Annotated in this window: 58 protein-coding genes (1 of these 58 cut by a window edge); 38 read left to right on the top strand and 20 right to left on the bottom strand. The window is 73.7% G+C overall.

What is annotated here, in order from left to right; all coding sequences use genetic code 11:
* Positions 1–386: 386 nt before the first annotated feature.
* The 4 genes from IFT77_RS14430 to IFT77_RS14445 all read right to left on the bottom strand — a co-directional run bounded on the left by IFT77_RS14430 (position 387) and on the right by IFT77_RS14445 (position 3966).
* Positions 387–1307, bottom strand: a complete 921-nt coding sequence (locus tag IFT77_RS14430) for an ABC transporter substrate-binding protein (protein WP_192170383.1) — start codon at positions 1305–1307, stop codon at positions 387–389.
* Between the two features lie 126 nt (positions 1308–1433).
* Positions 1434–2261, bottom strand: coding sequence for an ABC transporter permease (locus IFT77_RS14435; protein ID WP_192170384.1), 828 nt, complete (start codon positions 2259–2261; stop codon positions 1434–1436).
* A complete protein-coding gene (locus tag IFT77_RS14440; RefSeq protein WP_192170385.1) occupies positions 2258–2911 on the bottom strand; it encodes an ABC transporter permease subunit in 654 nt (217 codons plus the stop codon). The genes IFT77_RS14435 and IFT77_RS14440 overlap by 4 nt, the downstream gene beginning before the upstream one ends.
* Positions 2908–3966 (bottom strand): ABC transporter ATP-binding protein, encoded by a 1059-nt coding sequence (locus IFT77_RS14445; protein WP_192042768.1) that lies wholly within the window; start codon positions 3964–3966, stop codon positions 2908–2910. Before IFT77_RS14445 ends, IFT77_RS14440 begins: the two co-directional genes overlap by 4 nt.
* A 197-nt stretch (positions 3967–4163) precedes the next feature.
* On the opposite strand from IFT77_RS14445, the gene IFT77_RS14450 reads away from it, so the two are divergent.
* From IFT77_RS14450 to IFT77_RS16580, 4 genes are all read left to right on the top strand, one after another.
* Positions 4164–4649 (top strand): MaoC family dehydratase, encoded by a 486-nt coding sequence (locus IFT77_RS14450; protein ID WP_192170386.1) that lies wholly within the window; start codon positions 4164–4166, stop codon positions 4647–4649.
* Positions 4650–4713: 64 nt separating this feature from the next.
* Positions 4714–5757, top strand: coding sequence for an NAD(P)-dependent alcohol dehydrogenase (locus IFT77_RS14455; RefSeq protein ID WP_192170387.1), 1044 nt, complete (start codon positions 4714–4716; stop codon positions 5755–5757).
* 296 nt (positions 5758–6053) lie between these two features.
* Positions 6054–6833 (top strand): hypothetical protein, encoded by a 780-nt coding sequence (locus IFT77_RS14460; RefSeq protein WP_192170388.1) that lies wholly within the window; start codon positions 6054–6056, stop codon positions 6831–6833.
* Between the two features lie 8 nt (positions 6834–6841).
* On the top strand, positions 6842–8191 hold the full coding sequence (locus tag IFT77_RS16580) for an amidoligase family protein (protein WP_197980886.1): 1350 nt from the start codon (positions 6842–6844) through the stop codon (positions 8189–8191).
* A gap of 64 nt (positions 8192–8255) precedes the next feature.
* Here IFT77_RS16580 and IFT77_RS14470 read toward each other — a convergent pair whose 3' ends face one another.
* Entirely contained in the window at positions 8256–8966 is a 711-nt protein-coding gene (locus IFT77_RS14470; RefSeq protein WP_192170389.1) for a DUF4232 domain-containing protein, read from the bottom strand.
* A gap of 84 nt (positions 8967–9050) precedes the next feature.
* On the opposite strand from IFT77_RS14470, the gene IFT77_RS14475 reads away from it, so the two are divergent.
* From IFT77_RS14475 to IFT77_RS14490, 4 genes are all read left to right on the top strand, one after another.
* A complete protein-coding gene (locus tag IFT77_RS14475) occupies positions 9051–10484 on the top strand; it encodes a histidine kinase (RefSeq protein WP_192170390.1) in 1434 nt (477 codons plus the stop codon).
* Positions 10481–11275, top strand: a complete 795-nt coding sequence (locus IFT77_RS14480; protein WP_192170391.1) for a response regulator — start codon at positions 10481–10483, stop codon at positions 11273–11275. Before IFT77_RS14475 ends, IFT77_RS14480 begins: the two co-directional genes overlap by 4 nt.
* Before the next feature lie 125 nt (positions 11276–11400).
* Positions 11401–12909 carry an FAD-binding oxidoreductase gene (locus tag IFT77_RS14485; RefSeq protein ID WP_192042774.1) on the top strand — a complete coding sequence of 503 codons (1509 nt, stop codon included), beginning with the start codon at positions 11401–11403 and terminating at the stop codon, positions 12907–12909.
* The gene (locus tag IFT77_RS14490; RefSeq protein WP_192170392.1) at positions 12909–13796 is read left to right on the top strand and encodes an alpha/beta fold hydrolase; all 888 of its coding nucleotides are present in this window, start codon (positions 12909–12911) and stop codon (positions 13794–13796) included. Before IFT77_RS14485 ends, IFT77_RS14490 begins: the two co-directional genes overlap by 1 nt.
* A gap of 153 nt (positions 13797–13949) precedes the next feature.
* Here the strand turns inward: IFT77_RS14490 and IFT77_RS14495 are convergent, their stop codons facing one another.
* A complete protein-coding gene (locus IFT77_RS14495; protein WP_192170393.1) occupies positions 13950–15890 on the bottom strand; it encodes a GAF domain-containing protein in 1941 nt (646 codons plus the stop codon).
* A gap of 122 nt (positions 15891–16012) precedes the next feature.
* Here IFT77_RS14495 and IFT77_RS14500 point away from each other — a divergent pair, with 122 nt between their 5' ends.
* Both IFT77_RS14500 and IFT77_RS14505 read left to right on the top strand, forming a co-directional pair.
* A complete protein-coding gene (locus tag IFT77_RS14500) occupies positions 16013–17434 on the top strand; it encodes an MFS transporter (RefSeq protein ID WP_192170394.1) in 1422 nt (473 codons plus the stop codon).
* Between the two features lie 120 nt (positions 17435–17554).
* Positions 17555–18286 (top strand): alpha/beta fold hydrolase, encoded by a 732-nt coding sequence (locus tag IFT77_RS14505; RefSeq protein WP_192170395.1) that lies wholly within the window; start codon positions 17555–17557, stop codon positions 18284–18286.
* Between the two features lie 117 nt (positions 18287–18403).
* Here IFT77_RS14505 and IFT77_RS14510 read toward each other — a convergent pair whose 3' ends face one another.
* The gene (locus IFT77_RS14510; RefSeq protein ID WP_192170396.1) at positions 18404–19069 is read right to left on the bottom strand and encodes a hypothetical protein; all 666 of its coding nucleotides are present in this window, start codon (positions 19067–19069) and stop codon (positions 18404–18406) included.
* Between the two features lie 93 nt (positions 19070–19162).
* Here IFT77_RS14510 and IFT77_RS14515 point away from each other — a divergent pair, with 93 nt between their 5' ends.
* From IFT77_RS14515 to IFT77_RS14525, 3 genes are all read left to right on the top strand, one after another.
* Entirely contained in the window at positions 19163–19402 is a 240-nt protein-coding gene (locus IFT77_RS14515; protein ID WP_192170397.1) for a hypothetical protein, read from the top strand.
* Positions 19403–19563: 161 nt separating this feature from the next.
* A complete protein-coding gene (locus IFT77_RS14520) occupies positions 19564–21159 on the top strand; it encodes a hypothetical protein (RefSeq protein WP_192170398.1) in 1596 nt (531 codons plus the stop codon).
* A 311-nt stretch (positions 21160–21470) separates the two neighbouring features.
* Entirely contained in the window at positions 21471–22490 is a 1020-nt protein-coding gene (locus tag IFT77_RS14525; protein WP_192170399.1) for a hypothetical protein, read from the top strand.
* A 164-nt stretch (positions 22491–22654) separates the two neighbouring features.
* On the opposite strand, the gene IFT77_RS17580 is transcribed toward IFT77_RS14525, so the two are convergent.
* On the bottom strand, positions 22655–23260 hold the full coding sequence (locus IFT77_RS17580) for a TetR/AcrR family transcriptional regulator (protein WP_192042783.1): 606 nt from the start codon (positions 23258–23260) through the stop codon (positions 22655–22657).
* A gap of 55 nt (positions 23261–23315) precedes the next feature.
* On the opposite strand from IFT77_RS17580, the gene IFT77_RS14535 reads away from it, so the two are divergent.
* From IFT77_RS14535 to IFT77_RS14560, 6 genes are all read left to right on the top strand, one after another.
* Positions 23316–24113: an SDR family NAD(P)-dependent oxidoreductase gene (locus IFT77_RS14535; protein WP_192042784.1), complete on the top strand. Its 798-nt coding sequence runs from the start codon at positions 23316–23318 to the stop codon at positions 24111–24113.
* Positions 24114–24263: 150 nt separating this feature from the next.
* Positions 24264–24815: a YbhB/YbcL family Raf kinase inhibitor-like protein gene (locus IFT77_RS14540; protein ID WP_192170400.1), complete on the top strand. Its 552-nt coding sequence runs from the start codon at positions 24264–24266 to the stop codon at positions 24813–24815.
* A 215-nt stretch (positions 24816–25030) separates the two neighbouring features.
* Complete coding sequence (locus tag IFT77_RS14545; protein WP_192170401.1) at positions 25031–26257, top strand: FAD-dependent monooxygenase; 1227 nt, start codon at positions 25031–25033, stop codon at positions 26255–26257.
* Between the two features lie 64 nt (positions 26258–26321).
* Positions 26322–26834: a MarR family winged helix-turn-helix transcriptional regulator gene (locus IFT77_RS14550; RefSeq protein ID WP_192170402.1), complete on the top strand. Its 513-nt coding sequence runs from the start codon at positions 26322–26324 to the stop codon at positions 26832–26834.
* Between the two features lie 196 nt (positions 26835–27030).
* Positions 27031–27567, top strand: coding sequence for a putative immunity protein (locus IFT77_RS14555; protein ID WP_192042787.1), 537 nt, complete (start codon positions 27031–27033; stop codon positions 27565–27567).
* A gap of 246 nt (positions 27568–27813) precedes the next feature.
* Positions 27814–27960 carry a hypothetical protein gene (locus tag IFT77_RS14560; RefSeq protein WP_158614707.1) on the top strand — a complete coding sequence of 49 codons (147 nt, stop codon included), beginning with the start codon at positions 27814–27816 and terminating at the stop codon, positions 27958–27960.
* Between the two features lie 85 nt (positions 27961–28045).
* Here IFT77_RS14560 and IFT77_RS14565 read toward each other — a convergent pair whose 3' ends face one another.
* The 3 genes from IFT77_RS14565 to IFT77_RS14575 form a co-directional block, all read right to left on the bottom strand.
* Entirely contained in the window at positions 28046–29365 is a 1320-nt protein-coding gene (locus IFT77_RS14565) for a hypothetical protein (RefSeq protein WP_192170403.1), read from the bottom strand.
* A 209-nt stretch (positions 29366–29574) separates the two neighbouring features.
* Positions 29575–29940 (bottom strand): multidrug efflux SMR transporter, encoded by a 366-nt coding sequence (locus IFT77_RS14570; RefSeq protein WP_192042789.1) that lies wholly within the window; start codon positions 29938–29940, stop codon positions 29575–29577.
* Positions 29940–30254, bottom strand: coding sequence for a multidrug efflux SMR transporter (locus IFT77_RS14575; protein WP_123548826.1), 315 nt, complete (start codon positions 30252–30254; stop codon positions 29940–29942). Before IFT77_RS14575 ends, IFT77_RS14570 begins: the two co-directional genes overlap by 1 nt.
* A 124-nt stretch (positions 30255–30378) precedes the next feature.
* On the opposite strand from IFT77_RS14575, the gene IFT77_RS14580 reads away from it, so the two are divergent.
* Entirely contained in the window at positions 30379–31011 is a 633-nt protein-coding gene (locus IFT77_RS14580; protein WP_192170404.1) for a TetR/AcrR family transcriptional regulator, read from the top strand.
* Positions 31012–31343: 332 nt separating this feature from the next.
* On the opposite strand, the gene IFT77_RS14585 is transcribed toward IFT77_RS14580, so the two are convergent.
* Both IFT77_RS14585 and IFT77_RS14590 read right to left on the bottom strand, forming a co-directional pair.
* Positions 31344–32390: an NAD(P)-dependent alcohol dehydrogenase gene (locus IFT77_RS14585; RefSeq protein ID WP_133739212.1), complete on the bottom strand. Its 1047-nt coding sequence runs from the start codon at positions 32388–32390 to the stop codon at positions 31344–31346.
* 115 nt (positions 32391–32505) lie between these two features.
* A complete protein-coding gene (locus IFT77_RS14590; RefSeq protein ID WP_244638854.1) occupies positions 32506–33768 on the bottom strand; it encodes an MFS transporter in 1263 nt (420 codons plus the stop codon).
* A gap of 186 nt (positions 33769–33954) precedes the next feature.
* Between IFT77_RS14590 and IFT77_RS14595 the strand changes: the two genes are divergently transcribed.
* Positions 33955–34344, top strand: a complete 390-nt coding sequence (locus tag IFT77_RS14595; protein ID WP_192170405.1) for a carboxymuconolactone decarboxylase family protein — start codon at positions 33955–33957, stop codon at positions 34342–34344.
* Between the two features lie 120 nt (positions 34345–34464).
* The gene (locus IFT77_RS14600) at positions 34465–35898 is read left to right on the top strand and encodes an MFS transporter (protein ID WP_192170406.1); all 1434 of its coding nucleotides are present in this window, start codon (positions 34465–34467) and stop codon (positions 35896–35898) included.
* Between the two features lie 172 nt (positions 35899–36070).
* On the opposite strand, the gene IFT77_RS14605 is transcribed toward IFT77_RS14600, so the two are convergent.
* Together IFT77_RS14605 and IFT77_RS14610 are read right to left on the bottom strand one after the other, a co-directional pair.
* Complete coding sequence (locus IFT77_RS14605) at positions 36071–36856, bottom strand: hypothetical protein (RefSeq protein WP_192170407.1); 786 nt, start codon at positions 36854–36856, stop codon at positions 36071–36073.
* 182 nt (positions 36857–37038) lie between these two features.
* A complete protein-coding gene (locus tag IFT77_RS14610) occupies positions 37039–37788 on the bottom strand; it encodes a VanZ family protein (RefSeq protein WP_192170408.1) in 750 nt (249 codons plus the stop codon).
* A gap of 216 nt (positions 37789–38004) precedes the next feature.
* On the opposite strand from IFT77_RS14610, the gene IFT77_RS14615 reads away from it, so the two are divergent.
* The 4 genes from IFT77_RS14615 to IFT77_RS14630 all read left to right on the top strand — a co-directional run bounded on the left by IFT77_RS14615 (position 38005) and on the right by IFT77_RS14630 (position 39733).
* Positions 38005–38334 carry a hypothetical protein gene (locus tag IFT77_RS14615; protein WP_192170409.1) on the top strand — a complete coding sequence of 110 codons (330 nt, stop codon included), beginning with the start codon at positions 38005–38007 and terminating at the stop codon, positions 38332–38334.
* 69 nt (positions 38335–38403) lie between these two features.
* Complete coding sequence (locus IFT77_RS14620) at positions 38404–38595, top strand: hypothetical protein (protein ID WP_192042796.1); 192 nt, start codon at positions 38404–38406, stop codon at positions 38593–38595.
* Positions 38596–38909: 314 nt separating this feature from the next.
* A complete protein-coding gene (locus IFT77_RS14625; protein WP_192170410.1) occupies positions 38910–39539 on the top strand; it encodes a hypothetical protein in 630 nt (209 codons plus the stop codon).
* Positions 39536–39733: a hypothetical protein gene (locus IFT77_RS14630; protein ID WP_192170411.1), complete on the top strand. Its 198-nt coding sequence runs from the start codon at positions 39536–39538 to the stop codon at positions 39731–39733. The genes IFT77_RS14625 and IFT77_RS14630 overlap by 4 nt, the downstream gene beginning before the upstream one ends.
* Before the next feature lie 85 nt (positions 39734–39818).
* Here the strand turns inward: IFT77_RS14630 and IFT77_RS14635 are convergent, their stop codons facing one another.
* Positions 39819–40397 (bottom strand): MarR family winged helix-turn-helix transcriptional regulator, encoded by a 579-nt coding sequence (locus tag IFT77_RS14635; RefSeq protein ID WP_192042799.1) that lies wholly within the window; start codon positions 40395–40397, stop codon positions 39819–39821.
* Positions 40398–40567: 170 nt separating this feature from the next.
* Between IFT77_RS14635 and IFT77_RS14640 the strand changes: the two genes are divergently transcribed.
* Complete coding sequence (locus IFT77_RS14640) at positions 40568–42013, top strand: hypothetical protein (protein ID WP_192170412.1); 1446 nt, start codon at positions 40568–40570, stop codon at positions 42011–42013.
* 66 nt (positions 42014–42079) lie between these two features.
* Here IFT77_RS14640 and IFT77_RS14645 read toward each other — a convergent pair whose 3' ends face one another.
* Together IFT77_RS14645 and IFT77_RS17065 are read right to left on the bottom strand one after the other, a co-directional pair.
* Complete coding sequence (locus IFT77_RS14645; protein ID WP_192170413.1) at positions 42080–42565, bottom strand: hypothetical protein; 486 nt, start codon at positions 42563–42565, stop codon at positions 42080–42082.
* A 141-nt stretch (positions 42566–42706) separates the two neighbouring features.
* Positions 42707–43903, bottom strand: coding sequence for a Fic family protein (locus IFT77_RS17065; RefSeq protein WP_192170414.1), 1197 nt, complete (start codon positions 43901–43903; stop codon positions 42707–42709).
* Between the two features lie 155 nt (positions 43904–44058).
* Between IFT77_RS17065 and IFT77_RS14655 the strand changes: the two genes are divergently transcribed.
* From IFT77_RS14655 to IFT77_RS14675, 5 genes are all read left to right on the top strand, one after another.
* Positions 44059–44658, top strand: a complete 600-nt coding sequence (locus IFT77_RS14655; RefSeq protein ID WP_192170415.1) for a helix-turn-helix domain-containing protein — start codon at positions 44059–44061, stop codon at positions 44656–44658.
* Positions 44655–46082 (top strand): MFS transporter, encoded by a 1428-nt coding sequence (locus IFT77_RS14660; protein WP_371741079.1) that lies wholly within the window; start codon positions 44655–44657, stop codon positions 46080–46082. Before IFT77_RS14655 ends, IFT77_RS14660 begins: the two co-directional genes overlap by 4 nt.
* 9 nt (positions 46083–46091) lie before the next feature.
* Positions 46092–46595 carry a tetratricopeptide repeat protein gene (locus IFT77_RS14665; protein ID WP_192170416.1) on the top strand — a complete coding sequence of 168 codons (504 nt, stop codon included), beginning with the start codon at positions 46092–46094 and terminating at the stop codon, positions 46593–46595.
* 28 nt (positions 46596–46623) lie between these two features.
* Positions 46624–47178 (top strand): phosphoribosyltransferase family protein, encoded by a 555-nt coding sequence (locus IFT77_RS14670; RefSeq protein ID WP_192042805.1) that lies wholly within the window; start codon positions 46624–46626, stop codon positions 47176–47178.
* A 158-nt stretch (positions 47179–47336) separates the two neighbouring features.
* Complete coding sequence (locus tag IFT77_RS14675) at positions 47337–48080, top strand: SDR family oxidoreductase (protein WP_192042806.1); 744 nt, start codon at positions 47337–47339, stop codon at positions 48078–48080.
* Positions 48081–48235: 155 nt separating this feature from the next.
* Here IFT77_RS14675 and IFT77_RS14680 read toward each other — a convergent pair whose 3' ends face one another.
* The gene (locus IFT77_RS14680; RefSeq protein WP_192042807.1) at positions 48236–48661 is read right to left on the bottom strand and encodes a VOC family protein; all 426 of its coding nucleotides are present in this window, start codon (positions 48659–48661) and stop codon (positions 48236–48238) included.
* Between the two features lie 109 nt (positions 48662–48770).
* Here IFT77_RS14680 and IFT77_RS14685 point away from each other — a divergent pair, with 109 nt between their 5' ends.
* The 4 genes from IFT77_RS14685 (at position 48771) to IFT77_RS14700 (ending at position 52690) form a co-directional block, all read left to right on the top strand.
* Positions 48771–49742 carry a WYL domain-containing protein gene (locus IFT77_RS14685; RefSeq protein WP_192042808.1) on the top strand — a complete coding sequence of 324 codons (972 nt, stop codon included), beginning with the start codon at positions 48771–48773 and terminating at the stop codon, positions 49740–49742.
* A 178-nt stretch (positions 49743–49920) separates the two neighbouring features.
* Complete coding sequence (locus tag IFT77_RS14690) at positions 49921–50826, top strand: sugar phosphate isomerase/epimerase family protein (protein ID WP_371741080.1); 906 nt, start codon at positions 49921–49923, stop codon at positions 50824–50826.
* A 69-nt stretch (positions 50827–50895) separates the two neighbouring features.
* A complete protein-coding gene (gene iolG, locus IFT77_RS14695; protein WP_192170418.1) occupies positions 50896–51900 on the top strand; it encodes an inositol 2-dehydrogenase in 1005 nt (334 codons plus the stop codon).
* Positions 51901–51907: 7 nt separating this feature from the next.
* Positions 51908–52690, top strand: coding sequence for a TIM barrel protein (locus tag IFT77_RS14700; RefSeq protein ID WP_192170419.1), 783 nt, complete (start codon positions 51908–51910; stop codon positions 52688–52690).
* 92 nt (positions 52691–52782) lie between these two features.
* Here the strand turns inward: IFT77_RS14700 and IFT77_RS14705 are convergent, their stop codons facing one another.
* Entirely contained in the window at positions 52783–53967 is a 1185-nt protein-coding gene (locus IFT77_RS14705) for a Gfo/Idh/MocA family protein (RefSeq protein WP_192170420.1), read from the bottom strand.
* Positions 53968–54136: 169 nt separating this feature from the next.
* On the opposite strand from IFT77_RS14705, the gene IFT77_RS14710 reads away from it, so the two are divergent.
* Positions 54137–55102, top strand: a complete 966-nt coding sequence (locus tag IFT77_RS14710) for a sugar ABC transporter substrate-binding protein (RefSeq protein WP_192042813.1) — start codon at positions 54137–54139, stop codon at positions 55100–55102.
* Between the two features lie 68 nt (positions 55103–55170).
* Positions 55171–55609 carry the beginning of an ABC transporter permease gene (locus IFT77_RS14715; protein ID WP_192170421.1) on the top strand. Its footprint extends 605 nt past the window's final position, so only the first 439 of its 1044 coding nucleotides appear in the window; its start codon is at positions 55171–55173; its stop codon lies off the right edge, out of view.

The following is a 55609-nucleotide window of genomic DNA, read 5'->3' on the forward strand; positions in this document are numbered from 1 at the left end:
AACACCGACGCCGTCCAGGACGAGATGCTCGTCGGCGTCGCGAAGATCACCGTCGCCACCGAGTAGCCACCCGGCTGGCGCCCCCGTCGGCACCCGCCGACGTTCCCGGTGAAGCCCCGTCCCGCACCCTGCGGGACGGGGCTTCCCGCGTTCCCCGGCCCGCACCTCCTCGGCACCGCGTCATGCAGGCGAAGACAGGCCGCACCTCCTGAACGGTGCACGACTCAGGACTCTCGCTCCCCCCGCTGCGCGACCCAGGACCGATGTTCCTGAACGAGGAGACACACGACCGGGGACACACGGGGGCGAGACGAGGAAGAAGGTCCTCCCCGAGACCGGGGAGGACCTTCTTCGTCGGTTCGCGCGAGCGACCCAGGAAGCGAGACCTACAGCAGGTCGTACTCCGTGAGGAACGCGGTGGCGACGCTCGCCGAGTCCTTCTTGTCGACCTGCACCATGGCGAGGTACTCCGTGAGGTTCTCGGTGGTGAGCGCCTCGGAGACGGCGTTGAGCGCCTCCTCGACGGTGTCGCTCGACTTGTCCTCGCGGATGATCGGCACGATGTTCTCCGAGAGGAACAGGTTCTTCGTGTCCTCGAGGGTGACGAGGTCGTTCGTCGTGATGGCCGAGTCGGTCGAGAAGAGGTTCGCGACCTCGACGTCGCCGTTCTCGAGCGCGGCGAGCGTCAGCGGTCCGCCGGCGTCGAGGGGCACGAACTCCTTGAAGGTGAGGCCGTAGACCGACTCAAGGCCGACGACGCCCTGCTGGCGCTCCGCGAACTCGGGGCCGCCGGCGAGGCGGAGCTCGCCCGCGACGGGCTCGAGGTCCTCGATGGTCTCGAGGCCGTACTGGTCGGCGGTCGCGCGGGTGACGGTGAGGGTGTCCTTGTCCTCGGCGTCCGACTGGGGCAGCGAGACGATGCCCTCGGGCAGCACGTCCTGCAGCGCGTCGTACACGTCGTCGGGCGAGGTGACGCCCTCGTCCACGCCGTCGGTCGACAGCGCGGCGAGCAGGGCGCCGTTGTACTCGGGCAGCAGGTCGATCGAGCCGTCCTCGAGCGCCTTGAGGTACACCTCGCGGGCGCCGATGTTGAAGGTGCGGCTGACCTTCACGTCCTTGGCCTCGAGTGCCTGGGCGTAGATCTCGCCGAGCAGCTCGCTCTCGGGGAAGTTCGCCGAGCCGATGGCGATCGTGTCGTTGTCGGACGACGAGCCGCCGCCGGTGCTGGCGGTGGGGTCGGAGCAGGCGGACAGCGCGAGGACGCCGACGCCGATGACGCCGATGGCGCCGAGGAGGGTCTTCTTCATGGGGTGTGAGCCTTTGCTCTCGTGCACCTGACGACGATTCGTTCGGGTGCGGGGTGTGGGTGAAGGGGGAAGACCGGGAGGTGCCGGCCGGGTCGAGGAGGCGCGGGCCGGGAGGCGCGCGCCGGGTCAGGAGGACGCGCGGTCGCGCGCCGAGGAGGCGGGCTCGGGGGTCGAGGTCGTGGGCGTCGAGGGTCCGTGCACCGAGGTCGTCGCCGCGACCCCGTCGACGGGAGCGAGTGCCGGTGCAGGAGCGGCAGGGGCGGTGCGCCGCAGCTGGCGCTTCGGGATGCGCCCGGTGAGGCCGGGCGACACGACGAGCCGCTGCGTGCCCGCGGCGAGCAGGTCGAGCACGATCGCCAGCGCGGCGACGACGACGGCGCCCGCCACGACGCGGCCGTAGTCGTTGAGCGACAGCCCGTCGATCAGCAGCCGGCCGAGGCCGCCGATGCCGACGTACGCGGCGACGGTCGACGTGGCGACGAGCTGCAGCAGCGCGTTGCGGAGGCCGGACGAGATCAGCGGCAGCGCGATCGGCACCTCGACCTTGAAGAGCACCTGCAGCGGCCGCATCCCCATGCCCCGGGCGGCGTCGATCGCGGCCGGGTCGACCGCGCGGATGCCCGCGTACGTCGTGGTGAGGATCGGCGGGATCGCCAGGATGACCAGGGCGATCAGCACCGGCCCGAAGCCGAGGCCCATGATCACGACGAGCAGGATGATGAGCCCCAGCGTCGGCAGCGACCGACCGGCGTTCGCCGCGTTGATGGCGATGAACGAGCCCTTGCCGGTGTGGCCGATGTAGAGGCCGAGGGGCAGGGCGATCACGGCCGCGACGACGAGCGCCTGCACCGTGTACCAGAGGTGCGTCAGCACCAGCTCGGGGATCGAGGCGCGCACGCCGCCGCCCTGCCAGTTGGCGGGGTCGAGCAGGTAGCCGAGCAGTCCGTCGCTCATGCGGCGATCCTCCCTGCCGCACGCGTCCAGGGCGTCACGCGTCGCTGGACGAGCACGATGATCCCGTCGCACACGGCGGCGAGCAGCACCGAGAGCACGATGCCGACGACGATCGGCGGGGTGTAGTTCAGCTGCTGCCCGCGGGTGAAGAGGGCGCCGAGGCCGCCGACGCCGATCAGGGCGCCGACGCTGACGAGGCTGACGTTGGCGACGGTCGCGACCCGGAGCCCCGCGAGCATGACCGGCAGCGCGATCGGCAGCTCGACCGAGACCAGGCGCCGGAGGCGGCGGTAGCCCATCGCCGAGGCGGCCTCGGTCACGAGCGGGTCGACCGACTTGAGCCCGTCGGCCACGACCCGCACGAGCAGCGCGATCGTGTAGACGCTGAGGGCGATGATGATGTTGAGCGGCGACAGGATCCGGATGCCCACGATGGTCGGCACGAGCACGATCAGCGCGATCGACGGCACCGCGTAGAGGATGCCGCTGAGGTTGAGCAGCGGGTGGTACAGGAACCCGAAGCGGACCGCGAGGTAGCCGATGGGCAGCGACACGACGATGCCGATCAGCACCGGGACCAGCGCGAGGAACACGTGCTGCGACAGGGCGGCCTGGATCACCGCGACGTTGTTCTGCAGGTACTGGATCACGCCGGGTCGACCTCCCGTCGACGACGGGCTTCCAGCTGCTGCATGAGGCTGGTGTGGCGGATCACGCCGTCGGCCACCCCGTCCTCGTCGACGCGGACGACGACGCCGACCGGCGACGTGATCGCGAGGTCGGTCACGAGGCGCAGCGAGTCCGTGGTCTGGAACGCGCCTCCGGTGGGGGTCGGGGAGGCGGTCGACCCGAGACCGGCGCCCGTCCAGCCGAGAGGCCGGCCGGCCTGGTCGAGCACGAGCTGCTCGGGGCCGGTCGTCACCTCGGAGAGCGGCGCGACGTCGAGGCTCGCGGCCGAGTCGAACGAGAGGCTGCGGAAGCCGCGGTCGCGGCCGACGAAGCCCGCGACGAAGTCGTCGGCCGGGTTCGCGAGAAGCTCGCGCGGGGTGGCGAACTGGGCGAGGCGGCCGCCCTCCTGGAACACGGCGACGTTGTCGCCGAGCTTGATCGCCTCGTCGATGTCGTGGGTGACCATCGCGATGGTCTTGCCGAGATCGCGCTGCAGCCGGAGGAACTCGGCCTGCAGGCCCTCGCGGACGATCGGGTCGACGGCGCTGAACGGCTCGTCCATGATCATCACCGGCGGGTCGGCGGCGAGGGCGCGGGCGACGCCGACGCGCTGCTGCTGGCCGCCGGAGAGCTGCACCGGGTAGCGGTCGGCCATCGCCGAGGTCAGCCCGACCCGCTCCATCAGCTCGACCGCGGTGGCACGGGCCGCCTTCTTGCTCGTGCCGACGAGGGCGGGGACCGTCATGATGTTCTCGACGATCGTGCGGTGCGGGAACAGGCCGGCGGCCTGGATGACGTAGCCGATGCCGCGGCGCAGCAGCGCCTCGTCCTGGCCGGCGACGTCGACGCCGTCGATGAGCACGCGGCCGGTAGACGGGGTGACCATCCGGTTGATCATGCGCAGCGAGGTGGTCTTGCCGCAGCCGGAGGGGCCGACCAGGACGGTGAGCTCGCCGGTCGGCAGCGTCATGTCGAGCTGCTCGACGGCGACCGTGCCGTCGGGATAGACCTTGCTGACGCCCTCGAACGTGATCATCTGTTCTCCTTGCCTGTCGGAACCGTGGTGGCCGGGTGTTCGACATGACCGGTAGAACAGCCATTCACCGATCATCATCCCCGATTCGAGGCCGACTCGTCGCGATCGAGTCCCGATCGTGATGAACGGGACTTGCGCTCCGACTGATCGGGGGGGAGTTCCGCGAGCCTGCTCGATCGTGGAGGTGCAGGATCTCCATGATGACCGCACACGCCACGCCCCCGCTCGCCGACCGCACCTTCGACGCCTACGTGCCCGGGCTCGTCGAGACGCACGGTCCGCTCGAGGTGACCGAGTCCGAGATCGTGGCGTTCGCCTCCTCGTTCGACCCCCACGACATGCACGTCGACCCCGAGGCGGCGAGGAGGAGCCCGTTCGGCGGCCTCATCGCCAGCGGCTGGCACACGACGGCCCTGATGATGCGGCTGATGGTGGGCGGGTTCCTGAACCAGCGGGCGAGCGTCGCCTCGCCCGGGGTCGACGAGCTGCGCTGGCTGCTGCCGGTGCGGCCGGGCGACCTCCTCCGGGCGCGCTTCACCGTGCTGTCGTCGCGGGTGTCGACCTCGAAGCCCGACCGCGGGCTCGTGCGGACGCGCATCGAAGTCCTGAACCAGCGCGACGAGGTCGTCATGTCGCAGGTGATGATGAACCTGATCCTGCGCGAGCTGCCCTCGCGCGCCTGACCCGGCCGGCCAGCAAGCCGACAGGTGTCGGGCACGGGTGACGCGCCCGGCGTAGCCTCTGGCCATGAAGGCACTCCAGTACACGAAGATCGGTCAGCACCCCGAGGTCGTCGAGATCGAGAAGCCGTCGCCCGGCCCCGGGCAGGTGCTGCTCAAGATCACCGCGGCCGGCGTCTGCCACAGCGACGAGTTCGTCATGGGCCTCAGCGAGGAGGACTACACGGCGGGCGGCTACCCCCTCCCCCTGACGCTCGGCCACGAGGGCGCGGGCGTCGTCGACGAGCTCGGCGAGGGCGTCGAGCACCTGCAGGTCGGCGACGCCGTCGCCGTCTACGGCCCGTGGGGCTGCGGCCGCTGCCGCCCCTGCTCGCAGGGCAAGGAGAACTACTGCGTCAACGCGTCAGCCGAGGGCATCAAGCCCCCCGGCCTCGGCGCCCCCGGCTCGATGGCCGAGTACATGATCGTGGACGACCCGCGCCACCTCGTGCCGCTCGGCGACCTCGATCCCGTCCAGAACGTGTCGCTCACCGACGCTGGCCTCACGCCGTACCACGCGATCAAGACGTCGCTGCCGAAGCTCGGCGCAGGCACCTTCGCGGTCGTCATCGGCACCGGCGGCCTCGGCCACGTCGGCATCCAGATCCTCAAGGCGCTCTCGGGCGCGCAGATCATCGCCCTCGACGTCAGCGACGACAAGCTCGAGCTGGCCACCCACGTCGGCGCCGACCACGTGCTGATCAGCGACGAGCACGCGGCCGACAGCATCCGCGAGCTCACGGGCGGGCTGGGCGCGAACGCCGTCTTCGACTTCGTGGGGGCGCCTCCCACGGTGGCCCTGGCCACGTCGGTCGCCGCCTCGGAGGCGGATGTCACCCTCGTCGGGATCGGCGGCGGGACCGCACAGGTCGGCTTCGGCTCGATCGCCTACGACGCCGCCGTCCGGGTGCCGTACTGGGGCAGCCGCTCCGAGCTGATCGAGGTGCTCGACCTCGCCCGGTCGGGCCGCGTCTCGGTCGAGACGCAGCGGTACTCGCTCGACGACGGCCCGGCAGCGTACGAGGCCCTCGCGGCCGGCACGGTCCGCGGCCGGGCGGTCATCGTCCCGTAGCGCGCACGCCGGGCGGCGTCGAGTTGCCCCGAACCGTCGCTCCGGCTTCGTCGGACTGACCGTTCGGGGCAACTCGTTCGTGCGGGCGCTCGCACGCACGCGCCACGATCGGTCGTTCGGATGAGCCGGGCGAGGGCGGTCGGCGCGTGCGGCTCATCCCTCCGGACCGAACCGGACGCCGTGCGGACGGGACCGGCCCGGATCGCTCGACCCGCGCCTCCTCGTGCTCGTAGCGTCCGGAGGGTCGGCACCGCGACGCACCGTCGCACCCCGCCGACCCGATGGAGGAGCACCTCATGGACCAGGACCGCACCACAGCCCCGCTCAGCCCGACCGCCGAGACCGGCCCGACCAGGCCCGGCACGAGCCGCGGCGCCTCGTTCCGCCGCGCGGGAGTCGTCGCCGTCGTCGCCGGCGCCGTCACCGGCTCCGCGTTGGGGCTCGGGGCAGCCGGCGCCTTCGCCACCGACGGGGCGGCCCCGGCCACCTCCTCCGCGCAGGTCGCGGCCGACGCCGCCGCAGCCCAGGCCGCGAGCACCGCGAAGGGCGAGGAGGCCCCGGCCCCGAAGATCACGTACAGCGAGGCCGACCTCGCGGCGTTCGCCGCCTCGCCGTACGCGGACGACGCGCTCAACCTCGCCGTCGTCTGGGGCACGCCCGACGTCGCCACGGCGAAGGGCAAGGCCGGGGCCGCGATCACGGCCGGCACCCCGCTGCCGTTCGGTCCGGACGACGCGCCCGGCGCCACCTACACGGACGACCAGCGGCTCGTGGCGTTCGTCCTCGGACGCGGCAGCTGGGAGCAGGCGCTCGGCCTCGCCGTGGCCTGGGGCGAGCCCAGCGTGTACTCCGTGAAGAGCACCATCGGCGGCTCGCTGCTGGCCCACGAGGAGGTGCAGCCCGCGCCCGCGACCTTCACCGAGGACCAGCAGGTGGCCGCGTTCAGCGCGAGCGGCTACACCGAGGCGAACGCGGCCGAGCTCGCCGCCCTCTGGCAGAGCGGCTCCGTCCGCGAGGCCGAGGCCCGGGCCGGGGCGGCGCTGCTCGCCGGCGACAGCCTGCCGGTCGTCCCCTGAGCCGCGCCGTGACGACACGGGGTGGTCGCGACGGGGCTGCACCGGGTGGCGTCCTGCCCGCACCGGGCGGTGGTGCCGAGTCGACGCACGAGTCAGCCGGGCCCACGCACGGCCGGACCGGCCCGGCGCTGCGCCGCCGCATCGGCGTCGAGATCGAGCTGATCGCCCCGCCCGGCGTCGATCGCGGCGTGCTCGCCCGACGGGTCGCCCTCGCCTCGGGCGGGGCGGCCCGTCGGGTCTTCCACACCGACTCCGAGCCCTCGCTCGTGCCGGGGATGGGCCACTTCTGGCACCTGACACCGGCGTGGGAGGTGTCCGACGCACACGGCGCGCCCGTCGCCTCCTTCGTGGACGACATCACGATCGCCGACGACCTGCGACGCGAGCACGAGGAGGCGCGGGCCGGGAGGGCAGGGGCCGCCACCTCCGCGGCGCCGTCCCCGGACCTGTGGCGCGTCCTCTCGGACGACCCGCGCCTCCTCCGCCTCGTGGCCGAGCACAGCGACCCGGCCACCCCCTTCGATCAGTCCCTGGACGTGGCCGCGCGGTTGTTCGGCACCGACGTGGAGGTGGTCGGCGGCGTCCGGCGCCTGCGCGACCGCTCGGGGGCGAGCATCGCGATGGCGGCCCCGCTCGCCCCGGGCCGCGAACGGCCGTGCGAGATCGTGACGGCGCCCCTGACCGTCGACCACGAGGCCGTGCTGGAGGCGCTGCTCCGGCCCGCGAGGGAGCTCGGCTTCACCGTCCCCGTCGAGGCCGCCGTCCACCTGCACGTCGACGGGGCGCCGTTCCGGTCGGCGCACGCCTTCGCCAACCTGGTGCGGCTCTTCGGGCACTGGCGCGGGGCGCTGCACGAGCTGCTCGAGACGAACCCCGCCTGCACCCGGCTGGCGCCGATGCCGCCCGCGGTGCTCGCGCTGGTCGAGGAGGAGGCGGCCGCGTGGGCCGCGGCGACGAGCGGAGCCCGGACCGGCACCGGCGCCGAAGACGACGACGACGACGACGTCGTGGCAACCGCAGCCGGCGACGACGTGACGACCGCAGGAGGCGCCGCCTCCGCCCAGCGCTGGCACCACCTCCAGCAGGCTGCCGCCCGCACCGGCCTGCTCAAGTACATGGACGTGAACCTCACGGCCCTGCTCACCGACAGCCCCGCGCGCGACACCGTGGAGGTGCGGATCCTGCCCGGCTCGCTCTCCGCCTCCGCCATCACGGGCCGGGCCCGGCTCGTCGAGGCCCTGCTCGACCGCTGCCTCGAGGAGGCGCCCCTCCCGCACCCGACGACCGCCGCCTCCGTGGCTCCCGCCCGCGCCGACGCCGAGCTCCTCGCGCTCGTGCTCGCACGCACCCGCAGCTGAACGAGTTGCCCCGAACTGCTGCCCCGCGAGCGCGGAAGCAGCACTTCGGGGCAACTCGCGGCCCCTAGAACGCCGCCAGCGCGCTCGTCGAGAGCTGCTGGACGGCCGTGTTCGCGCACGCCTCGAAGCTCGAGCCCGACGCGCCCACGAAGATCGAGCGGACCGACCCGGGCGGGTAGATGCGGAAGCCGTCCGTCGCGGTCGGCTGGCAGGTGGCGGCGTCGAAGCCGCCGGCCTGGACGATCTTCACGAGCGCCTGGACCTCGCCGCCGGGCGCGAGGCTCTGGGTCTCGTGCGGCGTCCCGCGGTCGAGCGTGGCGGAGGCACCGATCTGGGTGCCGTCCCCGCCCCCGACGAACGAGACGCCCGGCCAGCCCTGCAGCGTGCAGGTGCGGTCGCCGGTGTTCGTGAAGATGAACGCGATGCCGTAGCTGCCGGCCGCGCCGCCGCCTCCGTCGGCGATCTCGGCGCTCAGCTCGTCGACCGTGCAGCGGGCCGACGCATCGCCGGAGGCGCCGTCGCCGAGGTCTCCCCCGCCGCCCGAGGCGCCGTCGGGGCCGGGGGTCGCGCTCGGCTCGGCCGGCGCTGACGCCGACGCCGACGGGCTGGCCGACCCGCCGGGTGCGGTCGACGCCGACGACGAGGCGGACGAGGACGGCCCCGAGGAGGCGCCGGTCGCCGACGCGTCGGGGTCGCCCGAGGTGCACCCCGAGACGAGCAGGCCGAGCGACGAGGCCAGCACGAGGGGCAGGAAGAACTTCGCGGAACGGGTCATGTCCCTGATCGTGCACTCACTGCACGAATGTCGTTCATCCCTCTGGCCGAGAAACGCACGCGGGCCCGGAGCTAGCGTGTGGACGTGCAGACAGCAGACGTGAGGGCGGCAGACGGGCAGGCCGAGGCCGCCGCCGGGCGGGCCTCGACGATGCCCCGGGAGCCGTCACTGGTCGCCCGCCTCCGTGCCGTCGCGCCGCTCCGCGACCTCGGCCCCGGGCTCCGCCGCGTGCTCCTGCTCGGGCTCGGCGTCGCCGCCTACCTCACGGCGTTGATCGTGGCGCTGCAGTTCAACTGGTATCCCTCCAGCCTGCCGGGCTACGTCATCGTCGGCCTCACGGCGCTCGTCGCGGCGGCGACCACGAAGCGCTTCCCCCTGGCCTCGCTCACCGTCGTCTCGGCGATCACGGTGGCCATCGCCTTCGGGCCCGTGCCGGGCGACTGGTACGTCCGGGCGCCCGAGCTGCTGGTGCCGCTGGCGGTGACGGTCTTCATCTCGGTGTCGAACGGGCTCCCCGTGTTCGCGCCGGCCGCCTCCTTCGCGGTGCTCGCCGTGCTCACCATCGTGCCGTGGCAGGTCGTCGTCGACTCGTGGCTGTCGGCCGGCTCCGTCTTCGACGCCTTCGACTGGGCGGTCTTCTACGACCGCTCGACGCAGTTCGGCTACCTCGTCGGCTGCGCGCTCGTCGTCGCCGCCGCGCTCGCGCTGCAGCACCAGCGACGGGCCACGGCCCAGCTCGCGGCGCGCAACCGCGAGCTGGTCGCCCTCCGCGCCGAGGAGGCGGTGCGCATCGCCGAGCGCGAGCGCACCCGGATCGCCCGCGACGTGCACGACGAGGTCGCGCACCACGTCGCCGCGCTCGTCATCGGAGCGCAGGCGGCCGTCCGCGTCGCCGACCAGCACCCCGACCGGCTGGTCGCCGCCCTCGACGACGTGGTGCTCGGCGGCAAGGACGTGCTCACCCGCATCCGCACCGTCGTCCGCGTGCTCAAGGCCGCACCGGTCGGCCCGCTCGCCGACGCGACCGGCGACCTCGACGTCGAGCTCGAGGCGATGGCGGCGAGGCTGCGCGCCATCGGCTACCAGGTCGACTGCACCGTGCTGGTGCACGGCGAGCTGCCCGCGGCGCAGCGCATCGCGGTGCTCGGCGTCGTGCAGGAGTGCCTGACCAACACGATGCTGCACTCGTCCGCCGAGGAGGTGCGGGTCGCGATCACGGAGGGCCCCACGGCCTGGCAGGTGGTCGTCACCGACCCCGGGACCGCCGCCGAGCGGTTCCCCGACGTGCCGCGGGGCGGCGCGGGCATCGCGAACATGCGCGAGCGGATCGTCGGCCTGGGCGGCGTGCTCGTCACCGGGCACGACGCGGCCGGGACGGGCTGGGCCGTGAGGGCCGAGCTGCCCCGGGGAGGCGCCTCCTTCTCGGTCGGACCCGCGACGGCGGCCGAGGCGGCGGCTGCGGCCGCGACCGACGCCCGCGGTCCTCTCGTGGCGGCGTCGGACGGAGGCGCGTCGTGACCCTCCGGGTGCTGGTCGTCGACGACCAGGCGATCGCCCGCGCCGGCATCGCGACGATGCTCGACGCCGAGGACGACCTCACGGTGGTGGGCCAGAGCCGCGACGGCGAGGACGCCGTGCGCGACGCCCTCGCGCTGCGACCCGACGTCGTCGTCATGGACATCCGCATGCCGCGCCTCGACGGCATCGACGCGACGCGGCGCATCGTCGCCGAGCCCTCGACGGCCGTCGTGCTCATCACGACCTTCGACGACGACGAGCACCTCTTCGACGGCATCGCCGCGGGTGCCTCGGGGTTCCTGCTCAAGGACTCGGGGCCCGACCTCATGGCCGCCGCCGTCCGCTCGGCCGCCCGCGGCGACTCGCTGATCGACCCGGCGATGACCCGGGCGCTGATCGAGCAGACCGTCGCGACGGAGGCGGCGCGCACGTCGGGCGACTCGCCCGCGCACCTGCCCGCCCAGGCGCCCGTGCAGGCGTCCGCCCTGTCGCCCGCGCAGGCGAACGCGCTCGCGGGGACCGCCGCGTCCCGGCCGGCTCCGCCGCTCCTCCGTGCCGCGCTCGACGGGCTGAGCGACCGCGAGCTCGACGTGCTCGACGGGGTCGCGCGGGGCCTCAGCAACGTCGACATCGCCCAGGAGCTCTACCTCAGCATCGCAACCGTCAAGACCCACATCTCGAACCTGCTCGCGAAGACCGGCACCCGCACGCGCGTGCAGGCCGCCGTCTTCGCCTACGAGTCGGGCTTCGCGCGGGCCGGCCGCGACGCCGGCGGCGGCACCGCCCGCTGACCCGCCGCACGCGGGCGCACGAACGGCCGCACCGCGCACGCGGAGAGCTGCCCAGCCGGAGGCGCGGTCCGGGGAGCGGGGCTACAGTCGGTCCGCACCGAGCCGAGCCAGGAGGACGCCCCCGCATGACCGTCACCACCGAAGCGGACGCACGTGCCGCCTCCTCCGCAGCCGCACCCGCGAACGCGAGCGCACCCACCTCCGAGCCCGGAGCCGCGCAGGCCCCCGCCGGCTCGGCGCCTGCCCTCGCTGCCGAGGCGGTCGACGCGTTCGTCACCGACCTGGCGTCGGCGCTCGACGCCGACCGCGTGCTCCGCGACCCGGAGTCGCTCGCCCGGTACAGCCACGACGACGCGGAGTGGGCGCCGTTCGAGGCGCCCCTCGCGGTGGTGCTCGCCCGCAGCACGGACGAGGTGAGCGCGGTGCTCCGCCTGGCCGCCGCCTCCGGCGTCCGGGTCGTGCCGCGCGGTGCGGGCACCGGCCTCTCGGGCGGCGCGAACGCCGTCGCGGACTGCGTCGTGCTGTCGCTCGAGCTGATGGACGCCGTCACCGAGATCGACGTCGACGAGCGGTACGCCGTCGTGCAGCCCGGGGTGATCAACGACGCCCTGCGCGCGGCCGTGGCCGAGCACGGGCTCTGGTACCCGCCGGACCCGGCCAGCTCGGCGATCTCGACGATCGGCGGCAACGTCGCCACGAACGCGGGCGGCATCTGCTGCGTCAAGTACGGGGTGACCCGCGACTACGTGCTGGGCCTCACCGTCGTGCTCGCCGACGGCTCGATCGTCGAGCTCGGACGGCGCACCGCCAAGGGCGTCGCCGGCTACGACCTCGTGGGCCTGATGGTCGGGTCGGAGGGCACGCTCGGCGTCGTGACCTCGGTGACCGTGCGGCTGCTGCCGCTCGCCGGGCGCGACGAGCGCGCCGTGATCGGGTACTTCCCCTCGCTCGTCGCGGCGGGCGACGCCGTGGCGGCGATCTCGAAGGCCGGGATCATCCCCGCCGCGCTCGAGATGCTCGACCGCACCTGCCTGCGGGCGGTCGACGACTGGGTGCACCTGGGGCTCCCCTCGGACGTCGACACGCTGCTGCTGGCCCGCGTCGACGAGCGCGGCGCGGCCGGAGACGAGCTCGCCGACCAGGTCGCCCAGGTGTTCGCGGAGGCGGGCGGCACCGACGTCGAGCTGGCCACGGACCCGGCCGACATCGACCGGCTGTTCCAGGCGCGGCGGCTCGCCTACCCCGCGCTGGAGCGACTGGGCCCCGTGCTCACCGAGGACATCTGCGTGCCGCGATCGGCCGTGCCCGAGATGCTCCGGCGCATCCAGGCGACCGCGGCGAGCGCCGACGTCGTCATCGCGAACATCGCGCACGCGGGCGACGGCAACCTGCACCCGCTGATCATCGCGCCCGAGGGAGACGAGGCTGCGAAGGCCCGGGCGAAGATCGCGTTCGACGCCATCGTCGCCGACTGCCTCGACCTCGGCGGCACCGTGACCGGCGAGCACGGCGTGGGCCTGCTGAAGCTGCCGGGCCTCCGCGAGGAGCTGGGCGAGCGCGTGCTCGCGATGCACCGCTCCGTCAAGGACGCTCTCGACCCCGCCGGCACCCTCAACCCCGGGAAGGCCTTCTGATGAGCACCGCCGGCACGTTCGTCAGCACCGACGGCGTGACGCTCGCCTACACGGACTCGGGGGAGGCGCCCGTCGCGACCGGCAGGACCGACGCGGCCGCCGCCTCCCCCGCGACCACCGCCTCCCGCACCACCGCCTCCCGCACCGTCGTGCTCGTCGCCGGCTACGCGATGCCCGCCGCGGCGTGGGCGCTGCAGACCGACGCGCTGCTCGCGGCGGGCCACCGCGTCGTCGAGTTCGACCGGCGCTCGCACGGCGCCAGCGAGGACGTGCTGCACGGCCAGCGGATCGCCCGCCACGGTGCCGACCTGCACGAGCTGCTGGTGCACCTCGACCTCCACGACGTCGTGCTCGTCGGCCAGTCGATGGGCGCGAGCACGGTCTGGGCCGCGATCGATCTCTTCGGCACCGACCGGGTCACGGGCGTGCTGACGATCGACCAGACGCCGAAGCTGGTGAACGACGGCGGGTGGAGCCACGGCTTCTACGGCATGACGCCCGAGAACAGCGGCACCTTCTTCGACGACGGCATCCCCGACACCGGCCGCGGCGCCCGCGTCGACCCGGCGAACACCGGCGTGGCCCGGCTGTTCGAACGGCTCGGCGGTCCGCCCGCCGTGCGCGAGGCGAACGCGCCCGAGACGCGCAAGCTGCTCCGCGACCACGGCCTGCAGGACTGGCGCGACGTGATCGCCCGGCTCGACGTGCCGTTCACGATGGTCGCGGGCCGCGACAGCCAGCTCTGGCCCTGCAGCCACGCGGAGGCGGCGGTCGGCGACCACGCGCTCGGCCGGTCGGTCGTCATCGACGACGCCGGGCACGCGACGAACTTCGACCGCCCCGACGAGTTCAACGGGGTGCTGCTCGCGTTCGTCGCGGGCCTCTGAGGCCGGGCGGGCCCACGTCGACTCGTCCGAGCCCGTCCGCACCCCTCGAACCCGCACGGGCGCGCGTCCGGACCCCTCGAACCTGCGCGCACCCACCCGCGCGCACGAGGGTGCGCGCGGGTTCGACGGGTCCGGGCGACTCGGCGCGAGCGCCTACGCGGGCCCGGGCGAGTGCGCAGCCCCTGGCCCGTCCAGCTCCTGCGCTGCCCGGCTCAGCCGCAGCAGAACCTGCAGCTCGAGCGCCCGCTCCCGCCACGCCGGCCCGAGCAGCCCGTCGAGCGTCGCCAGCCGCTGGTAGACCGTGTTGACGTGCACCCGCAGCGCGGACGCCGTGGCCGTCGGGCGCCGTCCCTGGTCGAGGAACACCTCGAGCGTCTCCGTGAGGGGCACTCCCCGCCGGGCCTCCTCGGCGAGGACCGGCCCGAGCTCGCGCTCGACCTGCTCGTGCAGCTCACGGGTGCCGGCGCGGCTGAGCAGCACGGCGAAGACCCCGAGGTCGTCGCCCCGCGACAGCCCGCCGCCGCTCCCCGGGCGGCGGCCGAGGGCCGTGAGGGCCCGGGCCGTCCGGGCGGCCTCGCCCCACGCGGCGCGGAGCCCGGCCGTCTCGACGACGGGGCCGGCGAGTCCGGCGACGGGCGCCTCCTGCGCTCCCCAGCGCCCCTCGAGCTCGAGCGAGGCCGGGGCGACCAGCACGAACCGGTCGCGGTGCACCGCGGACGCGACGTGCCCGCCCAGCCCGAGCCCCGCGACGTGGCGCCGAGCAGCCTCGGGGTCGCCCTCGACCACCACGACGACGTGCGGCCGGCGCGGGTCGAGCCCGGCGCCGCGCCAGCGTCGGTGGTCGGCGGCCGCGTCGGGCTCGCCGCGGCTGAGCAGGTCGACCGTGGCGATGTCACGGCCGAGCTGGGCGGCGCGGGCGGTGGCCCTCGCCCCCACGAGCGTGAGCGCGATCAGGGGCGCGGCCCGCTCGAGCAGCAGCAGGGCGTCAGCGGGCACGGCACCGGTCGACCCCGCACCAGCAGTCCCGGCGTCCGCGAGCACGCCCCGAGGAGGCGCGGTGCCGGCGACCGCGCCCGCCGCGTCCCCGAGACCGAGACCGAGACCCAGGCCCGCTGGCCCGGCGACCAACGCCCCGAACACCTGCCCCGCGGCCGCCACCGGCTGCACCGTCTCGGCCCCCACGACGACCGGCCCGGGTTCCCCGCTGCGGGCCGCCCCGGCGAGCGCCGCACCCACGGGCCCGTCGGCCGGGTGCTCGACCCACCGCACGGGCACGTCGGTGAGCGCCTGCACCCGTTCGACGAGCGACTCCGGGTCGCCCCCGGCGAGCACGGCCCGGGTCAGGTCGGCGTCGAGGCGCAGGGTCGACTCGAGCCCCTCCTTGGCGTCGCGCAGCTCGGCGGCCGTCCGCGCGTTGTCGATGGCGACCGCGGCGTGGGCGGCGAGCCCGGTCAGCAGGCTGATCTCGTGCGCGCCGAAGCGTCGTTCCTCCCGCTTGGCGGCGAGCAGCACCCCGAGCACCCGGCCCCGCACGGCCAGCGGGACGCCGAGCAGCCCGCGGATCGACTCCGCCCGGGCGGCCCGGTCGGCGCTCTCCTCGTGCACGAGCTCGGGGTCGGCTGCGTAGTCGGACGTCCAGCGCGGGGTCCCGCTCGCGGCGACGCTGCCGACGAGCCCGGCGGTGCGGGGCAGGCGCGTGCCGACCAGGGCGGACGAGCGGTCGCCGCTCGCGACCTCGATGCGGAGGTCGTCGCCCACGAGCAGCGCGACGTAGGTGAGGTCGACCCCCAGGAGGCGCCGGGCCTGGTCGACGACCTCCACGAGCAGGTCGGCCGGGTCGGCCACGGCGGCCAGGCGGCCGGCGACGTCGTTGAGGGCGGCGAGCTCGACCGCGCGCTGTCGGCGTTCCTGCAGCAGCGACGCGACCTCGACCGCGGTGCGCGCCTCCTGGTCGGTGCGGGCCTCGTCGGCACCGTCGGCGACGAGGAGGCGGCGGTGCGCCTCGAGCTCGGGCACGCCGGCCTGGTCGGCGAGCAGCTGCAGCCACCCGGGCCCCTGCGGGTCACGTGTCGCCTGCGGGTCGCGCTCAGTCATGGTTGTTCCCTCCATCCGATGGGTCGAGAGTAGACGGAACAGCCGTTGTGGGGGCAGGGGGCGGAGGCGCAGGGTTGAGCGTCCCCGAGCGGCAGCGCCGCCCCTCAGCTCAGGAGTCCCCCATGACCGACGTCGACCGCACCACCGCCTCCGCCGGCAGCACGCCCGGCACCGCCTCCGGCACGCCCGGTGACGTGCCCGGCACGATCGGCAGCACCGCCGCCTCACTCGTCGCGCCCACCCCCGGCTCCGCGGGGCCCGCCGGCATCGCCGCCGTCGCGGAGGCGACCGACGTCAGCGTCGGCCCGCCGCGCCTCCGCCGGCTCTCGATCGGCCTCGCGCTCGTCTACGTGTCGATCCTCGCGATCAACTCAGGCGGCCTCGGCATCCTCATCCCGAACCTGGTGGCCGACATCGACGAGGCCTCGAAGATCGGCAACCTGGCGATCGTGACGACGGTGGCGTTCCTCGCGAACGTCTTCGCGCAGCCGATCGCCGGTGCCCTGTCGGACGCGACCCGCTCGCGCTTCGGCCGGCGCTCGCCCTGGATGGTCGGCGGCGCGCTGCTCGCCGCCGGCTTCTTCGCCGGCCTGCCGCTGGCGAGCTCGATCGTCACCGTCGCCCTCATCTGGCTCGTCGTGCAGCTCGGGCTCAACGCGCTGCAGGCCGCGGCCACGGCGCTCGTGCCCGACCGCTTCCCGGCCGCCAAGCGCGGCGGGGTCTCGGGCCTCATCGGCCTCGGCATCACCGTCGGCAACGCGGTGGGGGCCGTCGTCGCCGGCTCGGCCTCCGGTGCGGGAGCCCTGCTCTACCTCGTGCTCGCCGCCCTCGTGCTCGTGGTCGTCGTCGTGTTCGTCGTGGTGAACCCCGACCGCTCGAGCCTCGACGAGGCGGCCGGCCCCGCCGCGCCCCGACCCACGTTCCGCGAGTTCGCCCGTGGCTTCTGGGTCTCGCCGCGGAAGCACCCCGACTTCGCGTGGGCCTTCGCGGCGCGGTTCCTCATGGTGATCGGCTTCTACGGCGCGCAGACCTTCGGCCTGTACATCCTGCGCGACTACATCGGGCTGAGCGACGCCGCCTCGAACGCCTTCGCCGCCCAGATCGGCGTCGTGCTGCTGCTCGGCGTGCTCATCTCGGCGCTGACCAGCGGCGTGCTGTCCGACCGGATCGGCCGCCGCAAGCCGTTCATCGTCTGGGCCTCGGTCGTCATGGCGATCGGCCTGGTCGTGCCCCTCGTGATGCCGACGACGACCGGCATCCTGATCTACAGCTTCCTGCTCGGCCTCGGCTTCGGCGCCTACATCTCGATCGACCTGGCCCTCATGACGGAGGTGCTGCCCGCCTCCCTGACGTCGGGCGCCAGCTCCGCAGGACGCGACCTGGCCATCCTCGGCCTCGCCACCACGCTGCCCCAGGCCCTCAGCCCCTCGATCGCCGCCGGCCTCGTCTCCGTCACCGGGGGCTACCCCGTGCTCTTCATCTCGGGCATCGTGTTCGTGGTGCTCGGCGCCCTCGCGGTGATCCCGATCAAGTCGGTGCGCTGACGGGGTGTCGCACCCGCCCGACTCCCTTCGACCCGCATCGCCTGCCCCGCCCGCCCGCCCGCCCCTGATCGACCTGCCCCACCCGCTCCGCCCCGCTCGACACGAATCCCGAGGAACCCCATGCAGCTGCACACGACCACCACCGGCGACGGCGAGCGGCACGTGGGGCTGGTGCACGGGCTCGGCGGCGACGGCGACACGTGGCGACCGCTCGTCGACCGGATGCTCGAGACGGGCCGGTACACGGTCACGACCGTCGACCTGCGGGGCCACGGGCACAGCGGCCGGGCGGCGTCGTACGGCCTCGACGAGTTCGCGACGGACTTGGTCGAGGCCCTGCCGACGGGCCTGCACAGCGTGGTCGGGCACTCGCTCGGCGGGGCCGTGCTCGTCCGGGCGGTCGCGCGGCTGCAGCCGCTCCGGGCGATCTACCTCGACCCGGGCTTCCACCTGGCGCTGCCCACCAGCGGCCTCGCCGGTCGGCTGTTCTGGGCCGTGCCGCCGCTGACGCTGGCCGTGGCCGGCCTCGCGCAGGCACGCACGACCAAGGCGGTGCGCGCGAGCTACGACGCGGCGACGGTCGCGCTGCTCGACGACGCCCGCGAGCGGTTCGACACGTCCATGGCGATCGGGGTGTTCCGTGACGTGGCTCACGCGCCGATCGAGGTGGCGCCTCCTGCGGTGCCCTCGGTCGTCGTGCTCTCGGACGACAGCCCGGCCGTGCTGCCCGAGCCCGTCGCCCGCTCGCTCGAGGGAGTCGGCTGGGAGCTGCGCCGCCTGCCCGGCGTGCATCACGACATGCACCTCGAGGCGCCCGACCGCGTGTTCGAGCTCGTCGCCGACGTGCTCTAGCGCGCCTCCCCCGACCGCTCGACTCCCCCGAGCTGCTCATGCGCGGACTTGCCCCGGATGGTCGCCTCCACCAGCAGGAGGCGACCATCCGGGGCAACTCGCGTCCCGTCCTCCTCGTCAGCCGAAGGGCAGCGGAGACGTGAGGTCCGTGTGCGCGAGCACGACGGCCGCGGCGACGGCCACCACCCCGAGCAGCCCGCCCCGCCACCACCGCTCGCTCAGCAGGAACCCGGCCGAGCCGGCTGCACCCGCGACGGTGACGACTACGAGAACGATGAAGACCGCGACCTGCGCGACGGACTGCGTCTCCGGGTCGCCCGTGAACGCCGTGACGACGACGCAGACGAGCAGCGTCATGACGAAGACGACCCCGATGACTCCGCTGAGACAGGCGATGAAGAGGAACAGCTCCGACGTCGGCTCCCACCGGATCAGCCGCTGCTGCCGGGGCGACCCGAGGTGCTCGGTCGTCTCCGAGGGAAGGCCGCCCGACAGGACGAGGTAGTCACGCACCTCCTTCTCCGTCTCGAACTGCAGCAGCGACCGGCGCAGCGCGTGACGCTCACGGGCATCGAGCGAGCCGAGGTCGTGGGCGCCCCAGCGGGCCGCCTGGTCGGGGTTGCCGGCACGGCGGTAGAACTCCGAGAGGGCGTCGCGGTAGGCCCGCTCGTCCGGGTGGCGACGGGCGTGGACGAGCAGCGAGTCCCACGCGGCCCGGTGCTCGCCGTCGTCGAAGCGCGCGCGGGCGGCGTCGACGATCTCGCGGGTCGTGCGGGTGGGCATGCGGGACTCCGGTGCAAGGGGTCGGGAGGCGGACCTCGTCACGATAGCGTCGCCTCCGTGGATCGACGGCCTCATGACGCAGGGAGCGCTCGCGTGCCCGACGGGTCCGCTGACGGCGGGCCGGCGCACGACGGGCCCGCTCACGGCGGGCCCCTGCACGGCGGGCCGGCGCACCTCGGCCGTCCGCTCAGCCGACGTGAGCGTCGCGAGGCGGAGGACGCCCGAGCCCGAGGAGGCGCCCCGCGCCGGTTCCCCCGCCTGCGCCGCTGGCTGCACCGCTGGGTCGTGCGCCCCCTGGAGGCGTTCCTCGACGCCCTGGGCAACGCCTTCTGAGCTCGACCCCGTCAAGAGCGAACAGACTCACAGGACCCTCTTACCGGATCCTTGAGGTTCTGTTATGTTCCGGACAGGGGCTGGTCCCCTGTCTCCTCGAGGTGCTGGGCCCGGGCGGACTTGCAATGACGCACGTATCCGACTCGACAGAAAGAACGCCCTTGCGCTCATCAGCCAGAAGGGGCCTCGTCGCTGCGCCGACGGCCCTCGCACTCGCCCTCGGAGGTGTCCTGCTCGCCGCAGGGCCCGCCTCCGCGGCCGCCCCCGTGACGATCACGTCGCCGGCGCCCGGCTCCACCTACGACAACTCGACCGGCTTCACCCAGCTCCTGCCGCTCGCCGGCACGGGCCTGCCCGCCGCCGACGACCTCGTCTTCACGTACGACAGGGGCGACGGCACGCTGGCGAACGGCATCAACGTCGGCACCACGCACAACCCGGACGGCACCTTCAGCGTCACGGCCAACGTCGGCGAGCTGCTGCCCGGCGAGACGACCGTGGACGCAGTCCTCACCGCCGTCGACGCCACGACCCGCGTCGTCGATCCCGAGGTGACGGCCACCGACTACACCATCGAGCTCGCCGTCGCGCCGAACCCCGCCTTCCCCTTCAGGGTCGACTACCCCGGAGTCGGCACGGTCGTCGACACGACGACCCCGGTCTTCACGGGCGTGGCAGCGCCGAACAGCACCGTCACGGTGACCTACAGCAACAAGAACCTCGGCAACTCGGTCGCCGGCACGGCGACGGCCAACCCCGACGGCACCTTCTCGGTCCCCACGACGTTCCTCGACCTCGCACCGGGCTCGCTCGGCTCGGGTGCGAACGTCACCCAGTCGAACCCGGCCGCGCAGGTCGGCTCGCTCGGCGTGGCCTTCACGTTCGCCACGGCGCCCGTGCCCGCGATCGCCCCGACGATCACGGCGACGCCCGACGAGGTCACCGTCGACGAGGCGACCACCACCGGCATCGCGATCGCCGCGACCGGCTTCAGCCCCGGCGAGGAGGTCCGCACCGTCGTGACCGACTCCGAGGGCACCGTCGTCGACCTCGCGGACCGCGCGCTGAACTACTACGCGGACGACACCGTGGGCGCCTACGCCGACACGATCGTCTTCGCCGACGACGTGCTCGCCGACGACTACACGATCACGCTGACGGGCGTCCGCTCGGGCATCGTCCAGGCCGTCGACGTCACCGTCGCCGACGAGGTCGTCCTGCTCACGCCCACCCCGGTGATCACCAGCCCCACGGAGGGGCAGGTCGTCACGGGCGGCACCGTCACGATCTCGGGCACCGGGCCCGTCGGCACGGGCATCGTCCTGACCGTCGCCGACTCGGCGTTCCTCGACGGGACCGCCACCGAGACCCCCGCCGTCGGCCGCTTCTACATCACCGACCTCGCCGACCCGATCCTGGTCGACGCCCAGGGCAACTGGACGGTCACCGTCTCGCTGCTCCCCGGTGCGTACGCGACCCAGGCCATCGCGGCCGAGCTGAACGCCGACGGCTCCGTGAACGAGGCAGGAGCCGTGTCGGACTTCTCGAACACCGTCACCTTCTCGCTCGTCGCCGCCGCCGTGGCGCCGCCCGTCGTGACCCCGGCCGCACCCGTGGCGCGTCCGGCCGGTCTCGCCTACACCGGTTCCGAGGCGTCGCGGGGCGTCGTCGGCGCCGCGCTGCTGCTGCTCGCCGGCGGAGGGCTGCTCGTCGCCGCCCGTCGCCGCCGCGCCCTGACGGTCGACTCGGCCGAGTAGCACCGCACCGCTCCACCGCACCTCAGCTGCACCTCGCCCACCCCGGGCGGCACCACGGACTCTCGTGGTCGGCGCCCGGGGCGGGCGTCTCTGCCTGGTGCGGCACGCCTCCTGGGCACGGGCGGGTTCGTCGTCGCCGGGCTGTCGCTACGGCCCGCTCCCGACGAAGACGCCCGTGGTCGATCGGTCGCGCTAGCCGAGGAGGCGACGAGCACGCGAGCCGAGGAGGCGGGCGAGCAGACGAGGCAGTTCGGATGACTTCCGCAGGTCCTCCCGGGGGTCTGCACATCGTGGGCCAGCACGATGTGGTCATGCCCGACTTCAAGCGCCTCCTGGGCGCCGCCGCGAAAGCGCTCGGCGACTCGAACTCCTCCTCGTCCTCCCGCAACGGCCAGCCGCCGCGACCGAACGCAGGCTCCGGCTCCGGCTCGGGCGCGGGTTCCGGCACCGACTGGCGCGACCTCGTCCGCACGGCGGCCGACAAGCTCACCGGCGACGGCAACCAGCAGCAGGGCGACCAGCGAGGAGGCGGCCCACAGCAGGGGCAGGCCGGCTACGGCCAGCAGCAGGGGCAGGGCTACGACCAGCGCCACCAGGGCGGCTACGACGGGCGTCAGCAGGGTGAGCAGCAGCGCCCGGCCCAGCAGCACGGCGCCGCTGGCGCACCCCGCGCCACCGAGGCCGACCGCGTCGCCCTCGGCAAGTACGACTACCTGCTCCGCACGGCCGAGCCCGAGCAGCTCGAGCAGGTGCACCGCGACGCGTTCTCCCGCCTGACCCCCCAGCAGCGCGAGCTCGTCCAGGCCCGCCTCACGGAGGAGCTGCCCGCGCACGAGCAGCCCCGCAGCGGCAGCACCGACGACCTCGCCCGGGCCGCCACCCGCGGCGAGACCGTGCACCCCGGCCTCATGCATCGCGTCTTCGGGGGCCACGGCCGTCCCGGCCAGAGCGCGGGCGGCCACGCGACCGGTACCCGTCAGGGCTCCGGTGCAGGTAAGTTCGCCGCCGGCGCCGCAGCCGGCGCGGGGGTCGCCGCACTCGGCGGCCTCGCACTCGCGGTCGCGGGCGGCGCCGCGGTCAGCAGCGTCGCGGGCCCGCTCCTCTCGGGAGCGCTCGCGAACGGCGTCGACTTCGGCGGCCTCGCCGAGAACTTCGGGCTCGAGGGCATCGCGGGCCTCTCGGAGGGCCTCGGCGGCCTGACCGAGGGCGTCGACGGCATCGCACAGGGCGGCGAGGAGTACCTCACCGGCCTCGGCGAGCAAGTCGGCGGTCTCGGCGAGGGCTTCCCGATCCCCGGGCTGGGCGACCTCGGCGGTCTCTTCGACCGCTAGCGCGCCTCCTGCGGCACCGCACCTGCCCGCACCCGCGGGACCTGTGCAGACCCTGTCGCGCGCACGAGGGTGCGCGCGGGTCTCGAGGGTGCCGGGTGCGGGCACGCAGCTCACGGCACCCGTGCAGCGCTCCTCAGACCATCACGCGGTGCGTGCAGCGCGCCTCAGACCCGCACGCGGTGAAGCGGGTCGAGCGCCGAGTCCAGCGCCGCCTCGAGGGGCCATGCCGACCGCAGCGGCTGGCTCATCACGAGCCCGCCCTGCACCGCCGTGAGGATCACCATCGCGATCCGCTCCGGGTCGGCCTCGCGGTCGACGTCGCCCGACGCCTGCATCTTGCGGACCCCCGCGGCGAGCAGGTCGCGCCAGGCGCCCATGCTCTCGGCGATGACGCGCTCGAGCTCGGGGTCGGTCATGGCCGCCTGCGTCGCGAGCGATCCGATCGGGCAGGCCCACCGGCCGAGGCCGAGGTAGTAGTCGACGAGCGCCTCGCGCCAGGCGCTCCACGACTCCCAGGAGCCGAGGTCGTCGACGTGCGGCTGCTGCGCGGCGAGCAGCTGACCGCCCTCCCACGCGGCGACCTCGCGGACGAGCTCCGCCTTGCCGCCCGGGAAGTAGTGGAACAGCTGGCTCTTGCTCGTCAGGGTCGCCGCCCGCACGGTGTCGAGGGTCGTCCCGCCGATCCCGGACGCGAGGATCTGCTCCCCCGTCGCCTCGATGATGCGCTGCCGGGTCGCCCGGCCGCGCTCGGTGAGCTTCTTGTCGTCCACCCGTCGATCCTACCGCTGTGGACCATACGGTCCATTCATGTGCTAGGAATGGACCATGAAGTCCAACGACGAAGAACTGCAGACCCTGACCCCCGACACCCGCCTGGCCGGCACCACCGCGCTGGTCACCGGCTCGACCAGCGGCATCGGCGAGGCGATCGTGCGCGTGCTCGCCGCCTCCGGCGCGGAGGTGGTCGTGAGCGGTCGCGACGCGTCGCGCGCCGCCTCCGTCGTCCGCGCCGTCACGGAGGCAGGCGGCCGTGCGCACGCCGTCGTCGGCGACCTCGGCGGCTCGCCGACCGAGGTGCGACGCGTCGCCGCCGAGGCCGAGGCCGCCCTCGGCGGACGCGTCGACGTCCTCGTCAACAACGCCGGCATCTACCCCGCGGGGGCCACGGCCGACCTCTCCGACGCCGAGCTCGACGCCGTCCTCGCCACCAACGTGCGGGCTCCCCACCTCCTCGTCGCGGCACTCGCCCCGGCGATGGCCGAGCGCGGTCGCGGCTCGATCGTCAACGTGGGCTCCTGGATGGCGCGCGTCGGAGTCCCGTTCGGGGCGGCCTACACCGGCTCGAAGGCCGCGCTCGAGCAGATGACCCGCACCTGGTCGGCGGAGTTCGGCCCGCACGGCGTCGGCGTCACGACCGTCGCGCCCGGGGCGACGAGCACGCCCGGCAACGCCGACAGCGCCGACGTGCTCGCCGCGATGACGGCCGGCACCGTCGCCGGCCGCCCCGTGCGCCCGGTCGACGTGGCGTTCGCGGTCCGCTGGCTCGTCTCGGGCGAGGCCGCGTTCGTGCACGGCAGCACCGTCGACGTCGACGGCGGCATCGCGGCGACCCGTCTGAGCTGACCGGCCGCACCTCCTGCGGGCATGCCCACGCCCGCACCCGCTCGACCCGCGCAGACCCCCGCTCGCGCACGGGGGTCTGCGCGGTTTCCGAGGGTGCCGGAGCATGATCCCCCAGGAGGCGCCACCCGGCCGCCCCAGGAAAGGACCGTCATGAGCGACACCACCGGAAACGACCCCTTCGCCCGCCTCCCCGAGGTGCCGAGCTTCACCGTCACGAGCGCCACCGTCGAGGACGGCACCCCCTTCGCGCAGCAGCAGTACTCCGGGGCGTTCGGCGTCCCCGGCGGCCAGGACGTGTCGCCGCAGCTCTCGTGGTCGGGTGCCCCCGAGGGCACCAAGAGCTACGCGGTCACCGTCTACGACCCCGACGCCCCCACGCAGTCGGGCTTCTGGCACTGGGCCGTCGCGAACATCCCGGCGTCCGTCACGGACCTGCCCGAGGGCGCCGGCGACGCGACCGGCGCACAGCTCCCCGAGGGGGCGTACCAGCTGCCGAACGACTCGCGGGCGCCCTCGTTCATCGGCGCCGCACCTCCTGCGGGCCACGGCCAGCACCGCTACTTCGTGACGGTGCACGCACTCGACGTCGAGGACATCGGGGTGCCCGCCGACGGCACGCCCGCGTTCCTCGCCTTCACGATCGCGTCGCACATCCTCGCGCGCGCCACGCTCGTCGCGACCGGCGAGATCCCCGCCGAGTAGCCCGACGGGGGAGGCGGCAGCGGCACGGGTTGCCCCGAACTGCTGCTCCCGACTCACGGGGGCAGCAGTTCGGGGCGACTCGCCGTCGCCACCTGCCGCGTGTGCCGGGGCTTGGGCAGCCTCGGCAACATGTGCTTTCACTGTGGAGTCACATCATGGTGAAGCTAGTCTGACGTCATGCAGCCGAGATCGGCCGCTCGACGGAAGGCTCCACGATGACCACACCCCCCTCCTCCCCGGCCGCGCGCCCCCGCGTCCTCGTCACCGGAGCGAGCATCGCCGGCCCGGCACTCGCCTGGGGCCTCGCGAAGTCCGGCTTCGACGTCGTGCTGCTCGAGCGCTCCGCCGAGCCCCGCGAGACCGGCCAGAACATCGACGTCCGCGGGCTCGGTCGCGAGATCCTGACCCGGATGGGCGTCGAGGAGGCGGTGCTCGCGAACCTGACCGGCGAGGACGGCACGCGCTTCGTCGACGAGTCCGGCCGCCCCTACGCCGTGTTCCCGAGGGAGGAGGGGCAGGACGGCCCCACGGCGGAGGTCGAGATCCTGCGCGGCCGGCTCGCCGGCATCCTCGCGGACGTCGTCCCCGCCGACGTCGAGCGCCGCTTCGGCGACTTCGTCGTGGGGGCCGGGCAGGACGCGACGGGCGTCGACGCAACCTTCGACAGCGGCGCCGAGGAGCGTTTCGACCTGGTCCTGGTGGCCGAGGGGCGCAGCTCGCGCACCCGCCGCCTCCTCTTCGCGGACGAGACCGAGCTGCGCGACTTCGGCGTCAGCATCACGTACGGCACGATCGACCGCCGGCCCGACGACGTCGACTCCTGGGACTGGTTCACCGCGGCCCGCGGCCGCGTCGCGTCGGTGCGGCCCGACAACGAGGGAACGATCAGGGCGAGCATGTCGTTCGAGTCCGAGCCGATGGGCTTCGAGGGGCTCCCGGTGGAGGCGCAGCTGCAGATCCTGAGGGAGCGCTTCCGAGGTGCGGGCTGGCAGACGGAGCGCATCCTCCACGGCTTCGACGCCCGTCCGGACGAGTTCTACACGCAGCGGATGGAGCAGGTCGTCATGTCGACCTGGAGTCGCGGCCGCATCGCGCTCGTCGGCGACGCCGCGTGGGGCTCGGGCCCGACGGGCATGGGCACGACGCTGTCGCTGGTCGGCGCGCACATCCTCGTCGGCGAGCTCGCCGCGAGCCCGGACCGCCCGGCGCAGGCCTTCGCCCGGTACGAGCGGCAGATGCGCCGCTACGCGGACAGCGCGCAGGGGCTGCCGCGCGGCGGGGCGAAGCTGATGCACCCGTCGTCGGGCGCCGGGGTGAAGGCGATCCAGACGATGCACCGCGTCACCGCGTCGCGGCCGGTCCGGAAGTTCTTCCAGGCGAACCTGCTCACGAGCGAGAAGCACGTGCCGGTGCTGGCCGAGTACCCGCAGCTGCGTGCCTGAGGCCGGCGACCCAGGGCCCGATGCGGGGACGATCGCGACGACGTCTCGATGGGAGGATCGACCCATGACGACGCCGACGCCGCCCCCGCCGACGCCGAGGACGCAGGTGCTCGAGGCCCTGCGGCACTACGCCGTGACCTACCAGGAGTCGGCCCACCAGCTCGCCCGCTGGATGGAGCTGCCGACCGTCGACGGCACGGCCCTCGGCGAGGTGATCTGGGCCGAGCGCGAGGACGCGCCGCTCACGCCGGCGAAGCTCTCGAGCAGGATCGGCCTGACCTCGGGCGCGACGACCGCCCTGCTCAACCGGCTCGAGGCCCAGGGCCTGGTCGCCCGCAGCCGCGAGAGCACCGACCGCCGTGTCGTGACGCTGCGGGCGACCGAGCAGGCGCACGAGCGCATCGAGCCGTTCCTCCGACGGGGCGGTGCCGCCCTCGAGGCGGCCCTGGACGACTACGACGACGAGGCGCTGGAGGCGGTGCGCGCGTTCCTGTCGCGGCTCGCCGCCGTGCTGCCGGGCGCCTCCGACGCGTCGCCACCGCCGCCCGCGGACGAATCGCCGACCACCGCCTCCTAGGGACCGCCGCCTCCTCGAGCCCCTCCGTCTCTCGGCGGCCCTCCGCCTCCTCGAGCCCCTCCGCCTCTCGGCGGCACTCCGCCTCCCGGACGACGTCTCGACGAGTTGCCCCGAACAGCTGCCTCCGAGCGAGCGAGGCCGCGCGTCGGGGCAACTCGTCGTCGACGCGGCGCGGGTGCCGTGTCAGGGTGCAGGGATGACCTCCCCGCAGGCGCTCTCCGAGGCCGACCGACGGCTCGTCGCCGCGTGGGCGGCCGACTGCGCGGAGCGCGTCCTGCCCCTCTTCGAGCAGGAGGCGCCCGCCGACGACCGCCCTCGCGACGGCATCGCGCGCACCCGCGCCTTCGCCCGCGGAGATCTCGACGCCGTCGGCGAGATCCGTCGCCGCTTCGTCGCCGGTCGTGCCGCACAGGCCGTGACCTCGCCCGCGGCCAGGGCCGCCGCGTGGTCGGCAGGGCAAGCGTCGGGCGTCGCGCACATGGGCGCGCACGCCCTCGGCGCCGCGGCCTACGCGGTGAAGGCCGTCACCCTGGCCGCCCCCGACGACGACGGGACCGCAGGAGGCGCGGCCGAGATCGCCTGGCAGCTGCGGCACCTGAGCCCCCCGGTCCGCAGGGCCCTCGCGCGCCTCCCCCTGCTCGGAGAGGACAGCTCTGGCCCGCTCGGCACCGGCCTGCTCACGTCGGGCACGCTCGGCGACGCGATCCGCACGCTCCAGGGGGGCCTGCGCTAGCCGCCCGCGCCTCCCCTCGCGCTCGCAACCGCACTCGCACTCGCACTCGCACTCGACGGGTTGCCCCGAACCGCTGCCCTGAGCCCCGGGAAGCAGCAGTTCGGGGCAACTCGACGCCGCCACTGTCCACTTCGCGAAGGCAGCCGACCGCTTCGCTAGATGCTCTAGCCGATCGTGACAAGATGCACATGCATAGAAATCCGACGTCGACCCCATGCAGCGCAGAGCTGCCGAGAGGAGCCCACCATGAGCATCATCCGCCCCACGAGCCCCTTCTCCGAGGTCCGCGACCACGAGCGCCAGGTGACGCTCTTCGTGGTCGCGTCGTCGGCCGTCGCGACCTGCGCCAGCCTCGTCGTCGGGATGCTCTTCCTCCTCGGCCTCAGCCACTGACACGTCGCCTCCCGCGTTCCGGGACGCCGACGGCCCCGCACCCTGACGAGGGTGCGGGGCCGTCCTGGCGTCGGGGCGACCAGCCCTAGGAGCGACGGCCCCGGAGGCGCGACGCAGCCACGGCCACGCTGCCGGCGGCGACGAGACCGGCGGCCAGCACGAGCCACGCCGACGCGTCCGAGCCGGTGTAGGCGAGGCCCGCCGGGCGCGTCGTGCGCACCGGGACCACGGCGACCGGCGCGACGGCGGTGGGGACGACGGCGGCCGGCGCCGTCGGGACGGGCAGGACGGGCGCCGCGGCGGCGACCGAGAACTGCACGGGCACGGAGAAGTCGGAGGCGGCGCTCCCGTCACGACGGAGCACGGCCGCGTCGCTCACATAGTCTCCGGCGGGCAGCACGAACGAGGCCGTGAAGTGCCCGGTCTCGTCGATCGGCACGAGCGTGAAGGCCACGCCCTCCTCCGGGTCGAACGCGATCGGCTCCTCGTCCGTGACGAACCCAGGGTCGTCGGCCGGGGCCTCGTCCTCCGCGACGCGGACGAGTTCGACGCCGTCCGCCTCGTCGGCGACGCCCTCGTCGCTGCCCTGGTCGGGCCCCGGGGACTCGACCAGCGAGGCGTCGACGACGCTGACGAGGGCCACCTGGCCCGGCTCGCCGTTCTCGCCCTGGACGCTGACGACTCCCGCGGTCGCGGAGACCGGTGCCTCGAGGTGCGGGGCGACGACGAAGGCGCTGACGCGGATCTCGAGCGAGGCCTCGTTGCCGGACTCGTCGAACACGTTGAGGGTCACGATGTCCGGGACGGCGGCGTCGTTCGGCACGACCACGATGATGGTCGTGTCGCCGTCGATGCTGAAGGTGAGGCCGGGCGCGGGGCGGATCCAGCTCGTGAGGTCCTCGCCCTGCGATCCGACGAGGCCGACCGTGGCCTCGTCGCCGGGGGTGAAGCCGACGGTGCCGAAGAAGCTCGCGAAGCCCGGGCGCAGGTCACTGCCGTCCTGCGAGAAGACCTCGGGGGCGTCGACGACGACCTCGTCGCCGCCGTCCTCGGGTGCGACCTCCGGGGCCGCCGACGGGGTCGGGGCGACCGGCGCCACGACCTCGGGCTCGGACGGGGCGGCCTCGCCGTCCGCGGCGAGGGTGGTCTCGGCGCCGGGCGCAACGGGGACGCTCTCGGCGGCGCCTGCCTCGGCAGCGCTGGGCGACACGGGGAGGCTCTCGGCGACGCCGGCCTCGGCAGCGGGCGAGACGGTCGTCGTCGCGTCGGGGCCCTCCGCCACGGCGGACGACGACGCGGGCACGTCGCCGTCGGCGGCGAAGGCCGCGGCGGGCGTGAGGACGAGGGCGGCGGCGAGCGCCGCCGCGGGCAGGGCGCACGCGCGGGTGCGGCGGGAAGTGGTCACGGATCCCCCAGGAATCGAGTCGGGTCGAGCCGGAGACGCCCGGCGGACCGACGCTAGAGCGGCGCGGGGCCCCTCCGTGCCTCCGGGCGCGCCGGGAGGACCGGCCGTGATCCGATCGTGACGAGATCGTCCCCCGTAGGGCACCGAGCGGGGGACGGCCGCGAGCACGCGGCCGCGGAGCGCGAGGGAGCCGGCGCCCAGGGCGGTCCTCAGCGGGCGCCGGCCGCCTCCTCGTCCGCGGCCGGCCTCGCGGCAGGCCCGGACTTCAGCAGCTTCAGCCCGACGACGCTGCCGACGATCCCCGCGAGCAGCAGCACCCGCACGACCGTGACGGCCTCACCGCCGGTGAGCATGCTCCAGGTGACGGTGAACGCCGCGCCGAGCCCGGCCCAGATCGCGTACGCGGTGCTGATCGGGATGTGCCGTGTCACCCAGCCGAGCGTCAGCATCGAGGCGGCGAGGCCGAGCACGAAGACGACGGAGGGGGCGAGCACCGAGAGCCCCTCGCTCCGACCCAGCGCGGTCGCCCAGACCGCCTCGAGCACGGCGCTGACGACGAGCACGACCCACGGCATCAGCTGACCACCTTGAGGCCGACGACGCAGCCGATCAGCACGGCCAGCAGCAGTGCGCGGGCGACGGTCAGCACCTCCTGGCCGCGGACGACCGCGATGATCACCGTCAGCACGGCACCGATCCCGACCCAGACGGCGTAGGCCGTGCCGACGGGCAGGTCGTTCATCGCCAGCGCGAGGCCGACCATGCTCAGGACGAGCGCGACGACGAACAGCGCGGTCGGCCCCTTCTTCGTGAAGTTCCCCGAGGCGCCGAGCGCCGAGGCCCACACGGCCTCGAGCACCCCCGCGACGATCAACAGCACCCAGGCCATGACGGGCCCCTCTCCTCCGGCGCACCGAGCCGACCTCGTGTCGACACCCTGCGCGACTCGTTGTCGCACAGTCGTGCGAAATCAGTTCTAGCACGTTTTCGCACAGTCGTGCCAGAATCGATGGATGCCCCGCACCGTGGATCTCGACGACCGCCGCCGCATCGTCGGCGAAGCCGCCTGGCGGGTGCTGGTCCGCGACGGACCGACGGAGGTGTCCGTCCGCAAGGTCGCCGCCGAGGCCGGCCTGCCTCCCTCGTCGCTGCGCTACACGTTCCCGACGCAGGCGAGCGTGCGCGACGCCGCGGTCGAGCTGCTGGTGTCACGGCTGCGCGAGCGCGTCGACCGGGCGGGCGCCGCGACCGGCGGACGCGACGCGGCCCGGGCCGTCCTGCTCGAGCTGCTCCCCCTCGACGACGAGCGTCGGGCCGAGATGGAGGTGACCGTCGCCTTCGCCGCCCTCGCCCTGACCGACCCCTCGCTGCGGACGGCGCACGAGCAGACGCACGCGGCGGTCCGCGACGTCTGCGCGCTGGCGCTGGTGCACCTCGACGCCCGCGGCGCGGCCGGTGCGGCCGGCGCGCGCCCGGGGGGCGGCGCGACCAGCACCCCCGAGCCGGCCCACGTCGACGTCGAGCTCACCCACGCCGTCGTGGACGGCCTGGCCCTGCACCTGCTCGCGCAGGCCGTCGGGACCGACGCCTCCTGGGCGGTCACGGCTCTCGACGCGCACTTCGCGCTGCTGGCACTGCGCCCCTGACGCACTGCATCGAGTTCCGTGCACTGCACCGCGTCTAGACCCGGTGCAGTGTACGAAACCCGGTGCGAAGTGATGCGGCGACGCTGACGGCCAGCCCGGCGCCCGCAGGAGGTGCGGCTCGCATCGACGAGACGGGGTCCAGCCGCCCACCGCAGCCGCCCTGCCGCCCGCACCCGCCGAAGCCGCGCACCCCCCCTCGGCGCGCCCGAGGGTGTGCGCGGGTCCGACGGGTGTGCGCGGGTCCGAGCGGGAGCGCGCCGACCAGCCGACGCCGCACACGCACGAACGCCCCCGCGCACGGCGAGGGCGTTCGTGCGACCAGCGGGTGAGACCTACGCGAACGTCGCCGCGTCGATCACGAAGCGGTAGCGCACGTCCGACTTGAGCACGCGGTCGTAGGCCTCGTTGATCTGGTCGGCGCTGATCAGCTCCGTCTCGGGCAGGATGCCGTGCTCGGCGCAGAAGTCGAGCATCTCCTGGGTCTCGCGGATGCCGCCGATGGCCGAGCCGGCCCAGCTGCGGCGAGCCGGGATCAGCGCGAACGCCGGCACCTCGAGGGGCTCCGATGGGGCGCCGACGTTGACGAGGGTGCCGTCGACGGCGAGCAGGCCGAGGTAGGCGCCCATGTCGATCTTGGCCGACACCGTGTTGACGATCAGGTCGAACGAGTTCGCCAGGTCGGTGAAGGTCTGCTCGTCGCTGGTCGCGTAGTGCGCCTTGGCGCCGAAGCGCAGCGAGTCCTCCTTCTTGGAGGTCGTCTGCGACAGCACGGTCACGTCGGCGCCGAGCGCCGCGGCGATCTTGACGCCCATGTGGCCGAGGCCGCCCATGCCGACGATGGCGACCTTGGTGCCCTCGGTGACGCCCCAGTGGTGCAGCGGCGAGTAGAGCGTGATGCCGGCGCAGAGCAGCGGCGCGACCTTGTCGTAGTCGAGCGACTCGGGCACGCGCAGCACGAAGTCCTCCGTGACGACGACGGCCTGCGAGTAGCCGCCCTGGGTGACGGTGCCGTCGGCCGGGTCGACGCTCGTGTAGGTGCCGGTGTTGCCCTTCGCGCAGTACTGCTCGTCGCCGCGCTGGCAGTACTCGCACTCGCCGCACGAGTTGACCATGCAGCCGACGCCGACGCGGTCGCCGACCTTGTGCTTCGTGACCTCGGAGCCGACCTCCGAGACGGTGCCGACGATCTCGTGGCCGACGACCTGCGGGTACTGGATCTCGCCCCACTCGCCGCGGACGGTGTGGATGTCGCTGTGGCAGATGCCGGCGTAGGCGATGTCGATCATGACGTCCTTCGGGCCGACGTCGCGGCGCTCGATGGTCGTCGGGACGAGGGGCTCGGTGGCGGACGGTGCCGCATAGGCCTTGACGGTGCGCATGTGTGCTCCTGTGTTCGTGTTCGGCGGTGATGTCGGGAAGTGGTGGAGAAGAGGGGAAGAGAGAAGGAGGCGCGGTTCCGGCTGCGGAGCCCGCCCGCGTCGGCGAGGCGCCGCCTCAGTACCGAGCGGGGAACGCGCTGCGCCTGCCCCACACGGTGAGGCCGAGGGCGACGGCGCCTGCTCCCATCATGACGACGGGCAGCACGAGAGGGCCGACCCCGCCGAGCAGCAGCGCTCCGAGGACACCCGCGGCGAAGATGGCGACGTTGAAGGCGACCGGCAGGAACGAGTTCGCGACGTCCGCCTCCGCGCCTCCTGCGGTCGTCAGCGCCGCCTGCAGCTGGGCTGAGGCTCCCCCGAAGGTCAGCCCCCAGAGCACGGAGGCGGCGAGCACCGCGCCCGGGGACGCCTGGCCGACCAGCAGCACGGCCCCCGCGACGACGAAGAGGGCGACGCTGCCGTGCAGCAGGGGCCGGGGGTGCCGGTCGAGCAGCGCGCCGGTGACGACGATGCCGCCGATCGACGAGACCCCGTAGACGAGCAGCGTCAGGTCGACGCCGAGGCCCGAGCCGCCGGCCCGCAGGTACGGCGCGACGTAGGTGTAGATCGTGTTGTGCGCGATCATCCACGCGGCGATCACGGCGAGGATGACGACGACCCCGGGGAGGCGGAGGACGCGGCCGAGCGGGAGGCGGCCCGAGGCCGGGGCGGCCGCCGGGGTAGCGTCGGGCACCACGGTGAGCACGAGCACGAGGGCGACGAGCCCGATCAGGCTGAGGCCGCCGAACGACCAGCGCCAGTCGAGGGCCGTGCCGAGCCAGGAGCCGAGGGGCGTCCCGAACGCGAAGCCGACGGGAGCTCCCGCCGAGACGATCGCGAGTGCACGACCCGCGCGGCCGGGCGGGCTGATGCGGCGGCCGTGCACGGCGAGCATGCCCCAGATCGTGCCCGAGAAGGCCCCGGCGACGAACCGGGACGCGAGGGCGACGCCGACCGTCGGGGCGAAGGCGGTCACGACGTTCGCGAGGACGAGCCCGGCGAGCGCGGCCGCGAGCACGGGGCGACGCCGCAGCCCACGGGTCAGCGTGATCGCGGGGACGGTCGCGACGACGGTGCCCAGCGCGTACGCGCTGATCAGCAGCCCGACCGTGCCCTCGCCCGTGTCGAGCCCGGAGGCGATCTGCGGCAGCAGCCCGGCGGGCATCGTCTCCATCGCGACGAGCACGAAGCCGATCGTCGCGAGCACGACCAGCGAGAAGAGCGGCAGACGGGTCGGGGTCGACGTGCCGCGTTCGCCCGAGAGGGCGACGTCGGCAGCGGGCGCGGGCGCGGATGCGGGGGCGTTCGTCAGGACGGGTCCTCTCAGGGTCGAGGGCAAGGGCGAGCTGCTGGCAGCAGCAGCAGGAGGGGGGCGACGCCGACCTGCGGCGTCGACATCCACGCTACGCACGCGCCCCGCGGGCTGACAGGCACTGCCAGGGCACCCCTCCCGACGAGCCGAGGAGGTGGACTGTCGCCAGGCGCACCTCCTGCGTCGTCCGCCCCGAGCCGGAGAAGGAACCCCGTGACCGATCAGCCCCGCCAGCCCTCCCCGCCGTCCCAGCCCGACCAGCCCCGCCAGGTCGGTGGCGGGCGCGCCTCCCTCGGCGACTTCGCGCCCAAGCTCGCCGAGCTCACCGACGACGTCCTCTTCGCCGACGTCTGGAACCGGCCCGAGCTGTCAGCCCGCGACCGCAGCCTGATCACCGTCGCGGTCCTCGCTGCCAGCGGCCACACCGGGCAGCTGCCGTTCCACCTCGGGCGTGCGCTCGAGAACGGCGTCCGACGCGACGAGCTGATCGAGGCGATCACGCACGTCACGCTCTACGCCGGCTGGCCGAACGGCATGGCCGCGATGGCCGTCGCGAAGGACGCCCTGGGCAGCGACCGGGACGAGGACCCGACCGCCTCCTGAGCCCCGGAGCGGGGCGCGGTGTCAACCCCGCCAGGTGAACGGCAGGTGTCATTTGCGTGAACTGCAACCTTGTGTTCAGCTATGAGTTCGCCCACACCGACGTGGACGAGGAAGGCCGAGATGACCACCGACCACCGCGCCCCGCGCACCCCCACCGAGACGTCGTCGCGACGAGGGCTGACCGCCTTCCTCGCGGCCCCGCCGCCCGCTCCCCGACTCGACGACGCGACCGTCGCGCGTCGTTACCCGCGCCTCCGGCTGCAGGTGTTCCTGGGCATCTTCATCGGCTACGCCGCCTACTACCTGATCCGCAACAACGTGCCGCTCGTGTCGACGATCCTCAAGGACGAGAACGGCTTCAGCACCGTCGGCCTCGGCGTCATCACCAACGGCGTGCTGCTCGCCTACGGCTTCAGCAAGTTCCTCAGCGCGATCGTGAGCGACAAGAGCAGCGCGCGGTTCTTCCTGCCGATCGGCCTCGCGCTCTCCGCCCTCGCGAACCTGTTCATCGCCTTCGTCCCCGCGGTGGGCGCCTCCGTCGCGTTCTTCGCCGTGGTGATGATCGTCAACGGGTTCTTCCAGGGCATGGGCTGGCCGCCCAGCGGCCGCACGCTCGTGCACTGGTTCTCGACCTCGGAGCGCGGCGGCAAGACCGCGATCTGGAACGTCGCGCACAACGTGGGAGGCGCGGGTGCCGGAGGCCTCGCCGGTGTCGCGCTCGCCTCGTTCGGCACCTGGCAGAGCGTGTTCTGGTTCCCCGCGGTCGTCTGCCTCGTCATCGCGGTCGTCGCGCTGGTGCTGCTGCGCGACACCCCCGAGTCCGAGGGCCTGCCGCCCATCGAGGAGTACCGGAACGACCCGGCCCCCGTCGAGACCGACGCCGCCGACGAGGGCGCCTCGACCTGGTCGACGATCCGCCGCTACGTGCTCACGAACCGCACCATGGTGAACCTGGCCCTGGCCAACGTCTTCGTCTACACGCTGCGCTACGGGGTGCTCGTCTGGGCGCCGGTCTACCTGTCCGAGGTGCGCGGCGCGAGCCTCGGCGAGGGCATCGCCGGGTTCTCGCTGTTCGAGCTGGCCGGGATCCCCGGCACCCTGCTGTGCGGCTACATCAGCGACAAGGTGTTCAAGGGCCGACGCTCCCCCACGGGCATCCTGTTCATGACCGCGGTCGGGGTCGCCGTCGCCGTCTACTGGCTGTCGCCGGTCGAGGGCCCGCTCTGGATCTCGCTCGCCATGCTCGTCGCCATCGGCGGCCTCATCTACGGCCCGGTCATGCTGATCGGCCTGCAGGCGCTCGACCTCAGCCCGCGCTCGGTCGCCGGCACAGCGGCCGGGTTCACGGGGCTGTTCGGCTACGTGCTCGGCGCGACCCTCGCCTCCACCGGCATCGGCCTGGCCGTGCACGCGTTCGGCTGGGACGTCACCTTCGTGCTGATCCTCGCCTGCGTCGTGCTCGCCATCGTCCTGCTGGCGGTCGTCGGCCGCGACGAGCGCGCGCTGAACGAGCGCAAGCGCGCCCGCGACGCCGAGGAGGCGGAGGCCCGCTAGGCGGGACCGCCCGCGGCGCGCCGGCCGCGGACCTCCACGACAGCGACGAACCTCCGTGATCCCCACGGAGGTTCGTCGCTCTCACGTCGGGGACGCCGTCCCTGTCGTCGCAGGCCGTCCCCGCCGGCCCGGCCCGCGCCTCCTCGGCTCCACTCGTCGAGGCGGCGCCTCCTCAGCTCGACTCGTCGAGCACCCTCACGAGCTCGGGCCAGAGGCTCGCCGCCCACAGCTCGTGCACCCGACGCCACGACCACAGCTGGCCGTTCAGGCGCGCGCTGCCGACGGCCGGCTCGGGCTCGGGGAACGGCACGAAGACGCAGTCGCCGCGGTCGCGGACGAGCCGCTCGGACTCGGCGTTGAGCCGCGCGATCTGCCCGTGGACGCGGCCTCGCGCGCCCCGCGACGTCAGCCGCAGCCGATCGATCGGCGGGATCCCCGCGACGAGCACCGGGCTGAGGACGCTCCCCGGGTGCCGTGCGGCGTCGAGCAGCCGGTCGAGGTCGCGGCGCCACGCGGCGGCGGAGGTCATCAGCAGCACGTCGCTGAACCCCAGCGCGACGACGACCGCGTCGACGTCCGGCACGGCCGAGGTCGGCTCGTCGGCCGCCTCCCGCACGGTCAGCACCTGGGCCGGGCCCTCGACCCAGACGAACGGCCGTCCCCGCGCGGCGCCGACCGCGGCCGCGACGCGGCTGAGCGTCGTCAGCTCCTCCTCGAGCACGCCGAACCGGGCCGCGGCCGCGTTGCCGACGTAGGCGACCCGGTCGGCGGTGACGTCGTCGAGCAGCGACGGAGGTGCGGTGGCGGCCGGCGGGAACGTCCCTGAGCGCACGGCCCGGCGGAAAAGCGCGAGCCGCAGCCGGAGCGCCGGCCGGAGGCAGGCCCAGACGAGGTCGCGCGGCTGCGGCGTCGGCACGGCGGGCCTGGCCCCGCCGCGGTCGGTCCGGGGGTCGGTCACGGCGCCTCCTCGGTCGATCCGACCCTACGCCCGGGCCGCCCGACGGCGACGGGGTGCGTGGTGGGCGGTGCGTTGTGGGCGGTGCGTGGTGGGCGGTGCCTGGTGGGCGGTGCCTGGTGGGCGGTGCGCGGTCCGCGCGGGCGACCACGCGCGTCGGCGCGTCCGTCCGTCCGTCCGAACCCTCAGGACCCGCGCGCACCCTCGCTCGCGCGGATGGGTGTGCGCGGTTCCGAGGGGTGCGGACGCCGTCGCGACGGGCCTGCCGTCGCGACCGCCGCCTCCTGCGGGCTCGAGGTCGCGCGCATGTTCGTGCTCGTCCTCGTGTTCGCGCCCGTGGCGACCAGCTCGAGGCGCCGGCCCGGGAGGACCCGCCGCCCGACGAGCAGCACGGCCCGCCAGAGCACCGCGCCGACGACGGCTCCGGCGGTGTTGGCGATGACGTCGTCGATGTCGGTCGCACGGTTGCCCCCGATCGTGAGGTGCAGCGCCAGCTGCAGCAGCTCGACCGAGACGCTGGCGACCAGCGCGATCGCGGCGACCGGCACGATGCCGCGCAGGCGACGCCGCCCCGCCGGCCCAGGCCTCGCTCGCCCGTGTGCAGCCAGCCCTCGGCCCGTCAGGTACGCCCCGAGGGGCACCGTCATCACGATGTTCAGCCAGAACGACCGGAGGTGCAGCGAGCTGAGCGCGTCGAGGTTCATCATCGGCCGCCAGGGCGAGTCCGGAGGTGCATCGAGGTCGATCACGAACGGGAAGAACGTGACCGCGACCAGCGCCCCGAGGTAGGCGACGAACGACGTCCGCCAGAGGATCGTCCCCAGGTCGGCCCCGGCTCGCTGCGAGCGCAGCCCCACGAGCGCGACGGCGACGATCGTCACGGGGACGACGGTCGCGAGCGCCGGGAGGACGACGTGCGAGGAGGAGGCGAACATGGGGTCCTTTCGTTCGACGTTCAGTCTCGCCGCCGACCGTCGCCGACCGCTTCGCCCGCAGGGCTGAAAGCGCGGCGGTGCGTACCCGGAGCGGCCGCGGTCCGAGCAGGACAGGGCCCGGAGGCTGACGCGCCACCACGGCTCGTCTCTCAGCCCCAGGACGGAGACTGTCCCGCGAACGCCGACGCCTCCCCGGCACGTCGATACGGTGAGCCGGTGCGCCTGAGCCGGGAGATCCTCGTCGTCACGGCAGCCGTGACCGCCTCCGTCGTCGCAGCGGCGATCCTCCTCATGCCGCCCCAGGTCGAGGTCACCGTCGTCAACGACACGGATCGGACGGTCGACCTCACCTGCCTGTGGCACAACGAGGGCGACGTGCGCCCCGGGGCCAGCGCGGTCCTCGTCGTCGACGCGGGCACGACGGAGAACTGCCAGGTCGACTGGCAGCTCTGCCTCGTCCTCGACACCCGGGATGCGGGCGAGCGTCCCCACACGAGGCGGATCTCGGAGGCACGGGAGGACGACGACCTGGACTGTTCCATCTGAGCCTCGCCCGCACGGCTGGAGGAACGGGCACACGTCACCTCGGTGACGGCGCGTGTGTAGACAGTCCCCATGCAGATGAACACGCGCCTCGGGCGGATCATGTACGGCATCAGCCTCGTCGTCAGCGTCGGCATGCTCGTCGTCGTGTGGGCCGTGCTGCAGCCGGGCGTCGTGTTCTCGGTCTTCTTCACGCTCTTCGTGATCGGGATCGCCGTGTGGAACGGCCGCAAGGCCTTCGGCGCCTCGCCCGACCCGCGCTGACCGCTGACCGAGACGCGCTGACCGTCGGTCCGGGGCCGGGTCCGGGTCCGGGTCCGCAAATGCCGACCGTGAGGACGTCAATACGGGTTCTCCTCCGTATTGCAGAGCTCGTTGCACCCCTCTGGTCGGGTTCTGCGGGCGGAGGGTCACGGCAAGGCCAACGGCGACGGGCAAGGGTAAGCGGACCGGACCGAAGGAGGCGCCGCCCACCCCGCCTCCCGGGCCCGACCCGGCGCGCCCCTCGCGCCCGCCGCCGGCACATCCCATGATGGGACGGTCCCCAGACAGATCTGACCACCCCGGAGGAGCCCTGCGTGAGCGCACTCGAGCACCAGGCCTCCCCGTTCGGCGACGCCCTCGACCACGGGGCCGCCGTCGACCCGAGAGGCGTCTCGGATCGTCCCCGCCGCCGCTCGTGGGAGCTGCTCCTCTGGATCCTGTCCGCCGCTCTCGTCGCGTCCGGTGCAGCGCTCCTGTGGCAGGCGAGCGCCGACGGCTCCTTCGACATGGAACAGACGGCGACGACGATCGAGATGGACGCCGAGACGGGCCGCATCGCCTCGTGCCAGACGCGCGTCGGCCCCTGCCCACGGACGCTCGCGACCGACGGCCTCGCCTACGCCCTGGCCCTGCCCGCCCTGGGCTCGGGCACGACCGGCCTGCTGCTCGGCATCGCCCTCCGCGCCCGACGGACCACGCAACAGCAGCCTGAGCCGCAGTCGCACCTGCACCCGCAGCCGCAGCCGCAGCCGCAGCCGCAGCCGCAGCATGAGCGGTCGGCTCTCCCGCAGAAGGCGCCCGCCCAGCCAGAGCAACTGCTCCGGCCCCGCGACGCCCGAGCGACACCGCCCTCGCCCCGCTCCCTGCGCGACGGGCCGACCGCCTCCTTCGCTCCCTTCATGCCGCCGGGGCAGCAGCCCGACGACGACCCCGCACGCCGATGAAGCGCCGTTCCCGCGGGGTCGCGGTCGCCGTCGCTCTGGTCGAGACGGCCGCCGGGCTCTTCCTCGCCGGCTTCGCCTTGCTCGACCTGCAGCACGTCGTCAGCCTCGGCACCGTCCTGGTGCTCGTGATCGGCGCAGGTCTCGTAGTCGCGGGAGTCCAGGCGCTCACGAGGCGCCGGTCGCCGCACAGCTGACCACGATCGAGGTGACGCGTCGCGGGGGTCTGCTCTTCCCGGATCCCCTCGACGCGTCACATCGTTCGAGAGAGACGGGCTCGGGCTAGGCCGCGCCCGTGCGAGTGCCCGCTGAGCGCGCAGCCGCGTGTCGCGTCATCGAGTTCGCGAGCTCGGCGAGCGCGGTCGTCACGACGGCCAGCTCGGGCCGCGACGCGAGCCCGTCGAAGACCTCGAGGTAGTACCCGATCTCTCCCTCGATCAGGGCGACGCCGTCGGGGGCGATGACGAGGACGCTGCTGCGCCGGTCCGTCGGGTGGGCGGCGCGGTCCAGGAACCCGGCGTCGGTCATCCGGTCGACGAGGCTCGTGACGGAGCCCGACGAGAGCTCGAGGTACGCGGCGAGCTCGCGCGGCGTGACGTCGGTGCCGCCGTGCACGAAGTACAGCGCGCGGAGGTCCGAGACGCCGATCCCGTGGTCGGCCGCCACGATCTTCATCAGGGCCTCCGCGCGCATCTGCGCGACGCCGAAGGCCTGCATGAAGCCGGTGACGGAGTCGGGGCCGACGCCGGCGTCGTGACCGGCGCCTCCGTCGAGGGAGGGTGCCGCGGCCGGGGTCGGGTCCGGTGCGGTGTTCGGTCGGGTCATGTGCCTGGGTCGGGTCGAGAGTGTCGGGGTGGTCATGTTCGCTCCTGCGTTGAGATCGGCATCCGTGCCGACCATTAGATTAGCGAGAATCTCGACGGTCGAGACACCCCCCGTTCGGTACGACGCAATCCGGATAGTCGAGGAGGCGCCCGCCCGGTGACCGCACCGCCTCGGATCAGCGATCCCGACGTCGCTAGCCTGTCGGCATGTCCGCACCACGACCCGACGGCGAGAGCGCGCCGGCCGCCTCCGGCGAACTCCTCACGCCCCTCGACGCCGTGGCCGTCGGCGCCGCCACGATCGTCGTCGACGCCGCGCGACCGGTCGCGGCGATCGTCACGGACGACGAGGTCCGCTTCGTCACGTGGCCCGACGCGCCCCGTCCGGCCGGTGCTGTCGAGGAGGCGGAGGTGCGGTCGACACCGGAGGGCGCATGGGTCGTCTACCGCGACGCGAGCGGTGACGCGTCGCCGCGCCGGACCGCCGTGCACCTCACTCCCGAGGGCGTCACGGCCGCCGTCGACCTGGGCACCGGCCGGCCGATCGGGGCGGACGCCTCCGGCCTCTGGATCGGCGACCCCCGAGACGCCTCGGAGTGGATGGGCACGTTCCCGGGAGGAGAAGAGCTCGACGGCGGCGGGCTCGACGCCGACGCCGATGCCGACGCAGCCGATCTCGACCCGAGCACCCTCCCCTGGATCCCCGAGACGTCGTTCTGGCCCGACCCCGCCGACTGGACCGAGCCGATCGACGCAGGCCTCGCCGAGCACGACCACGACCACCACGCATTCGTGGTCGCCGACACGGACGACGACGTCGGTCCCGACGACGACGACGTCGGCTGGACCCTCGACTTCGGGAACCCCGGCGACGTCGGGGACTCTGCCGACGCCTCCTCCGACCCGCAGCCCGACGACCCGAGCCCGACTCCTCCGACCGACCTGCACCTCCTCAGCCCCGCGGGCGAACGCTCCACGATCCGGGTCGACCACCTCGTCGACGAGGTGCGCCGAGACGGTGACGTGATCGTGCTGCGCTACCACCGGTGCGGCCCCCGCCACGAGACCTCGTCCTTCGGCGGCGGCTGGGACGTCGTCTACGAGCCACGTGAGGTCAGGGTCGACGTCACCGACGGCCTCCCCGACGGCGTGGACACCGACGAGCTGCCGTGGCAGCCCGCGCCGGAGCCGCAGGAGGAGGACTGGGAGCGCGAGGAGAACCGTCGCGAGGAGGTGCTCGCCCCCTGGCGAGACCGTCTCGACCTGGCAGGCGTCGAGGGTGCGCGCTGGCCGCTCGCCCCTCTGGACCAGGCGTCGCGTGACGCGGCCGTGGCAGCTCTGCGCGCCCGGTTCGAGCGGCTCGACGAGCCGAACATCGTCTGGACCCGTGAGCACCCCGAGCCGAGACGGGGCCGGAGCCCGTACCGCTCCCTCGAGGTGGAGACCGTCGGCAGCTGGCCGACGACCGAGCTGCTGGTCAGCTTCGAGCACGCCGACGTGCCGTTCCTGCGACTGCGTCGCCGCTACCGCGTCTTCGACGACACCGGCTGGCCACTCGACTGGCTCTGGGTCTCCGTGCACCTCGACGAGGACATCGCCACGCGACAGATCCCTGCCCGGTCGGAGGCCGTCGACGGCGTCCTCGACACCTGAGCCGACGCGGCCGCCGCGGCCGTGGCGGGCGACGTCACCGACGTCGACGTCACGACGGCCGCAGCCTCAGCGCTGACGTCGCATCACCAGTTCGAACGCGGCCCCGAGGGCGCCCGAGAGGACAGCGGCCACCCCTGCGATCAGCACCCACCCTGCGTCGTCGGTGCGGCTGAACAAGCCCAGGACGGCCCCGCTGGTGCCCCCGCCGACGGCGGCTGCCGAGGACACGGCGAGTATGAGGCGGAGGCGGTGCCGCTCCCGGTCGACGAGCACGAGGGCGACCCCGGTCAGGCATCCGAGGACGACGCCCACCGGCGCCACGAGCACCACGGCGAACATCGCGACCACGATCGCGAAGTCGCGGCCCGGCCCGGGCCACCCCTCGGACGTGGTCTCGTCCCACTCCGGCGCGACGATCGACAGCCCGACGACGAGCGTGCTCACCACGAAGCCGACCGCTCCCGCGGCCGCGATCACGGCGATGACGAAGCCCGCGCCGCGGCGACCAGCCGGCAGCGGCCGCTGGTCCCGGACGCTCGTGGTCCCGCTCATCTCGCTCTCCGTCCGTCCTCGACCTCGACCTCGACCTCGACCTCGACCTCGACCTCGAGTCTGTCGGTCCGCCTCGGTCGAGGGCAGCCCCCGAGAGGGGATCGAGCCCGGCATCGCCCGGCCGAGCCACTGGTGACGGGCTCAGCCCGACCGACGCCGCCCCGACCGCGCCGCGAACGCGTCCAGGGCCGCCAGGATCTCGTCGCTCCGGAACATCTGACCGCCGACGTGCTCCGTCTTCGACACGAGGACGCCCGCCTCCGCGAGTCGCCTCAGGTGCGGGTAGGCGTTCTTGGGCTCGATGCCCATCTCGGCGGCGAGCACCTTGGGTGTGAGCACGGGCTGCCGTGCGACCACGTCGAGTGCCGTCCAGATGCCCGAGTCCCGGCGGGCACGGAGGCGCTCGCGCCATCCCTCCCGTACCTGCTCGATCTCGGTCACCAGCTGTCGGGCGTTGTGGACGGCCTCGAACGACGACTCGGCGACGAGACGGGTGATCGGGTCGAGCTCCCCTCGCCGATACGCGGTCAGAGCGTCGTAGTAGCCGGCGGTGTCGCCGAGCAGGCCGGCGGACACCGGCACGGTGACGTTCCGCGTCAGTTCGTTCGCCCGCAGCATCGATTGGAGGAGCGCGCGTCCCGTCCGGCCGTTGCCGTCCGTGAACGGGTGGATCGTCTCGAACTGAGCATGCGTGACGGCCACCTGGATCAGGCGCGGCACGTCGAGCCGGCGGGCGAAGGCGAGCACGTCGTCGATGAGGTCAGGGATGCGTTCCCACCGCGGCCCGACGAAGTCGGCGCTCACCGGACTGTCGGAGCGTGATCCGATCCAGACGGGCTCCCTCCGGAACTGTCCCGCGTCGTGCTGAGAGTCGTGCTCGAGCAGCACCTCGTGCATCGCGAGGACGGCCGCAGCGTCCAGCTCGTCGGCGAGCTCGACGGCTCGACGCATGGCTCGCGTGTTCGAGACGATCGCGGAGGCGTTCCGCCGGTTGCCCCCTCCTAGTTCTGCCGTGAGGATCTGGCGGGCACTGGCCGTGAGCTGCTCGATCTGAGACGAGGCAGCAGCCTCGGACCGCAGCAGCAAGGAGGCGAAGGGCGCGACGTCGGAGCCGAGCTCGGCGTCGAAGACGGCCAAGGCAGTGGATGCCTCGTCGGCGAGGGTCGCCACCTCAGGGCTGACGACGGGTGAGAGATCAGTGATGCGGGGCGGGACTGCGGCTTCGTAGGTCGCGCGTGCTGCAGCGTGACGGGCAGCACGCGGCCCGAACGAAGCAGAGCGGCTCGTCCACTCGAGCGTCTCGTGGCCGATCGCGGGCCAGGACGGTGTCGTCGCCACCACGCCTCCTCATGTCGACCTCAGAGAATTTTCTGAGATATGCCATCTTCTCAGAATTCGGTGGCTGCGGTTCTGAGATCCAGGAAAGCCGTCGATGGACACCGAAACCCACAACACCTCTTGCGCAACACCTCTTGTGCACCTACCGTTGCCCCGTGACCCGCGACGAGCCCCGCTCCACCCTCACCGACGCCGCCTCGATGCGCGCGCTGGCCCACCCGACGCGGCTGCGCCTCCTCGGCCTGCTGCGTCAGCGCGGCCCGCAGACCGCGGCGCAGCTCGGCGACGTGGTCGACGAGGCGCCGGGCACGGTCAGCTACCACCTGTCGAAGCTCGCGGCGAGCGACCTGATCCAGGCCGCCGACCCGCAGAGCGCCGACCGTCGCGAGCGCTGGTGGCAGGCCACGGCCCTCCTCACCTCGTGGGAGCCCGCCGACCTGCTCGACGACCCCGAGCGCCTCAGTGCGTCGGCGGCCCTCGAGAAGTCGATCGTCCAGGCGAACGCCGCGCGGTACACCCAGTACGTCGACGCGATGCCGACCCTCCCGCGCGAGTGGGTCGCGGCGGCGGCAGGCGGCGACCGCGCCATCCGCCTCACGGTCACGGAGCTCGCCGCCCTCCGCGCCGAGCTCGAGTCCGTCGTCGACCGCTGGGTCGACGTCGGCGACGCACACGACCCCGCCGACGACGACGGAGCCGAGACCGTCGTCTTCGCCTACCAGGCCTACCGGCACCCCGGAGGAGCGGGCGCGTGACCGAGGACGCCCCGGCCCCCGAGACGGTCGCCCCGGGACTCACCCGCCCGACCCACGCGACCAGCCCGACCGGCCCGACCCACCCGACCCGCGCCTCCCGCACCGCCCTCTCGGCGCTCGTCGCCGCCCACGCGATCTCGCAGACCGGCAACGTGGTCACGGCCTTCGCGGTCCCCTTCTACGTCCTCGCACTGGGCGGCTCCGGTGTCGAGATCGGCGTCGCTGCGGCCTTCGCGACGGCGCCGGTGATCATCGGCGGGCCGCTCGGCGGGGTCGTCGTCGACCGCGTCGGCCACCGCCGCGCCGCGATCGTGGCGGACGTGGTGAGCGGCGCCTCCGTGCTCGCGATGCCGGTGCTGGCGCTGACCGTCGGCCTGCCGTTCTGGGCCCTGCTGGCGCTCGTCTTCGTCGCCGGCCTGCTCGACACTCCCGGCCAGACCGCGCGTCGGGTGATGCTCCCCGGCCTCACCGAGCGCGCCGGCATCCGCATCGAGCGGAGCGTCGGCCTGCTCGACGGCTCCGAGCGCTTCGCCAAGCTGATCGGGGCGTCGCTGGCCGGCCTGCTCGTCGCTGCCGTCGGACCGGTCCCGTCGCTGTTCGTCAACGCCGCGACGTTCGCCGTCTCGGCGGTGCTGACCTGGACGCTGGTCCCTGGGCCTGATCCGTCCCGTGACGGATCAGCCAGCTCGACGAGCCCCCGCACCGCAGCGCTCGCCGGCGAGCGCGCCGAGGAGCCCGCCAACCGCAGCCGCGACCGCACCGGCAGCACCGAGCCGGCCCGCGCCTCCTACTGGCAGGACCTCGCCGAGGGAGCCCGTTTCGTGGTCCGCGACCCGCTGATGCGGCTGATCGTGGCGCTGGTGCTGGTCACGAACCTCCTCGACGCGGCCCGCGGATCGACCCTGCTGCCCCTCTACGCTAACGACCGACTAGGAGGCGCGGCCGCCCTGGGACTGCTGGTCGCGACCATGGCCGGCTGCGCCCTGCTCGGCAACGTCGCCTTCGGCTTCGTCGCGCACCGCGTGCCGCGGCGGGTCACGTTCGCGCTCTGCTTCGCGCTGGCCGGCGGCCCCTCGAGCCTGGCGTTCGCGCTCGGGGCTCCGCTGCCCGTGCTGGTGGCCGCGACCGCGCTGTCGGGGCTGGCAGCGGGTGCGCTCAACCCGATCCTCGCGACGGTCGAGCTCGAGCGGGTGCCCGAGCACCTGCGCGGCCGCGTGTTCGGCCTCCTCAACGCGGGAGCCTGGGCCGGGGTCCCGTTCGGAGCCCTCCTCGGCGGAGTCGCCGCCGACACGATCGGCCTCACCGTCGCCTTCGGCATCGCCGCGGCACTCTACGTGGCGGTGACGCTCACGCCGCTCGCGGGCGGGTCGTGGCGGCTGATGGAACGCGGCGCGGTCCGCCTCGAGACCGACCGGACGCCCTAGCCTCGGCACATGAGCACCGACGACCGGACGAGCACCGACGACTGGGAGGCGCGCGTCGCCGCCCTCTGGGCCGACGCCGACATCGGCGACGCACACCGGATCACCCTGATGGAGGCGCTGGCGGCCGCTGCGCCTCACCCCGCCCTGGGCTCGTTCGAGCTGGGAGGCGCCTACGACTCGGGCGGGCAGGAGGCGGAGGCCGACGTCCACTACGCCGCCGCGACCGCGGCCGGTCTCGACGCCGTCGACCCCACGCGTGCGGCCCAGATGGTGGTGCAGCACGCCTCGACCCTCCGCAACCTCGGCCGGCTCGACGAGGCGATCGCGATGCTGCGTGACGCTCCCGAGCACCCGGCCACCGGGGCCGCGCCGAGGGTGTTCCTCGCGCTCGCGCTGCACAGCGCCGGCCGTCCGGACGAGGCGCTCAGGGTCGCGATCGAGGCCGTCGAGCCCACCCTGCCGCGGTACCACCGCTCGGTGAAGGCGTACGCGGCGGCCCTGACGGAACAGTGACGGCCGCGCGAGCCGCCAAGATGACCAGGTGCCCACCACCTCCTCCGTCCTCCGCGACCAGCTCCGCACCTCCTTCCGCTGGCGGGGCGACCGCAACGATCCCGACTACCTCGCGGACGTGACCAGCTGGTGGCGGGACGCCGACACCCTGCAGACCATCGGCGAGGGCCTCGCCGACCTCTTCCCGGAAGCCGCGCCCACGGTCGTCATGGGCACCCAGTCGCGCGGAAGCCTCCTCGGGGTGCTCACCGCGCGGCACCTGGGCGTCGGCTTCGCGGAGGTCCGCAAGGACCCGTCGCGCAGCGCCGACAGCGACGCCTGGTGGGAGACCTCGACGCCGCCCGACTACCAGGACAGGCACCTGCGGCTCGGCCTGCGACGGTCGCTGCTGCAGTCGGGCGACCGGGTCCTCTTCGTCGACGACTGGGTCCAGACCGGCGCACAGGTCCAGGCCTGCCACGCACTCGTCGAGATGAGCGGCGCGACCTGGCTCGGCGCCGCAGTCGTCGTCGACGGCCTCGAGACCAACGCGCCCCGCCGAGCCCTGACCGTGCGGTCGCTGCTCTCCGTCCGCGAGCTCTGAGACTCGACGAGCCCCGCGAGCCCCGCGAGCACGCGGGCACCGTCGTGGGCCCCTCAGCGAACCCGACGGTTCGGTCGCTACTGTGCCCGGACGGCAACACCCGTCGCCCACCGCGACACCTGCCGGACCCGCAGCACCCGATGGCAAAGGAGCCACCCATGGACAGACTGACCAGCAAGATCGCCCTCGTCAGCGGAGGCGCGCGAGGCATGGGCGCCTCGCACGCCCGGGCGATCGTGGCCGAGGGAGGCAGGGTCGTCGTCGGCGACCTGCTCGACGACGAGGGCCGCGCCCTCGCGGACGAGCTCGGCGACGCCGCCCGCTACGTGCACCTCGACGTGACGTCGCCCAGCGACTGGGAGGCGGCCGTCGCCACGGCCGTCAGCGAGTTCGGCGGCCTCAACGTGCTCGTCAACAACGCCGGCATCGTCAACTTCGGCCGCCTCGGCACGTACACGCTCGACCAGTGGAACCTCATCCTCGGCATCAACGTCACGGGAGCCTTCCTCGGCATCACGGCAGCGAAGGAGGCGCTGGTCGCGTCTGCCCCGTCGAGCATCGTCAACATCTCCTCCACCGCAGGGCTGCAGGGCACCACGGCGCTGCACGGCTACGTGGCGTCGAAGTTCGCCCTCCGCGGCCTGACCAAGTCCGTCGCCCTCGAGCTCGGGGCCGAGAACGTGCGCTCGAACTCGGTGCACCCCGGCGTCATCCGCACCCCGATGACCGACGGCCTCGAGCTCGGCGACCAGCTCGGCGCCCTGCACCGCATCGGCGAGCCCCAGGAGGTGTCGGCCCTGGTGGTCTACCTCGCCAGTGACGAGTCCAGCTTCCAGACCGGGGCCGAGTTCGTCATCGACGGCGGCGAACTCGCGGGCGAGAGCGACAGCGTCAGCGAGTAGCCCGGGCCGGGCGACGCACCCCCGAGTGGACGATGCACCCCGCAACGACGGGGTGCATCGTCCACTTCGGGGTGCCGCGGCCACGGGGTGTCAGGCCGCGGGGTGTCAGGCCGCGGGGTGCCCGACCACGAAGTGTCAGGCCTGCCCGCCTCCCGTCACGCCCCCGGGTGCGGAGCCCGGACGTCGAACGCCCACACGACGCCGAACCGGTCGCGGAGCTGCCCCGCCAACGGCGACCACGCGGAGGCGCCCAGCGGCTGCCGGATCTCGGCACCCTCGACGAGCCCCTCCCACACCGCCGTGATCTCGGCCGCGTCGTCGCCGCTGAGGTAGACGTAGGACGAGTTCGTCCCCTGGTCGTACTCCTGGTGCGGCCAGACGTCGAACGCCATGACGCGGACGCCGCTCGCGGTCTCGACCTGCCCCCAGACGATCCGGTCCGCCCACGCCGGGTCGTCGGAGGCGCCCATCTGTCCGTAGGTCATGGCCGTCGCCTCGGTGCCGAGCGCAGCGGCCCAGAAGTCCAGGGCCTGGCGGGCGTCTCCGTCGAAGTTGAGGTGCGGGGTGGTCGAGATCGTCATGGCTGTCTCCTCGTCGTCGCGCAGTCCTCGGTGGTGAGGACCGCGTCGACGGCGACTCTCCTCCTCGATGCGGTCAGATCGTGACCGCATCTGGTGCGATCATCAGGACGTGACCAGCCCCTCCTCGCGGATCCTCACGCTCCTCTCGCTGCTGCAGGTGCGACGGGACAGCTCGGCGACGTTCTTGGCCGAGCGACTCGGCGTGAGCCCCCGCACGGTCCGCCGCGACGTCGAGCGCCTGCGCGAGCTGGGCTACACGGTGACGACCCTGCGAGGGCCGGCGGGCGGCTACCGCTTGTCGGCGGGTGCCGAGCTGCCGCCCCTGCTCTTCGACGACGACCAGGCCGTGGCCGTCGCGCTCGCGCTCGCCGTGGCGCCCGCCTCCGGCACCGCCATCGGCGAGGCGGCCGCTCGTGCACTCGGCACCGTCCGACAGGTGATGCCGTCTCGGCTGCGGCACCGGATGGACTCGATCGAGGTCCTCAGCACGCCGTCGGCGGTGGTCGTCGACCCGGAGGTGCTGGTCGCGGTGATCGAGGCGACCAGCGCCCACGAGGTGCTCCGGTTCGACTACGCGCCCGTCTGGGGCGAGGCCGAGGTCGGCCCACCCCTCTCGGTCGAGCCGCACGCCGTCGTCACGAGCAACGGCCGCTGGTACCTCCTGGCGTGGGCGCCCGCCGCCGCCGACTGGCGCACCTACCGCGTCGACCGGATGCACCCGCGGGCGGCCACGCGCCGGTCGTTCAGTCGGCGCCCCGTGCCCGGTGACGACCCGGTCGCCTTCGTCGCGGCGCGGTTCCGGGGGTCGACCGACGCCTCCTGGCCCTGCGTCGGCACGGCGACGCTCGACCTCCCGGCGAGCGACGTCGCGCCCTACGTCGACGCCGACGCTCTCATCGAGCCGGGGGACGACGGCCGCACGAGGCTCACGACGGGCTCGTGGTCGTGGCGTGCCCTCGCGGCCCGGTTCGCCGGGTTCGACGCGGACCTGACGCTCGAGGGCCCGCCGGCGCTCGTCGAGGCAGGGCAGGAGCTCGCGCGGCGACTGCTCGACTCGCGAGGTCCGGGTCGTCGGCCCTGACGCTCGGACCACAACGAGCGAGGGGCTGCAGGGCAGCGTCCAGTCGCCCACCTCCGTTGCCACGCCCGGGAGTTTGTGCCATTGTTAGGACAATTGGCCCCCACCGGGAAGGCATACAGAGACGTATGGACCAGACCACCCCCCGCACCCTGCTGCCGGCGCTCCGATGAAGGCGTCCGTGGCCGGAGCCCCCGTCAGCTTCGGCGTCTTCGAGCTCACCCCCGAGGGCGCCGACGTCGTCGGCCCCGACGAGCTCGTCGACGTGCTGGCCGAGAGCGGCTACGCCGGAGTCGACCTCGGGCCCGTCGACTACCTCGGCCGCGGCGACGAGCTGCGCGCCCGGCTCGCCCGCTCGGGCCTCGAGCTCGCCGGCGGCTGGGTCCAGCTGCCGTTCTCGGACGACGACGCCTTCGACGCCGCGCTCCCCCAGCTGCACGAGGCCCTGCGCATCTTCGCCGAGGCGTCCGCGGACGGCCCCTCGCGACTGCCGCTGCCGACCCTCGCCGACGACGGGTCCGACGCACGGCGCGCCGGCCCCGGCCGGGGCGCCGCCGCCGACCCGCTCGACGAGCGCCGCTGGTCGACCCTCGTCGCCAACGTCGAGCGTGCCGCCGCCCTGACGCGGGCGGCCGGCTTCGAGCCGACCTTCCACCACCACGCGGGCACGTTCATCGAGTCCCCCGACGAGATCGACCGGTTCCTCGCGGCCGTCGACGTCGGCCTGACCCTCGACACCGGGCACCTCGTGATCGGGGGCGGCGACCCCGTGCTCGCGATCGAGCGCTGGGGCGACCGCATCAACCACCTGCACCTCAAGGACGTCGACGTCACCGAGCTCCGGCGGGTGCTGGGCGACGGAGGCGGCATGCGCGAGGTCTGGTCGTCCGGCTCCTTCGTGGCGTTCGGCCAGGGCGACGTCGACCTCGAGGCGGTGATGGGCGCCGTCGACCGACAGCGCTTCGACGGCTGGATCGTCGTCGAGCAGGACGTGCTCAACGCCCCCGACGCCGACATCGCCGCGTTCCGGGCCGAGCGGGGCGCCGACCAGCTCGTCAACCGCGAGGCCCTCCGCGACTGGGCCTGACGGCCTCCGCACCCCCACCTCCTGCCCCTCGGGGCTCCCACGACGCCCACGGGCAGCAAGGACGACGACGTGACCACTCCCCTCCGCTTCGGACTCATCGGCACGGGCCGCATCGGCCAGGTGCACGCCGCGAACATCGCGGCCGACCCCGAGGCCGTGCTGGCCTGGGTCTGCGACCCCTTCGTCGAGGGAGCGGAGGCCGTCTCGGCCCGCCACGGCGGCACCGTGACGACCGACGCGGCCGAGATGTTCGCGTCGGGCGACGTCGACGCCGTCCTCGTCGCCTCCCCCACCGCGACGCACGTCGACCTGCTGGGGGCGGCGCTCGACGCCGGCGTCCCCGCGCTCTGCGAGAAGCCGATCGACCTCGACATCGCGCGGGTCGACGCGCTGCTGCCCCGGGTGCAGTCCTCGGGCATCCCGATCGCGCTCGGCTTCAACCGTCGCTTCGACCCCGCGTTCGCCGCCGCGCGCGCCCGGGTGGCGGCCGGCGAGATCGGCGAGCTCGAGCAGCTCTCGATCGTCAGCCGCGACCCGGCGGCCCCTCCGGCGGCGTACGTCGGGGTCTCGGGCGGCATCTTCCGCGACATGACCATCCACGACTTCGACATGGCCCGGTTCTTCCTGCCGGACATCGTCGAGGTGACCGCCACCGGCACGACCGTCTTCGACCCGGGCGCCCGCGAGCACGGCGACTTCGACACTGCGATGGTGACGCTCCGCTCCTCCTCGGGGGCCCTGGTCTCGATCACCAACTCGCGGCACAGCGCCGTGGGCTACGACCAGCGGCTCGAGGCGTTCGGCGCCGAGGGCTCGCTGCAGGTGTCGAACGCGCTCACCAGCCTCGTCAGCGTGTCGACCGCCTCCCACGTCGAGGCGAAGCCGCCCTACCAGGACTTCTTCCTCGAGCGGTACGCGGCGGCCTACGTCGCCGAGCTGCGCGCGTTCATCCAGCTGGCTCGCGGCGAGGAGTCGGCGAGCCCGACCTTCGCCGACGGCCGCGCCGCGCTCGTCCTCGCCGACGCCGCCGCCCGCTCGGCGGTCGAGCGCGTCTCCGTCGCCGTCGAGCTCTGACGCGACGATGACGTTCGCGCTGGCGGCCTCCGCCGAGATGCTGTTCCGCGAGCTGCCGGTCGTCGACCGCGTCCGGCGCCTGCACGAGCTCGACTTCCAGGTCGAGATCTGGGGCTGGTCGACGAAGGACCTGCCGGCCCTCGCCGCCACCGGCGCGACGTTCTCGTCGATGACCGGCTACCTCAGCGGCGACCTGACCACGACCGACGGCATCGCCGAGCTGCTGCGCACCGCCGAGCTGTCGATCGCCGCGGCCGAGGTCATCGACTCCCCGCGGCTCAACCTGCACGGCACCGGGCTCGACCCGGACGGCCTGCCGGTGCGCCCGCTGCGCCCGGACGAGGAGGTGGCGCCCGGCGACCGCGAGCGAGCCCAGGAGACGCTCGCCCGCCTGGCACTGCTCGGCGAGCGCCACGGGCGCGTCTTCACCCTCGAGAACCTCAACACCGCGGTCGACCACCCGGGCACGCCCTTCGCCCGCGCCGAGGACACGCTCGCGCTCGTGAGCGCGGTCGACAGCCCCGGTCTGCGCCTCAACCTCGACCTGTACCACGCACAGATCGGCGAGGGGAACCTGATCGAGCTGCTGCGGCGGGCGCTGCCCTGGGTCGGCGAGATCCAGGTGGCGGACGTGCCGGGACGCTTCGAGCCGGGCACGGGCGAGATCCGGTACCCGGCGATCGCGGCCGAGCTGCGCACGCTCGGGTACGAGGGCGTCGTGGGGCTCGAGGCCTGGCCCTCCGGCGACTCGGAGACGGCGCTCGAGCGCTTCCGCGCCTCCTTCGCCTGACGCCGCCTGCGGACCGGGCCGCCTGCCTCGCCTGCCTCGCGGCCGACGTCGGACCGGCAACGAGGAGGCGGCGGCTCGGCGAGCCCGACCCGTCAGAGGTCGTAGGTGGTCGGCCCCTCGACCCGGCCGACCGCCTCCCACGCCCGCGCCTCGTCGCTGCGGACCGCGGCCTCGACGATCTCGGCGGCCGACCAGGCGTCGGCGGCGGACGGCGCCAGCTGGCGCCCCTCGACCACCGAGCGCAGGAACAATTGCGCCTCGATCGTCTTGAGGTCGTCGAAGCCCATGCTCGTGCCGGCGCCCGGCTGGAACCGGGCGAAGTCGCCGAAGCCGGGCTGCGCCATGACGGTGCGGTACCCGCTCGTGTCGTCGGCGACCTGCAGCTCGTTCAGCCGCTGGAAGTCCCAGCGCAGCGACCCCTTCGTCCCGTAGACCTCGAGCGCGTACTCCGCGCGCGGCCCGATCGCGACGCGGCTCGACTCGAGCACGACGACGGCGCCCGAGTCGAATCGGCCGAGCACGGCGGCGTAGTCCTCGTTCTCGACCGCCCCGGTGGCACCGCCCTCGGCGCCCTTGCTGAAGTGGCCCGCCGAGCCCGAGCCCGGCAGCGGACGCTCGCGGATGAACGTCTCGGTCAGCCCGGTCACGGAGTCGATGCGGCCCACCACGAACTGGGCCAGGTCAGCGCCGTGCGACAGCAGGTCGCCCAGCACGCCCGACCCGGCGCGGTCGCGCATGAACCGCCAGGTCAGGGCGCCGAGCGGATCGGCCGAGTAGTCGGCGAGCAGGCTCACGCGCACGTTCGTCACGGTGCCGAGCGCGCCCGAGCGGACGAGCTCCCGGGCGCGGGCGACCGCGGGCGCGTGGCGGTAGTTGAAGCCGACCGAGGTGACGACGCCGGCGTCGGAGGCGGCGCGCGCGATCTCGGACGACTCCGCGGCCGACCGGCCCATCGGCTTCTCGATCCAGAACGGCTTGCCCGCGGCGGCCGCGGCGAGCGCGACCTCGTGGTGCAGGAAGTTCGGCGCGCAGATCGACACGACGTCGACCTCGGGGTCGGCGATGACCTCACGGTAATCTCCGGTGGTGCGGCGGTAGCCGAGCACCGTCTCGGCGTGGTGTCGCGCGTCGGCGTCCGTGTCGGCGGCGGACACCAGCTCCGCCCGCACCGGCAGCTCGGGATAGTGCTCCGCGACGGCGCGGTACGCCCGCGAGTGCAGCCGTCCCATCCATCCGAGCGAGACGAGGCCTACTCCTACGCGATCCGGTGTCGACATGGTTCTCCTGACGTCGTCGGCGGGACCCCTGTCGAGCAGGGGGCGAACCGAGCTTATCCCAATGACAGAATGTATTGACAAGCAAGACCCCCTCACACATACTCGGACCCGACACCGACGTCACCCCGGACCGTCCTGCGCGACGAGCTCCGCATCGAAGGGACTTTCAATGAAGAAGCGACTCCTCGCCGGCCTCGGCCTCGCCGCGACGACCGGGCTCCTCCTCGCCGGCTGCGCGGGAACGGGCCAGGAGACGGCCAGCCCCGACACCGGCGGAGACCTCACCTTCGCCGTCGTCACCCACTCCGGCCCCGGCGACGCCTTCTGGGACCGCGTGAAGTCGGGAGCCGAGACGGCGGGCGACGACTACGGCGCCACCATCACCTACAACTCCGACGCCGACCCCGCGAAGCAGTCCCAGCTGATCGACAACGCGGTGGCGCAGGAGGTGGACGGCATCGTCGTCTCGATGGCCAACCCCGACGGCGTCGAGGACAGCGTCAAGAAGGCCGTCGCCGCGGGCATCCCCGTCGTCACCATCAACTCGGGCATCGAGCGCTCGGCCGAGTTCGGCGCCCTGACCCACATCGGCCAGAGCGAGACCGTCGCCGGCGAGGCCGTCGGAACCAGGCTCGCCGACGAGGGCCTCGGCAACGCGCTCTGCGTCATCCAGGAGGCCGGCAACGTCGGCCTCGAGGACCGCTGCGCCGCCGCCGCCAAGACCTTCGGCGGCACGATGACGAACCTCCAGGTCGACGGCACGAACGACGCCGACGTGAAGGCGACCATCAAGTCGAAGCTGCAGGCCGACCCGTCCATCGACGGGGTCCTCACCCTCGGCGGCCAGTACGCCATCGACGCGGTCGGCGCGGTCGAGGAGTCCGGCAGCGACGCGAAGATCGGCACCTTCGACCTGTCGGAGGACGTCGTGGCCGACGTCGAGAACGGCTCCATCCTGTTCGCCGTCGACCAGCAGCCCTACGTGCAGGGCTTCCTGGGCGTCACCGCCCTGCAGCTCTTCGTCACCAACGGCAACGTCATCGGCGGCGGCCAGCCGGTCTACTCCGGCCCTGCCTTCGTCACGAAGGACAACGCGGCCCAGGTCGCCGAGTTCGCCGCCAACGGCACCCGCTAGGCACACCCCCCGGGGGCCGGCTCGACACGCAGCCGGCCCCCTCACCTCCCCCGACCCAGGAGTCACCGTTGACGACCACTGACATCGTGACGATCGCGACGAGGCCACGCCTCGAGCGGCGTCCGCTCCGCAAGATCCTCGCCCGCCCCGAGACGGGCGCCTTCGTCGCCGCGCTCGCGGTGCTCCTGTTCTTCTCCCTCTACACGCCCCAGTTCCTGAGCTTCGCCGGAGCAGGCGTCTGGCTCGAGTCGGCGTCGACGTTCGGCATCATGGCCGTCGCGGTGGCCGTGCTGATGATCGGCGGCGAGTTCGACCTCTCCGCCGGCGTGATGACCGGCTTCTCGGCCCTCATCGTGGGCATCCTCACGACCCACTACGGCCTCAGCATCTGGGTCGCGGTCGTCATCTCGCTCGTCGTCTGCCTCGGCGTCGGCGCCGTCAACGGCATCCTCGTGATGAAGACGGGCCTGCCGAGCTTCATCGTGACCCTCGGCACGTTCTTCGCCC

The organism is Frigoribacterium sp. CFBP 13729 (assembly GCF_014841875.1).
In the GTDB taxonomy this organism is placed as follows: domain Bacteria; phylum Actinomycetota; class Actinomycetes; order Actinomycetales; family Microbacteriaceae; genus Frigoribacterium.

Excerpts from the sequence above, each read along its gene's own strand:
- IFT77_RS14505 (WP_192170395.1), top strand. The coding sequence starts at position 17,555 with ATGCAGCTGCACACGACCACCACCGGCGACGGCGAGCGGCACGTGGGG.
- IFT77_RS14610 (WP_192170408.1), bottom strand. The coding sequence starts at position 37,788 with ATGTTCGCCTCCTCCTCGCACGTCGTCCTCCCGGCGCTCGCGACCGTC.
- IFT77_RS14635 (WP_192042799.1), bottom strand. The coding sequence starts at position 40,397 with ATGACCACCCCGACACTCTCGACCCGACCCAGGCACATGACCCGACCG.
- IFT77_RS14600 (WP_192170406.1), top strand. The coding sequence starts at position 34,465 with ATGACCACCGACCACCGCGCCCCGCGCACCCCCACCGAGACGTCGTCG.
- IFT77_RS14490 (WP_192170392.1), top strand. The coding sequence starts at position 12,909 with ATGAGCACCGCCGGCACGTTCGTCAGCACCGACGGCGTGACGCTCGCC.
- IFT77_RS14525 (WP_192170399.1), top strand. The coding sequence starts at position 21,471 with ATGCCCGACTTCAAGCGCCTCCTGGGCGCCGCCGCGAAAGCGCTCGGC.
- IFT77_RS14535 (WP_192042784.1), top strand. The coding sequence starts at position 23,316 with ATGAAGTCCAACGACGAAGAACTGCAGACCCTGACCCCCGACACCCGC.
- IFT77_RS14470 (WP_192170389.1), bottom strand. The coding sequence starts at position 8,966 with ATGACCCGTTCCGCGAAGTTCTTCCTGCCCCTCGTGCTGGCCTCGTCG.
- IFT77_RS14540 (WP_192170400.1), top strand. The coding sequence starts at position 24,264 with ATGAGCGACACCACCGGAAACGACCCCTTCGCCCGCCTCCCCGAGGTG.
- IFT77_RS14675 (WP_192042806.1), top strand. The coding sequence starts at position 47,337 with ATGGACAGACTGACCAGCAAGATCGCCCTCGTCAGCGGAGGCGCGCGA.
- IFT77_RS14570 (WP_192042789.1), bottom strand. The coding sequence starts at position 29,940 with ATGCCGTGGGTCGTGCTCGTCGTCAGCGCCGTGCTCGAGGCGGTCTGG.
- IFT77_RS14680 (WP_192042807.1), bottom strand. The coding sequence starts at position 48,661 with ATGACGATCTCGACCACCCCGCACCTCAACTTCGACGGAGACGCCCGC.
- IFT77_RS14665 (WP_192170416.1), top strand. The coding sequence starts at position 46,092 with ATGAGCACCGACGACCGGACGAGCACCGACGACTGGGAGGCGCGCGTC.
- IFT77_RS14450 (WP_192170386.1), top strand. The coding sequence starts at position 4,164 with ATGATGACCGCACACGCCACGCCCCCGCTCGCCGACCGCACCTTCGAC.
- IFT77_RS14620 (WP_192042796.1), top strand. The coding sequence starts at position 38,404 with ATGCAGATGAACACGCGCCTCGGGCGGATCATGTACGGCATCAGCCTC.
- IFT77_RS14485 (WP_192042774.1), top strand. The coding sequence starts at position 11,401 with ATGACCGTCACCACCGAAGCGGACGCACGTGCCGCCTCCTCCGCAGCC.
- IFT77_RS14545 (WP_192170401.1), top strand. The coding sequence starts at position 25,031 with ATGACCACACCCCCCTCCTCCCCGGCCGCGCGCCCCCGCGTCCTCGTC.
- IFT77_RS14575 (WP_123548826.1), bottom strand. The coding sequence starts at position 30,254 with ATGGCCTGGGTGCTGTTGATCGTCGCGGGGGTGCTCGAGGCCGTGTGG.
- IFT77_RS14460 (WP_192170388.1), top strand. The coding sequence starts at position 6,054 with ATGGACCAGGACCGCACCACAGCCCCGCTCAGCCCGACCGCCGAGACC.
- IFT77_RS14550 (WP_192170402.1), top strand. The coding sequence starts at position 26,322 with ATGACGACGCCGACGCCGCCCCCGCCGACGCCGAGGACGCAGGTGCTC.
- IFT77_RS14705 (WP_192170420.1), bottom strand. The coding sequence starts at position 53,967 with ATGTCGACACCGGATCGCGTAGGAGTAGGCCTCGTCTCGCTCGGATGG.
- IFT77_RS14580 (WP_192170404.1), top strand. The coding sequence starts at position 30,379 with ATGCCCCGCACCGTGGATCTCGACGACCGCCGCCGCATCGTCGGCGAA.
- IFT77_RS14640 (WP_192170412.1), top strand. The coding sequence starts at position 40,568 with ATGTCCGCACCACGACCCGACGGCGAGAGCGCGCCGGCCGCCTCCGGC.
- IFT77_RS14585 (WP_133739212.1), bottom strand. The coding sequence starts at position 32,390 with ATGCGCACCGTCAAGGCCTATGCGGCACCGTCCGCCACCGAGCCCCTC.
- IFT77_RS14710 (WP_192042813.1), top strand. The coding sequence starts at position 54,137 with ATGAAGAAGCGACTCCTCGCCGGCCTCGGCCTCGCCGCGACGACCGGG.
- IFT77_RS14445 (WP_192042768.1), bottom strand. The coding sequence starts at position 3,966 with ATGATCACGTTCGAGGGCGTCAGCAAGGTCTATCCCGACGGCACGGTC.
- IFT77_RS14500 (WP_192170394.1), top strand. The coding sequence starts at position 16,013 with ATGACCGACGTCGACCGCACCACCGCCTCCGCCGGCAGCACGCCCGGC.
- IFT77_RS14435 (WP_192170384.1), bottom strand. The coding sequence starts at position 2,261 with ATGAGCGACGGACTGCTCGGCTACCTGCTCGACCCCGCCAACTGGCAG.
- IFT77_RS14430 (WP_192170383.1), bottom strand. The coding sequence starts at position 1,307 with ATGAAGAAGACCCTCCTCGGCGCCATCGGCGTCATCGGCGTCGGCGTC.
- IFT77_RS14560 (WP_158614707.1), top strand. The coding sequence starts at position 27,814 with ATGAGCATCATCCGCCCCACGAGCCCCTTCTCCGAGGTCCGCGACCAC.
- IFT77_RS14510 (WP_192170396.1), bottom strand. The coding sequence starts at position 19,069 with ATGCCCACCCGCACGACCCGCGAGATCGTCGACGCCGCCCGCGCGCGC.
- IFT77_RS14645 (WP_192170413.1), bottom strand. The coding sequence starts at position 42,565 with ATGAGCGGGACCACGAGCGTCCGGGACCAGCGGCCGCTGCCGGCTGGT.
- IFT77_RS14455 (WP_192170387.1), top strand. The coding sequence starts at position 4,714 with ATGAAGGCACTCCAGTACACGAAGATCGGTCAGCACCCCGAGGTCGTC.
- IFT77_RS14555 (WP_192042787.1), top strand. The coding sequence starts at position 27,031 with ATGACCTCCCCGCAGGCGCTCTCCGAGGCCGACCGACGGCTCGTCGCC.
- IFT77_RS14700 (WP_192170419.1), top strand. The coding sequence starts at position 51,908 with ATGACGTTCGCGCTGGCGGCCTCCGCCGAGATGCTGTTCCGCGAGCTG.
- IFT77_RS14495 (WP_192170393.1), bottom strand. The coding sequence starts at position 15,890 with ATGACTGAGCGCGACCCGCAGGCGACACGTGACCCGCAGGGGCCCGGG.
- IFT77_RS14630 (WP_192170411.1), top strand. The coding sequence starts at position 39,536 with ATGAAGCGCCGTTCCCGCGGGGTCGCGGTCGCCGTCGCTCTGGTCGAG.